The organism is Promicromonospora sp. AC04 (assembly GCF_003058225.1).
Lineage (GTDB): Bacteria > Actinomycetota > Actinomycetes > Actinomycetales > Cellulomonadaceae > Promicromonospora.
This window is the reverse complement of sequence record NZ_QBUG01000006.1, coordinates 339,387-395,782: the sequence shown is the minus strand read 5'-3', so window position 1 is coordinate 395,782 and position 56,396 is coordinate 339,387. Positions and strand designations below refer to the sequence as shown.

The window sequence follows — 56,396 nt, the reverse complement described above, 5'->3', positions numbered from 1 at the left end:
CGAGTAGCGGCGCGGATGGTCCAGCGCCCAGCGGCGCCAGGCGTGCGCGACGGCGGCCAACCGGTCCGGTGCGGGCCGGTCGGCCGCCTCGTGCGCGGCGCCCTCGACGGCGGTGCCGAGGTCGGTGTACCCGGCCACGACCAGGGCGTCGAGCAGCGCCTCGCGCGACGCGAAGTAGTGGTACAGCGCGGGCGACGTCATGCCCATCGCCTTGCCGACCGAAGCGAGCGACAGGCTGTGCGCGCCGCCGGCGTCGACCAGCTCCAGCGCCCGCTCGACGATCTCGTCGACGGTCTGCCGCCTGACCCGTTCGCGGCGCGTCAGCGGCCGGGTGTCGTCGTCGTCCACGGGCATGCCGCGAGCCTAGCTCCAGGCCGCGGAGCCTACCGGCCCTAGCCGAGGCGGCAGCTGCCGACCACCACCTCCTGGCCCGCCGCGCGCACCCGGATCGCGTTCTGCACCAGGCGGCCCTCCGTGTCGGTGGTGCTCTCGTTGTAGGCCACCTCGACCACGCCCAGCACCGACAGCGAGCCCGAGCCCGCGCCGATCGGGATGCCGTTGATCGTCCCGACGAGCGAGCTGCGCTCGATCCCGGAGGCGTCGGCCGTGCAGCTGCTCTGGATGTCGGTGATCCGGACGAGCCCGTTCAGCAGGGTCACGTCGGCGACGCTGGTCTCGACCTCGGTACGGCCGGTCGTCGTGCTGACGGTGCAGCTCACGTTCAGCGCGCCAACGCGGCCCACCAGGGTGTCCAGGGTTGCCGTCGACTGCTCGTCGTCGGGCGGGCAGCGGACGTCGGGGGTCCGCTCGACGTCGAGCAGGCCGTCGGCCGAGATCGCGAACCCGGCGCCCGGCACGTAGACCACCACGTCGACGGTCTTGCTGTCGGCCCCGCCGTCGTCGTCCGTGATCGTCGCCGTGATCGTGCGCGGCCCGAGTCCGTCGAAGCCGTAGACGTGCTCCGCCGCGCAGGTCCCGCCGCCGGGCTGCTGTGTGACGGTCCCTTGGACCGGCCCGTCGCCGTCGCCGTAGTCGACCTGGCACGTGTGCGTGTCGTTGGTGCCCTGGTCGGTGAAGGTGACGCTCACCGGAGCGGGCCGGCGCGCGTTGATCATCTGGCCCGACGTCGGGGCCGTGATCTGGGCGGCCGGGTTGACGTTGGCCAGCGTCACCGTCGCGCGGTCGCTCACGGGCGAGGGTTCGCCGTGGCCGTCGTCCGCCGTCAGGGTGACGGTGAACGGCCCGTCGTCGGTGCAGGTGATGGTGGTATTCGGGGCCGCGGCGTTCGCGAAGGTGCAGGTCGCTCCGGGGTCCACGCCCGGCCCGGGCGCGGCCGACCAGGCGATGGTCGGGGTGTCGTCCGGGTCGGTGACGGTGCCCGCGAGCGCGACCGGCGAGCCCTCGGCGCCGGTGACGTCGGGGCCGGCGTCGACGGTGGGCGGTGTGTTGCCCGTGCCGGGCATGTCCGGGATGTCCCCGCCGCAGGGCAACGCCTGCGGCCCGCAGCCGACCTGGACCCAGAACCGGTCACCGTGCAGGATCCGGTCGAACGAGTACCAGACGCCGAGCTTCGCGCCCGCCGACCGGTTGTGGCTCCGGTTGAGCGCCCGGGCCGAGTAGCTGTACTCGGTATCCGGGTCCTCGGTTCCCAGAGCCGCACCCTGGAACGTGCTCCGGTACGGGAACTCGTCGCAGTCCATCCGTTTGCTCGCGTAGTCCGGGTCCACTCCCAGGCACGTCGCCACGGCGATGTCGTGGTTCCTGCGGTACCTGGTCGGCTCGTACTCGGGTCGCAGGCGGCTCAGGCTCTCGCGGGGCCTGGAGTTGGCATTGCCCGGGATGATCTTGCCGGCCGGATCCGGATTGATGAGGTGCGGCTTGGTGAACGCCTCGAAGATGTGGAAGGCCTCCTGCGTGATCGCCGTGTCCTCCATGTCGATGTAGTGGACCGGACGGACGTCGTCGAAGATGCAGCCGCCGCTCTCGTTCGCCGGCAGGTACGACGCGCTGTCGCAGCGGTAGGTGAGGTCGAGGTCGTCGGTGTAGTCCGGGCCGGATGCGATGAACCGGGCGGACAGGAAGCTGACGAGGTCGTCCGGGTGGAAGGGGGGCGTGTTGCCGCTGGGGAAGGAGTCACCCATGAAGAAGTTCTCGTTGTACACCCACTCCAGGCTCGACCATTCCGCGAGGGACTTCGTCACGGGGCCCTGCGCCTCGTCGTTCTCACAGGAGGCCTGTCCCTGCCCGTCGCACACCATGTCGAGGGTCATGGGCGCGGTCGGGTCGACCGGGCCCTCCGGTACCGGGTTCGAGATCCGCCACTGGAACCTGTTCCAGAGGGTGTCGCGGCTGCCCCAGCCGACCAGCGTCAGGTCGAACCACATGATCGCGAACACCCCGCTCCCGTTCATGTGCCGGAAGCCGATCTTCGGCTCGAAGCACATCGAGTAGCGGTTCTTGTAGAGCGGGGTGGTGCGGCCGTCCGGAAACTCCTCCTCGCAGGAGTCGAGCGTGAACTCTCCCGGCTCGGGCAGCTCTCCCGGTGCGACGTCGTAGGTGTCCTCGTCGTCCCACCACCATTCCTCGTCGGCAGCCTTGGTCCTCGGCCGTGCGGCGGTGTCCTCCAGGCCCTCGGGCAGCACGGTCGGCTCCGCGACGTTCATCGAGTTCTGCTGCACCGCCGCCGCCTCCTCGAGGGTGCGGCTCGGCCCGGCGGCAACGGCCTCCTCGTACGAGCCGAACGTCCGCCAGCCGGGAGGCGCGTCGCCGGCGCTCGCGGGCGGGTCGGCCGCCGGCCCGGGCTCGTCCGCGCCGGCCACGCTCGTGGCCGACGTCGACAGTGCGACGCCCGCGACGGTGACGAGCACCGTCAGACGCCGGAGGTGTCGCGAGTTCTTCAGTGCTCCCGTTGCCATGGCTCTCCTCGCCGGTGCGGGGCGGGACGCGCCGTCGCGTCCGCCGTGGGTGCGTGACTGACCGAGACCAGGATCGCCGTTCGGGCTGCCACAAGCGCTGACATTCGGACGTGCCCGAATGGTGGCGGCGCAGGGTGCACTTGGCGGCGCGTCCCGGGCCCACCTGGCACGATGGCGCCCATGACGGCTGAACCCCTGCCCGCGACGGCGTCGGCCACCGGGCTGTCCGAGCGGGCGCTCGGGCCCGATCTCGCGCGCGGCGTGATGCTGCTGTTCATCGCGCTGGCGAACTCGCACTACTTTCTGCTCGGCGAGCGGTACGTCGGCGGCTTTCCGGCGGGCGGCTCTCGGGTGGACGACGCCGTCGCGTGGCTGGTCTCCACGTTCGTGGACGGCCGGGCGTTCCCGATGTTCGGGCTGCTGTTCGGCTACGGCGTGGCGCACATCGTGCGGCGCAACGCCGGGTTCGGGTCGAGCGTCGTGGACCAGATCCTGTTCCGTCGCTCCCTGGTCCTGATCGTCATCGGGGTGCTCGACGCCCTCCTGTTCTACGCGGGCGACATCCTGGCGATGTACGGGGTGCTGCTGTTCGTCGGGATCCTGCTGGTGCGGCGGTCCGATGCCGCTGTGCTCGCCGTTGCGGCAGTGTTCTTCGTGCTGGGCGCGCTGCCGAGCGTGGACTCCCTGTCGATCAGCACGGCGGGGCCGGGCCCTGAGGCCCTGCCGCCCGACCTCGCGACCATGTTCTCCGAGCGGGCAGCGATCGCCACGATCGTCGCGCTCGTCGGGCCCATCGGGTTCGTCTGCCCGTTCGCGATCGGTCTGTGGGCCGGACGGCGGCGGATCCTCGAGCGGCCCGCCGAGCACCGCGTGCTGCTGCGGATCGTCGCTGCTGTGGGGATCTCCGCCGCGGTGCTCGGCGCCCAGCCGGCGGCGCTCCTGGTCACGGGCGCGTACGAGCGCCCGGCCGACGATGTGCTGGAGTGGGTCGGCCCGCTGCACGACGCGACCGGTGTGCTGGGTGGGTTCGGGTACGCGGCGCTGATCTGCCTGGTCGCCACGCGGCTGCGGAACCGCGGCCTGGTGGCGGCGGTCGCCGCCGTGGGGCAGCGGTCGATGACGTGCTACCTGCTGCAGTCGCCGGTGTGGTTCGTGGCGTTCACGCCGTTCCTGCTCGACCTCGCCGACACACTCACGGTGACGACGACGGCGCTGCTCGCGATCGGGGTGTGGGCCGCGTCGGTCGGCCTGGCCGAGTGGATGCGGCGCACCGGCCGGCGCGGCCCGTTCGAGACGCTGACCCGGCGCTTCACGTACGCGGTGCGGCCGGTCAGCGCTGCGCCGGGCGATTCGGCACCCGGCAGCTCGGCGCCGGGCAGCTCAGCGCCGGGCAGTGCGCTGTGAGCCGGGTCTGGTTCGTGACCGGAGCGAGCCGCGGCCTCGGCCGGGCGATCGCGGAGGCGGCCCTGCAGCGCGGCGACCGCGTCGCGGCGACGGCGCGGGACCTCGCCTCGCTGGACGACCTGGTGGCCGAGCACGGCGACGCCGTCGTGCCGCTGCGGCTGGACGTGACCGACCCGGACCAGGCCGGTGCCGCGGTGCGGGCGGCGGTCGAGCGGCTCGGACGCATCGACGTGGTGGTCAACAACGCGGGCTACGGGCTGTTCGGCTACGTCGAGGAGATCACGCCGGAGCAGCTGCGCGAGCAGCTCGAGGTCAACCTCTTGGGCGTGCTGCACGTGACCCAGGCGGCACTCCCGGTACTGCGCGCGCAGGGGTCGGGCCACGTGGTGCAGGTGTCCAGCTCCAGCGGCGTCGCCGCGTGGCCGGGGCTCGGCGGCTACAGCGCGTCCAAGTGGGCGCTCGAAGGGCTGACCGAGTCGCTCGCCCAGGAGGTCGCGGGGTTCGGCATCCACGTCACGCTCGTCGAGCCCGGGCCCGTGGACACCGCGTGGCGCGGGGAGTCGGCGGTGCACGCCGCGCAGCTCCCGGCCTACGACGCGCTGCGGGCGGCCGCGTGGCACCCGCCCGGCTCCTCGTCCCCGGCCGACGTCGCCCGCGTGGTCCTCGCGATCGTCGACGCGGACGAGCCGCCGCTGCGGATCCTCGTGGGAGACCTCGCCGCGGACGCCGTCCTGCCGATCACCGAGGAGCGGATCGCCGCATGGCGTCGCTGGGAGGACCTGGGCCGGTCGCCGGGCTGACGGCTGCCGCGGGTCGCGGGTCGCGGGGCGGGTCAGCGCGGGCGCCAGCCCGGGAGCAGGCGGTCCAGGGCGTCGGCCAGAGGGACGGACTCGCCGTCCTTGCCGCCCGCGCCGAGGATCAGCGGCGGACGGCGCGCGTCGGGCCGGATGCCGCGGACGCGGTCCAGGAGGCTGACCGGCGCGGTGAGCACGTAGAAGTCGCCGTCCGTGCTGACGCCGGCGGTTCGGTCCACGCGCAGGTACCAGCCCTTCAGCCCGGTGCGCGCCGTGCCCCGCCCGCCGTACCCCTGGACCTGAAGGTCCTCGGGAGCGAGCCCGGCGGTCTTCGCGGCGGCCACGAAGTCGCGGAGCATCGCCTCGGCCCGGGTGTGCTCGGCGTCCTGCCGCGCCGCCAGGCGCTCCGCCTGCACGCGGACCGCTTCGGCCCGCTGCCGGCTCCACTCCCCATCACTCATGCGGGCAGTCTCGCACTCTGCCTCCCGGGACGGGTCGGGCGTTCGCGACCGCGTAAGGCCGTCTCTGCCTCCCGCGTCAGTCCGGCAGCACCGACTGCTCCAGGCCCCGCATCCGGTAGTACTCCAGCAGCCGGTCCCACTCGATCACCCCGGTCGACCGCGCCCACACCTCCCAGCAGTGCTCCAGCCGCGTGACGACGTCGGCGTGCTCGGCGGCGAGGTCGTGCGTCTCGCCGCGGTCCGCCAGGATGTCGTACAGCTCCCACGGCCGCCCCGCCTCGCGGACCAGCTTCCACTGGCCGTACCGCACGGCGGCGTTCCCGAGGTGCTCCCAGAACAGCGGCCGCTCGACCGCCGCCTCGCCCCGCCACTGGTCGAGCATGCTCGCGCCCGCCATCCCGCTGGTGTCGCCGCCCACGGCGCGCAGCACGGTGGGCGCGATGTCGACGACGTGGCCCGGTCCCGCCGTCCGGCCACCGCCCAGGACGCCGCCCGCCGGCCACGACGCGATGAGCGGTGACGCGATGCCGCCCTCGTGCACCCACCGCTTGTACAGCCGGAACGGCGTGTTCGACAGGTGCGCCCACGACCGGCCGTAGCTCGCGTAGGAGTCCTCGGGCCCCGGGACGACGTCGGGGGAGTTGCCCACCCGGACGGCCCGCCCGTCGCGCGTCGTCGGCGGGGACACGTCCACCGGCAGGCGGCCCGACGGCGTCGGCAGCTCCTCCGCGCACGCCCCGTTGTCCGAGCAGAACACCACCAGCGTGTCGTCCAGCGTGCCCTGCGCCTCCAGCTGGTCGAGCAGCGCGCCGACGCCCCGGTCCATGGCCTCGACCTGCGCCGCGTAGACGGCCATGCGCTCGGCCTCCCACTCCGGTTCGGAGGTCTCCGCCCACGCAGGCACCCGCAGGTCGCGCGCCGGCAGGTCGGCAGCGGTCTCCAGGCCGAGGCGGTGCTGCTCCGCGAGCCGGCGCTCGCGCAGCCGGTCCCAGCCGGCGAGGTAGCGCTCGCGGTACTTCGCGACGTCGGCCTCCCGGGCGTGCAGCGGCCAGTGCGGCGCCGTGTAGGCGAGGTACAGGAACCACGGCCGCCCGCCCTTGTGCGCGCGCTCGACAAAGTCGCGCGCGTACCGGGTCAGGTCGTCCGTCAGGTAGTAGTCCCCGGCGGTGGCCGACGGCGGCAGCCGTTCCTCGCCGTCGACCAGCGGCGGGCCGTAGTAGCTGACGGCGCCGGGCAGCACGCCGTAGAACTCGTCGAACCCGCGGCGGGTGGGCCAGGTCTCGTCGGGCTCGGCCGTCTGCGCCGACAGGTGCCACTTGCCCGCGAGCGCCGTCGTGTAGCCGATGGAGCGGAGCCGCTCGGCGAGCGTCGGCGCAGTGGGGTCCGGGGAGCCGCGGTACCCGTACGGGCGGTCGTCGCTGGTGAGCACGCCGACGCCGACGTCGTGCGAGTGCCGCCCCGTGAGGAGGGCCGCGCGGGACGGGCTGCAGCGGGGTGTGACGTAGAAGGAGCTCATCCGTACGCCGCGGCGCGCCAGCCGGTCCAGGGCGGGGGTGTCGATCTCGCCGCCGAACACGCCGACGTCGGAGTAGCCGAGGTCGTCGGCGAGGACGACCAGCACGTCGGGGCTGCGGGTCATGTCGTCTCCTGGCCGCCGTCTGGCGTGATCCGGGCGCGCACGGTGCCCAGGCCCTCGATGCCGGCGGTGACGTCCAGCCCGGCCGCGTACTGCTCGCGCGTGACGCGCACCCGGGCTGATGTCGCGCCGAGCGTCACCACGTCGCCGGGGAACAGGGTGATCATGCGGGAGATCGCGGCCAGCAGCTCGGTGGGCCCGGCAGCGTAGGCGGCGGTCGAGCCGTGCACCTCGGCCGGCAGTCCGGCATCGGCCCCTGCACTGGCTCCGGCCCCAGCCGCGGTACTGGCACCGGCACCGGCCCCTGCAAGGGCCGCATCCGGCGTCCCGACTCCCGTCACCCGCAGCCACATCTCGCGCCCGGACCAGCCGTCCGGGTCGGGCAGCCCGTCGACTGGCGCCAGCGGCTGCGGCGCGGGCAGCACGACGTTGAAGCCGTCCGCCCACCGCCCGTACATCGCGCCGATGCCGCGCTCGCCGGCGCGGGCGGGCTCGACGACGGCGTCGCGGAAGGACTGGTCGCAGACCGACACCAGGGGCGTGTAACCGAGGACGAGCTCGTCGGTCTCCGACCGGTCGGGCGAGCGGGTCGTCCGGGCGACCTGTTGGTCTGGCACGTCGGCGGCGTCGGAGGTCAGGCGGCGCACCACCAGCGCGAGCTCGACCGCGATGACGAGGTCGGTGGCGCGCGCCGGGACGCGCACGGGGCTGCCCGCGGACAGGGATGAGGCGGGGCCGTTCAGGAAGCGCGGCACGGCCAGCCGTGGCAGGCCGTCGGGGTCGGGCGTGTTCACCGGGGCGCCGTTGCCGAAGGACGTCCAGAAGTGCCGCGCCCCCGCGACCGACCAGTCCTCGGGCGCTTCGATCGCCGTCACGCCGGGCCGGTTGCGCTCGTGCAGCGCGAGCTCCCGCACGGCCCACGAGGAGTGCCGGGTGAGGTCGGTCCTGGTGGACCCGGCCGCGTCGTGCCCGACGTCGGGCACCACGACCGGGTTGGCCAGCGCGCCCACGGACTCGATCTCGACCTCCAGGCGCGTGCCCGCGGCGATCTCGGCGGGTGTGACGGGCAGGCCGTCGACGCCCATGGTGCCGAAGTGGATCACGTCGCCCACGTGCAGGGACGCGAACGAGGAGTACCAGGCGATGACCCGCTCGATGCCCAGCAGGGTTGCCCCGGTGTGCGCGCGGTCGCGCGTCCGGCCCGACTGCCGCGTCCACATCAGCAGGTTGTACGGGTCGCCTACCTCGTCCTTGGTGACGAGGTAGGGGCCCATGGGGCACAGGGTGTCGGCCTTCTTGCCGCCCCACGAGGCGGTGGCCTGGTACAGCCAGTCCTGGTAGCCGGGCGGCAGCGAGTAGCCGCGTCCGGTGTTGCCGGGGACGGCGGAGTAGTAGTGGGTGCCGGAGACGTCGTTCACCACGGTGTAGCCCGCCACGTGCTCCATCGCCCGCTCGACCGGGATGTCGCGCCCCGTCCGGCCGATCACGACCGCCAGCTCCACGTTGTAGGCCATGCTCGGCAGGTGGTTGTCGTGCCGCATGACCACTGGCGCGCCCTGGCCCACCACCGCCCCCTGCGGCCGCTGGTGCCCCAGCGGGAACAGGTTCATCAGCGGTACGCCGGGCCTGTTGCGCAGGAACGACGGCGAGTTCGTCACCAGGCCCCAGCACAGGCGCGGCCGGGGGATCGGGGCGAGCAGCTCGAAGCTGTCGGCGGGTCCGTCGGCCCAGTCGTAGCCGGGTCTGCCAGCCCGGTCGTCGCCCGGCCCCTCGGTCCGGTCGCCGACAGGGTGGCCCGAGCGCGGCAGGATCGTCGCGTCGGTCTGCGCGGCGAACCGTTCGACCGCGGCGACGAGCCGGGACAGGGCGACCAGCCCGGCGTCGTCCAGGGCGAGGAAGCCGACCAGGGTGTCCGGCCACCGCCCCGCGAGGAATCGCGGGGCCGTGGCCGGGCCCGAGGACGGGATGGCCGCGTGGGCCGCCAGCGCGGCCTCGGCCAGGGCGGGCTCGACGAGCCACTCCCGGCGGCCCGGGCCAGGGCCGGGGCCGGGCGCGACGCCGGGCCCGAGCCCGGCGTCAGGCCGCTGCCCGACGCCGGGATCCCGCACGACGACGCCCCAGCGCTCGGTGCCCTGGACCAGGAAGCTGGCCAGTCTCACGGGTCTCCTCCCTCGGCGTCCCCGCCCACGGTGCCTCTGATCATGGTGCCCCTGCTCGCGATGCCCCTGCTCACGATGCCCCTGCTCACGACTGCTCCTCGGCCCCCGGCACCTCGACCGTCGCGCCGTCCGGGGTGAGGTACCCGGCGACGATCACCCGGAACCAGCGGCTGCCGTCGGAGACGGCAAGCGTCGGGAACGGCCCCAGCGCGTCCGGCACCATCACGATGCCACCGGCGACGGGTTCGGGCAGTTCGGCCACCGGGTTCGGGGCGAGCTGGAGGCCGTGGGCGTACACGGTCCGCATCTTGTGCTCCGCCGAACCGAGGTCGCGCTCGTTGTCCGTGGTGGGCACCACGCCGTCGGCCCCGACCCGGACGGTGGCCACCGCGTTGGCCTCGGGCGTGGCTGCCACCAGCTCGACGACGGCGCCGCCCGTGTCGTCCGCCGGCACCACCCGCACCCCGCCCTTTACGCCGGGCCCGGCCCCCGCGAGCTGCGCGGACGCCGCGAGGAAGCTGCCGTAGGCGTCGCCCGCGGCGTACCCGTCGGGGGCGGTGGCCCGGATGACCGACGCCCCGTTCTTGACCGAGGTGACCTCGTGCTCGTTGGCGCCGGCGCCGCGGCGCTGGATGTAGCAGCCCTCGCCCACGGTGCCCGCCACGACCACGGGCGCGCCCGGGTCCAGGATGTTGCCGCTGATCGTGGAGCCGGTCATGGTGCCCGTGACCCTCACGGGCGGGTTCCCGGCCACGGTGTTGCTGCCGAACGCGTTGCCCATCACGGAGATGCCCGCTGCGTTGCCGGCGACCCGCACCGCCGCCCGGATGAGGCTGTGCTCGAGGTTCCAGTTGTCGAACGAGTTGGCCGAGATCGTGATCTCGGAGGCCGACTGCTCGAACGCCACGGGGTCGAGGTTGATCCAGTTGAACGTGTTTCCGCTGATGGTGACGTTGTGCGCGTCCACGCCGCGGAACAGGATCGCGTTCGGCGGCCGGTTCCCGCCCGGCTCCACCCCGCCACCGCCGATCACGTTGCCCGCGATGGTCAGGTTGGTGCCGCCCGCGGTGATGTCGATGGCCGGCCCGGAGGCGTGCTCGACGACGTTGCCGACGATCGTGGAGTTGATGATGCCGCCGGTGAAGAACCGCCGGCCGATGTCGACCAGGTTGTTGGAGATCACCGCGCCGCGGAAGTTGGCGTTCTCCGCGCCGGTGGTCGCTATGCACTGGTTCATGCTGTGGAAGTGGTTGCCCTCGATGAGCCACTTGCGCATGCCGTAGGGCAGCAGGTGCAGGTCGCCGCCGCCGGTGCCGTCCGTGGGCCACTGGACCGTCAGCGCCGTCCCGGAGATCGCCACCAGGTTGTTGGTGAAGACCAGCCCGCGCCCGATGTGCACCACCGCCTGGTTGAACGAGACGAACGTGCACTCGGTGATCGTCGCGTCCATGTCGTCGGTGTTGTTGGTCCGCGCCGTGCGCACTGCTACCGAGTTCGGCGTGCGGGTGCGCGTGATGAACGACAGCCCCCGGATGCCGCACAGCGGGGCGTGCATCTCCACGCCCGTGCCGTCGAAGTCGACCAGGATCAGCGACGTGCGCACGCCCATCGTGCCCTGGCCGGCCAGGACTATGCGGTTGAGGTTCATCGGCTCGGTGAACTCGGTGTCGCGGACCACCAGCGGCGCGGTGATGCGGTAGGTCCCCGGCGGGAACCAGACGATCTTGCTCAGCCGCTCGAACTGCGCGTCGATGGCGGCCTGGATGGCGACGGTGTCGTCGTTGACGCCGTCGGCCAGGGCGCCGAACTCCTGCGGGGTGGTGGCGCCGGAGATGTCCAGCGTGGCGAGCGAGGGGTCGGAGAGCTCCGGCGGGTCGTCGGCGGGGGCGGTGGTGAGGGGTGCGGCGGAGGCGGGGGACAGGGGGGTGGACACGGCACCGGCGGCGGTCGCCAGGCCGGCCAGACCGGCGGTCCAGAGCATGTTCCGTCGGGTCACGGGCTGGGGCATCGTTGCTTTCCTTCCGTTGACGGGAGAGCTGGTCGAGCCGCGAGGGTTCGGACATCGTGCTTCGGGGAGAGCGGGTACGGGCAGAGCGGGCAAGAAAGAGCGGGTAAGAGAGCGGGTACCGGCAGAGCGGGTACGGACGGAGCTCGTGAGGGCGACTCAGATGAGGTGCTCCTCGAACGGCGTGACGAAGGCGCGCAGCGCCGCCCGCTCGCCCGGGTCGCAGGCGAGCAGGGGCGGCGCCACGTGCGGCGGGCACAGCCCGCGCCGGGCGAGCACCGTCTTGATCGACGGCGTCCCCGGGCGCACCTTGTGCAGGCCCGTCAGGTCGGTCAGCACCTGCTGCAGGCGGGCGACCTCGGCGGTCTCGCCCGCGCGGTGCGCGGCCACCAGCGCGAGCGCGGGCCCGGGCGCGATGTTGCCGACGCCGGGCACTATGCCGTGCGCGCCGAGGTCCAGGGCGGCGGCGAGCTGGGTCTCGGCCCCTTGCCCGACGGCGAAGCCCGGCCGGCGCGCCGAGATCCCCACCAGGTGCTCCAGCAGCGCCAGGTCGCCGGAGCTGTCCTTGATGCCGACCACGTGGTCCAGGTCCGCCAGCGCGTCGGCGAGCCCCGGCGTGATCGGGTTGCTGTACCGGGGCGCGTTGTAGGCCACGACGGGCAGGCCGACGGCGGCCAGGGCCGCGTAGTGCGCCACCACCTCGTCGGCGCGGTGGTGGAAGTAGATCGGCGGGCTGAGCACCAGCGCGTCCGCGCCCGCCGCGGCGGCGGCGTCGGCCCGCGCGAGGACGTCGAGCGTGCCCGCGGCGGTGACGTTCACCGTGACGATGCCCGCGGACTGCCGCCCGTGCTCTCGCCCGGGCTCCGGCCCGGCGGCCACGCCCAGCTCCCGCCAGCGGGCGATCACTCCCGCGGTGAACGGGCCGACGTCGGACGCCGGCACCAGCGGGCCCTCGCCGTTGCTGCCGAGCAGCATGAGGGTGCGCACGCCGTGCGCGTACAGGGCGTCCAGGAGGCGGGTGGAGCGCTCGGCCGACGGGCGTCCGCCCGGCTCCATGGGGGTCACCAGCGGCACGGTCACGCCGGTCAGGAGCGGGGTCCCGGTCAGCATCAGTACCCCCTGATCTCGGGCCAGGCGAGCTCGAACCCGTCGGCGACCAGCTCGGCCTGGAACGCTGCGAGCAGCCCGGCGTCGCCGTGCACCTGCGCGGGCTCCAGGCCGCATGCCAGGCAGTGCGCGGCCAGCGCCCCGGCCGCCTCCCCGGCGTTCCACTCGACCGGGTGCAGCCGGTAGCAGCCGTTGGTGATGTGCGTGGTGCCGATGTTCTTGCCCGTAGCCAGCAGGTTGCGCACCCGGACGGGCAGCAACGCGCCGAGCGGGATCTGGAACGGGCTGGACGGGACGTCCAGGTAGTTGTCCCCGCCGGTGCTGGGGTGCAGGTCGATCCGGTACATGCCCACGCCCACCGAGTCGGGGTAGGCCACGGCCCCGGCGTCGCCGCGGACCGTCAGCGACAGGTCCTGCTCCAGCACCGTGGTGCGGGCCCGGATACGCCGCGACTCGCGCACGTACGGCGCCTTGGCGAGCCCGTCCGGGCTGCCCAGCACGTCCGGCCGCAGTCGCAGGCCCGGCCAGCCCGTGCCCCCGTCGGGCCGGGGCGCCTCGGTCTGCAGCCAGTAGAGCATGCTCAGCGACTGCTGCCGGGCCCCCGCGAGATGCTTCTCGCGCTCGGCGTCGGGCACGGGGTCGGACGCCGGGCCCACCAGCGGGCCGGGCAGGTAGTCGATCATGGGCCAGTTGACGAGCGTGACGTCGCTCGCGGCGAACCCGGCCTCGAACTGCTCGCGGGCCACCACGCGGCGGAACAGCCACAGGTCCCGGTCGCCGGGGTCGGCGCTCTGGTCGGCCACGACCGGGCCGTCGTGCGCGTGCGGCACGAACGTCCGGACCAGCGGCTCCAGCGTGCGCGGGTCGGGCGCGGTGAGGCTGAGCATGCGGTCCGGCCAGCCGGCCGGCCGGAAGTCGTGCCAGAACTCGTACTGCTCCGGCCGGTCGATCGTGTGGTCCTCGCCCTCGCGGTGCTCGATCGCGAACACCCACGAGAACGCCTGCTGGTTGCCCGGCTGCGCGACGTCGGGGGCGCTCGGCTCCCCGGTCTCGGCCGCCGACTCGAACCCCGTGACGTGCTCGACGCCGGCCAGCGGCAGCACGTCGCCCAGCTCCGTGGCGTCCAGCACGTACGGCGCGGCGACCGTCACCAGGGCACCGTCCGGACCCTCCAGGGTGACGGCCTCCACCCGGTCGCGATCGGTCCGCGCCGCCACCGGGCGGTGCTCGAACAGGATCCGCAGCCGGCCCGAGGACAGGTACGGGGCCACCATCGCGTCCAGCACCGCCGCCGCGACCCGGGGCTCGTAGCACAGGCGGCTGACCCGGCCCAGGCCCGGGTTCAGGTCCACTACCTGGCGGGCCGCCGCCGTCAGCGGATACCAGGTGCGGTAGTACTGCCGCACGCCCTCGCGGAACGCCCGGTAGGACTGCGTGCAGCCGAACTGCTCGATCCACGGGTGCTCGTCCGGCGGCACACCCTGCGCGCTGAGCTGCCCGCCCAGCCAGTCCGTCTCCTCGGTGAGCACCACGGCGCGGCCCCGCCGCAGCGCGGCCAGAGCGGCGGCGACCCCGCCCGCGCCGCCGCCCACGACCAGCACCTCGGCGCCCAGCTCCCGCCCGCCCGCCGCAGGCACGCCCAGCTCCTGCCCGCCCAGCCCCCGCGCGCCCATCACGCCACCCCCTCCAGGTCGTGTGCGGCCCGCAGCAGCCCCCGCGTGTACGGGTGCTGCGGCGCGGTGAAGAGCTGCTCCGCCGAGGTGTCCTCGACCAGCACCCCGCGGTGCATCACGGCCACCCGGTCGGCGATCTGCCGCACCACCGCGAGGTCGTGCGTGATGAACAGGACCGACAGGTCGTGCTCGTCCCGCAGGTCCACCAGCAGCCGCAGGATCTGCGACTGCACCGACACGTCCAGCGCCGAGACCGCCTCGTCGCACACCAGCAGGCGCGGCCGCAGCGCCAGCGCCCGCGCGATGCTCACCCGCTGCTTCTGCCCGCCCGACAGCGCCGACGGCCGCCGGTCGGCCACCCCCGCGTCCAGCCCGACGTCGGACAGCACCCGCGCCAGCGCCGCCCGCTGGTCCCCGGCCGGCGCCACCGACGGGTGCACCCGCCACGCCTCGCGCACTATCGCCCCCACGGTCATCCGCGGGTTCAGCGACGAGCCCGGGTCCTGGAACACCATCTGCACCGCACGGTGCAGCTCCGGCGACCGCTTCCCGATCGGCCCCAGCGGCCGACCCTCGAAGCTGATGCCGCCCCCCTGCGGCGTCACCAGCCCCAGCACGCACCGGGCCACCGTCGACTTGCCCGAGCCCGACTCGCCCACCAGCGCCACCGTCTCGCGCGCGCCGACGTCGAGGTCCACGCCGTCGACCGCCTGCACGGTGGTGCGGCGCTCGCGGACCGACCGGCGGGGCGCGGCGAACGCGACACGCAGGCCGCGGATCTCGAGCACGCTCATGGGGAGACCTCCTTCGCGAAGTGGCAGGCGCTGAGCCGGCCCGGCTCCTCCTCGGTGATCTCGCGCAGGGCCGGGACCTCGACGGCGCAGCGGTCCCGCGCCATCGGGCAGCGGGGGTGGAACGGGCACCCGGACGGCCGGTCGAACGGGCTGGCGGGCGCGCCCGGGAGCGGTTCGGCGATCGCCGTCCGGCTGGTGACGGCCGGTACGTTGCCCGCGAGCGCGCGCGTGTACGGGTGGAACGGGCGGTCCAGCACCGCGCGCGCCGGGCCCTGCTCGCAGACCCGGCCCGCGTACATCACCACCACCTCGTCGGCGACGTGCGCCATGACCCGCAGGTCGTGGCTGACCAGGATCATGGCCAGGCCCTCGCGCTCCCGCAGGTCCGCGAGCAGCGCCAGGATCCGCGCCTGGGTGGTGACGTCGAGCGCGGTGGTCGGCTCGTCGGCGATGATCAGCTCGGGCCGCCCGGCCAGGGCGATCGCGATCATGACGCGCTGGCGCATGCCCCCCGACAGCTCGTGCGGGTACGAGCCGGCCTGCCGCTCCGGCTCGGGCAGGCCCACGCGCGCCAGCAGCTCCAGCACGCGGGCGCGGACCTGGGCGCGCGGCAGGCCGTCGCGCCGCAGGATCTCGCCCACCTGGCGCTCCACGGTCTGGATCGGGTTGAGCGCCGCGGACGGGTCCTGGAACACGACGCCGATCTCCCGGCCGCGCACCTGCCGCCGCCGCCGCTCGGTCGCGGCGAGCAGGTCCTGGGACTTCCACCGCACCTCGCCGGAGGCGACGGCGGCCTCCGGCAGCAGCCCGACGACGGCCATCGCCGTCATTGTCTTGCCGCTGCCGGACTCGCCGATCAGGCCGGTGGTGCGCCCGGCCGGCACGGTGAAGGAGACCCGGTCGACCACTGCCCCCGCGGGCAGCCCGACCTCGAGCCCGGTCACCTCGAGCATCGGGGTGGTGCGCTGGTCCGCGGGCGCCAGGGCGGGACCCGCGACGCTGGTGTGGTCGGCCACGTTCATCTCCTTCGGTGAGCCCTCGTCGTCAGCCGTTGTCGTCAGCCCTCGGAGTTCGTCACGTGCGTGAAGTACGGCAGGCTGTCCCCGGCCGGCTCGAAGCCCTGGACGCTCGTGCGCCACGCGTACGGCATGCCGACGAACATCGGGTACATGCCCACGGCGTCGTCCCAGATGATCTTCGTGGCCTGCGCGTAGAGGTCCTCCCGCTCGGCGGTGTCGCTGGTCGCCTCGGCGTCGGCGAGCAGCGTGTCGAGCTCCTCGTTGCAGTAGCCGGTGCGGCCCGCCGCGCACGGGTACAGGCGCCCGAGGTTCGTGGCGGCGTCGTACCCCTGCGAGCCGACCTGCTGCAGGTTGATGTCCCACTTCAGCGCCAGCAGGTCCTCCAGGAACACCGCCTGCTCCTTCTCCAGCGGCTCGACCTGGACGCCGATCTCGGCCAGGTCGGAGGCCACGGCCTGCGCGAGCTGCCGGAACTGCGGCTGCGAGAACTGCAGCCGGAGCTTGGTGTCGTAGTCGAACCCGGCCGCGTCGAGGGCCGCCTTTGCGGCGTCCGGGTCGTAGGCCACCGGCTCCTGCGGCGCGTAGCCCAGCACCACCGGGCTGACGACGGAGTCCGCGGGGGTGCCCGTCTCGGGGAACAGCGACGCGGTGATCTCGTCGAAGTCGACCGCCTGCCACAGGGCGCGGCGCACGGCGGCCTCCTCGAGGCTCTCCTCGCCGCTGTTCATCCACATGGTGACGACGCCGGGGCTCTCCACGTCCTCCACCGTGATCGAGGTGTCGCCCTGCAGGGCGGCGATCTGGTCGTCGGGCATGGCCCAGGTGACGTCGACCTCGCCGGTCTGCAGCGCCGTCATGCGGGCCGAGACCTCGGGGATCGACTGGAAGACCAGCTCCTGCAGCGCCGGGGCGCCGTCCCAGTACGTCGGGTTCGGCGTCATCCGCAGCTCCTGGCCGGGCGTGAACGACTCCACGACGAACGGCCCGGAGCCCACGGGCTCCTGGAAGAACGCGTCGTCGACGTCGGCCGGGGTGACGAAGAACGACGAGATCTTCGCGACGAACGAGGCGTCCGGCTTGCCGGCGTCGAACACCACTGTCGTGGCGTCCGGCGCCTCCACCTGGTAGTCCACGAAGTTGCCGGCCAGCGGGCCCTGCAGCTCCTGGACCCGCTCGAAGGAGGCGACGACGGCGTCGGCGTCGACCGGCTCCCCGTCGGAGAACTCCACGCCGTCGCGCAGCGTGAACGTCCACTGGCTGGTGTCGTCGTTCGGCTCCCACCCGGTGGCCAGGTCGCCGGTGAACTCGCCCGGGCCGGTGCTGACCACGAGCTGGCTGAACAGGGCGCGGGCCGCGAGCTGCGTCCCGGCGTCCATGCTGGACGGGCCGTGCGGGTCGAGGTTCTCGATCGGGATGGGACCGGCCGCGGTGACGGTGCCGCCCGCGGCGTCGTCGCCGTCGTCGTTGCCGGGGCTGGTGCTACCACAGGCCGCGGCGGTCAGAAGGGTGAAGGTGAGGGCGAGGGCAGGTACCGCTCGCCGGGTGTTGAGCTTCATCGCTCGTTCCTTCCGGGTGAGGTGGGTGCTGCGCGTTCGGCGCTGCGGTCAGCGTTGGGCGAAGCGCTTGGTGAGGCGGTCCCCGACCAGGCCGATGCAGACGACCAGGACGGTGAGCGCGATGCCTGGGAAGGCCGAGATCCACCACGCCGTGGCGAGGTACTCCTTGCCGCTCGCGATGCTCTGGCCCCAGGACACGACGTACGGGGGCAGGCCGAGGCCGAGGAAGCTGAGGGCCGCCTCGGAGAGGACGACGGAGGCGAGCTCCATCGTGGCGAGCGCGACGACGGGCCCCGCGAGGAACGGGACGACGTGCCGGCCGAGGACGGCGGGCGTGCGCACGCCCATGATCCGGGCGGCGTCGACCCAGTCGCGCTCGCGGACGGACAGGGCGACGCTCCTGGACAGCCGGGCGAACCCGATCCAGCCCGCCACCGAGAGGGCGATGATCACGACGTCGACGCCGCGGTCGAGGAGGCCCGCGATCACTATGGCGAGCAGGATGCCGGGGAAGGCCATGAGCACGTCGATGGTGCGGGCCACGGCGACGTCGGCGAACCCGCCCGCGTAGCCGGCGACCGCGCCGAGGGCCACGCCCACCAGGCTGCACAGCAGCACCACGACGACGCCGATCGTCAGGGAGGTGCGCGCCCCGTGCACCACCTGCGCGAGCACGTCCCGGCCGACGCCGTCGGTGCCCAGCCAGGCGGTGCCGGCCGCCGTGGGCGCGCCGGGCGGCAGGAGCCGCTCGGTGACCACGGTGGCCACCGGGTCGTACGGCACGAGGTACGGGCCGGCGATCGCGGCGAGCACGTAGACGCCGATGATCGCGTAGATCAGGTAGGCGCCGACGGAGCTGCCGACGGAGCCGCGGACCGGGCCGCCTGCTGAGCCGCGAACGGGGCCGCCCACCTGGCGCGAGAGTCTCATCGGCGCGCCTCCAGCCGGATGCGCGGGTCGAGGCGGGCATAGGCGAGGTCGGCGGCCAGGTTGAGCACGATGACGCAGAGGGCGATCAGCACGGTCGCGGCCTGCACCACCGCGTAGTCGCGGTTGCCCACGGCACCGACGAGCAGGTTGCCGAGCCCTGGCCAGGCGAACACCGTCTCGATGACGACGGCGCCGCCGAGCAGCGTGCCGACCTGGAGCCCGACGACCGTGACGACCGGGACCAGCGAGTTCTTCAGGACGTGCCCGGTCAGCACCTCGCGCTCGGTCAGGCCCTTGGACCGCGCAGTGCGCACGAACGCCTCGGACATGGTCTCGGCGACGCCGCTGCGCGTGATCCGGCCGACCAGCGCCGTGAACGGGATGGCGAGGGTGACCGCGGGCAGGATCAGGTGCTCCAGGTCTCCGCCGCCGGCGCTCGGCAGGAGCCGCAGCCACAGCGCGAGGACGAGGATCAGCATGATCCCGACCCAGAACGGCGGCAGGGCCTGCAGCCCCAGCGTGGCCGCCGACGTCGTGCGGTCGACCAGGCTGCCGGGCCGGTGCCCGGCCACCACGCCGAGCACTATCCCGACGACTATCGCGATGACGGTGGCCGCCAGCGTGAGCGTGACGGTGGCGGGGAACCGTTCCAGCACCGCGTCCATGGCGGGGCGCCCGTACCGGTAGGACTCGCCGAAGTCGCCGCGGACCGCGTCTCCGAGGAACGAGAGGTACTGGACGAGCACCGGCCGGTCCAGGCCCAGGGTGTGCCGCAGCTCGGCGAGCTGCTCGGGCGCGGCGTCGGGCCCCAGGGCGACGGTGGCCTGGTCGCCCGGCGCGAGGCGCACGATCAGGAAGACGGCGGTGAGGACGCCCCAGATCGTGAACAGCCCGACCGCGAGGCGCCGCAGCAGGAAGGAGAGCATCATCGCGGCCTGCCGACCGAGTCGCCGTCGACCGCGGTGCACGCCACCGAGAGCCGGCGCGGGCCGTCGTCGGCCTCCAGGAGCTCGAGCAGGAGGCCGACGGCCGCGCGGCCCATGTCCTCGCGGGGGAGCGTGAAGCGGGTCCAGTTCCGGCCGGTCGCGCGCCCGGCGCCGCTGGGCGCGGGGTCGCCGAGCAGGGCGACGGAGAGGTCATCGGGGATACGCACCCCGGCCTCGGTGGCGACCCGCTCCAGGGCGGCGATCGCCTGGTCGTCCTCGCTGGGCTCGACCAGGAGCGCGGTGACGTCGTCGGCCAGCCATTCGTCGAGCAGGGCGGCCAGGCGGGCGTCGGTGGCGGCGAGGTCGGCGTCGTCAGGGATCTCGTGGATCGGCTGGTCCGGCAGGCCGGCGTCGGCGAGGCCGGCGCGGAACCCGTCCTCGCGGTCGCGCGTGGGCTCCTGGTGGTCGGCGGGCCGCAGGTAGGCGAGGCGCCGGTGCCCGACGCCGGTCAGGCGGCGCACCATGTCACGTGTCGCGCCCACGTAGTCCGGGGCGACGTAGGAGAGCTCGGTCCCGGGCAGCTCGCGCCGTCCGACGAAGACGAAGGGGAAGTCCTCGCGGACCAGGTCCGCGAGATCGGCGTGGTCGATATGCCGGCCCAGGAGGACGCAGCCGTCGGCGACCTTGAGCCGGTTGATGCCGCCGGAGTAGATGCGGCGCTTGCCCGTGCCGACGGAGCTGAACAGCAGCAGGTCGTACCCGAACTCTGCGGTGGCCTCCTCGACGCCGAGCAGGAACGGGAAGTAGAAGTCCCGCTGGTCCACCGGGAAGACGGCCTCGAACGTGTACAGGCCGAGCATCCGGTTGCGGCCGCCCTTGAGGCTGCGGGCCGCGGCGTTGACGGTGTAGCCGAGCTCCGCGGCGGCGTCGAGCACCGCCCTGCGGGTCTGCTCGGCGACCTGGCCGCTCGCCGGGCCGCCGCTGACCACCAGGGAGACGGTCGCCTGCGAGACGCCTGCGGCTCGCGCGATGTCCACCTGGGTGGGGCGCCGTCGTTGGCTCATCGCGGACTCCTTGGGTGACCGGCGCCATCGCCGGTAGAATCTCTAATACGTATTAAAGCACCGAGACGGTCACAATATTGATCGGGATGTGGGGCGTCAAGAGAATGCGGCCCTATCTCGCGTGATTCACCCGGCGAATCGATGGCTGGCCGTCTCGGCCGGAGGCCGGCCGGTCTCGGCCGCCGCCGAGCCGAAAGTAACCTGTCGATCGCTGCCGGGATCAACACGCAACTTCCGGCTCGACGCCGGTATGGGTGAGGAACTTGCGGGTCGGTCTTGGGGGGCGGGGGGTGGCGGGCAGGGGGTCTGGCTCGACGGAACGAGGGTGTGATGCGCGAGATCCGGGCGGACGACGACGTCCTGGCTTGGGAAGGCGCCGTCTCCGTCGAGCATGCGCCGGGCTGGTCGCGGGCCTGGCGGCTGCCGCACGACCGGATCGGGCTGTTCCCCGGCGGCGCCCTGCGCACGCGCGCGGCGATGCCCGCCGGGGTGCGGGTGGTGCTGCGCACCGACGCCCGGGTGCTCGCCGGGCGGGCAGCGGTCCAGGGCGTCGAGGTGCCGCTTGACGCCGTGGTCGACGGTGCGATCGTCGCCTCCGCGCCGGTCGGCCCGGGCGGGAGCTTTGTCCTGGACCTGCCGCCCGGGGACAAGCGGGTCGAGCTGTGGCTGCCGCAGTTCGGGACGTTCCGGCTGGTGAGCGTGGCGGTCGAGGACGGGGCGCGAGTGTGGGCGGGGGCCGCGGCGCCGGGCGACCCGGTTCGGCGTCGGCCCCGGTTCGTGGCGTACGGGAGCTCGCTGACGCAGTGCCGTCAGGCGGCGTCGCCCGCGCGGACGTGGCCCGCGCTGGTGGCGCGCGAGCTCGGCCTGGACCTGACGTGCCTCGGCTTCGCGGGCGAGGCGCAGCTGGACCCGATGGTCGCGCGGGTAGTGCGGGACCTGCCCGCCGACGTCGTCGTGGCCTGCCTCGGCATCAACGTGTACGGCGCGGGCACGTTCAGCGCGCGCTCGTTGCTCCCGGCGCTGCTGGGGTTCCTGAGCACGGTCCGGGACGGGCATCCGGGCGTGCCGGTGCTGGTCGTCTCGCCCGTGGCGTCACCCCGGCGGGAGGCTGTTGTCGGCCGCGCGGGCCTGACCCTGGAGCAGGTACGCGACCGGGTGGCGGACGCCGTCGGGCTGCTGGTCGCGCACGGCGACCCGGACCTGCACCTGCTCGACGGCCGGTCGGTGCTCGGGCCGGAGCACGCGCACCTGCTCGACGACGGCCTGCACCCGGGCCCCGCGGGCTACGAGCACATGGCGTCGGTGGTCGCCCCGGCGGTGCGGGACCTGCTCCTGGCCCGAACCCGCGCCGGCTTCAGCCCTCCGGGTCCTGACGGCGCTCGTGGGTGAGCAGCGTGATCACCACGGCGACGGCGACGCCCACCAGCGTGTCCAGGGCGCGGTCCGCGACGAGCTCGCCCACGGGCACGGGGTTCGCGAGCTGGGCCATCGACAGCGCGAGCGGCGTGATGAACAGCATGGCCACGCCGTAGTTCCGCCCCACGTACAGTTCGGCGCCGGCCTGGAGCAGCGCGGCGATCGTTATGACGACCAGCGGTGGTGGCGCCGCCGTCAGCAGCACCCACGCGATGACGACGCCGACCAGGGTGCCGGCGAGGCGCTGGGCCGCCCGGGTCAGCCGCCCGGCGGCGTCGGGCGCCGACATGGGTACCACCGCGGCCACCATCGCCCAGTAGGGATGCCCGACGGCGGTGGCGATCGCGCCGGCCACGGCGACCCCCATGGCGTACCGCACGAGGTAGTGGGACAGCGTCCATTCGGGCGCTGGTCCTGATCTGCCCGCGGGAGCATGCGCGGGGGCGGGAGCCTGCGCTGGGGCGGACGCCGACGCGGGGGCGGGCGGGCGAGCCGGCGTCGGCGCGGCGGCTGCGCCGCTCTCGAACCGGGCGATCGCGGCGGTCAGCGCGAGCGCGAACAGCGCGGCGACGACCGTGACGGCCAGCGCGACCGGCAGCCGGTCCGGCCCGACCGGCACGGACGAGCAGGCGCCCAGCGCGAACACGGGGAACAGCGGCCCGGGCGGATGCCAGCGCAGCCGATGGGACAGGATCGCGACGGCGGTGGCCCAGACCGCGGCGACGGGGACCACCACCCAGCCGGCGGCGGACGCCGTCGGGCTCAGGACGGCGATCAGGGTGCCGAGCAGCACCGACGCCACCAGGACGCCGCCGGCCTGGACCTGCATGAGCAGGCGCGCCCGGATCGGTACCGTGCGCCCGAACAGGCTGGTGAAGGCGCCGAACGTCGCGTAGAGGGACCATTCGAGATGGCCGGTCGCCCAGAGCACGAGCATCGGCACGGCTACCGAGGCGGCGGCGCGCAGGGCTACGGGAAGCTCTCCGCCGTACGGTCCCACGTGCAGCATCCGGCGCAGGTGGGGGAGCAGGGGCCGAGCGTTCATGTCCCCCGCATCCTCCCATGAGGGGCTACGGGCGGAGGAACTCGGCTACCGCGGCGAGGAACTCGGCGGGTGCCTCGTCGTGCACCATGTGGCCCACCGGGATCTCGACGAGCCGGCCGTCGGCGACGCCCGCGGCGAAGTCCTTGAGGTCCGCCTGGTCGACGTTGCTCGTCGGCCCGCCCGCGACGACGAGGACCGGCGCCTCGATCTTGAGCGCCTCGGACCACCAGGCCGGGGGCGGGTCGCTGCGCTGGGCCCGCAGGGCGTTGACGAGCGGCCAGTCGAACGGGACCGGGTGGTCCGGCTCGTCGAACGGCTCGAACCGCGGCCCGCCCGGCCGGGTCGGGGTGGCGTCCTCCAGGACGAGCCGCGTCACACGTCCGGGGAAGGTGTCGGACCGGTCGCCGGTCGGGGGAACGGTCAGGGCGGTGGTCACCAGTGCGGCCGTGACGGCCCCCATCGAGTGCCCGACGATCGCGATGCCACCCGGCGTCGGCGCCAGCACGTCGCAGAAGGCGAGCGTGTCGGCCGTCATCAGCTCGTAGGTGTACTCGCCGGGCCGGTCGCTGTCGCCGTGGCCGCGCGCGTCGAGCGCGAGCGCGCGGTAGCCGAGGGCTGCGAGGTCGTCCAGCAGGGGGTCCCAGGACAGGGAGCTCTCGCCGAGGGCATGCAGCAGGAGCAGCACGGGTGCGTCGGGGTCGCCGGCCTCGCGATAGGCGAGGCGCAGCTGTGCGCCGTCGGCGCGGCGGGTGTCGGTGTGGCCGACGTCGACGTGGCGGACCGGGTGCAGCGGTGCGGTGGTCATCTGCGCAAGTATGCCGAGCGGGCGGGCGGCACCACGGCGCTGGAACGGAACGCGGCGAAAATCCGCTGACTGCGTACGGGCCCGGCCGGTACGGTCGGGCGTCGCTGACGCACAACTGGAGGTGAGACGCGTGAGCAGCAACAAGAAGAACCGCACCAGGTACAAGCACGCGCTCCCGATCGAGGCGGTGCGTGAGTGCGCCGAGCACGCCCGCTCGGGCGCGGCCGGCGTGCACGCCGACCAGCAGGCGCGCGGCTACCGGACGGGTGCCACCAACCGGGTGGGATCGCGCTCGGCGCGGGTCCGCGCGGCGATCCGCGCGGACCTGCGCTGACGTGGGCTGACCTGAAGGGGTCCGTGTTGAGCCCGGCCCCCCGAGTTCGGCCAGACACCGGCGCCCCAGGGCTTCGGACCCAGCGCCGTTCAGTGGTGGTGGTGCTCGCCCGCGGCCACCGGCGTCGCCCCCGGGCGGGTCCACTGGATGGTCGGCCGGCCGCCGGTCCAGCTGTTCCCGACGCCGTCCTCGTCAGCGCGCCAGAACCAGCCCGGCGCCCTGCCCTCCGGCCAGCCCTCGGGGTAGTCCTGCCAGGCCTCCTGGCGGCCACGGGGCGTCATGTCGAGCAGCGCGAGGGCCGGCATGGTCACCTCGCAGCCCCGGCCGGTGTTCCGGTAGGTGAGGAACACGCGGTCGCCCTGACGCAGGAAGACCACCCAGGTGCCGAAGTCCTCGAACACGTCACCGCCCAGGATCGGCTCCTCGATGTCCAGGACCGAGTACCAGTGCTCCGGGTAGCCCATGAACTCGACGAACGGCGCGAGCTCCTCGTACGGCCCCTTCGCGAACACCGCGAACGACACCCCGCGGGCATTCAGGTAGGCCGGGTTCTGCACCGCGAAGTAGGTAAGGGTGCACCCCTCGCACTGGTTCTGGATCGGCTTGCCCAGGTGCCACATGTGCTTGTAGACGACCAGCTCCTCGCGCCCCTCGAACAGGTCCAGCAGCGTCGTCGGCCCGTCCCGCCCGACGACGGTGGCCGTCGCGTCGACCTCCGTCATCGGCAGCCGGCGCCGGGCCGCGGCGATCGCGTCGCCCTCCCGGGTGTGCGCCTTCTCCCGGGCCAGCAGCTCGTCGCGGGCGGCCTGCCAGGCCTCCCGGCCGACGACGGGCGGGACGGCGGCCGTGCTGTCCTGGCCGACGTTGCTCTCGTGTGTTGCGGTCATGACGCTCTCCTCGTTTCGACGTGGTTGCCGGAGTACCGACGACCGGCCACGCAGAAGCTCATCGGTCGGCCGCCCACCAGGACGACGAACAGGCCGGCAGGAGAACGACAGCCGGCCCCGAAAGAAATCTCGGACGCGAGACCTAGGCTGAGGCGCATGCGCATCGCTGTCCTCGACGACTACCAGCAGGCCGCCCACCGCTTCGCCGACTGGGACAGCCTCGGGGCCGACGTCGCCTTCCACCCCGAGCACATCGACGACCCGGCGGCGCTCGCGGTGGCCCTCGCCGGGGTCGACGTCGTCGTCGCAATGCGCGAGCGGACGCCGTTCAGCGCCGCCGTGCTCGATGCGCTGCCCGACCTGCGGCTCCTGGTGACGACCGGGCGGGCGAACGCGTCGATCGACCTGGACGCGGCCCGCGCCCGGGATGTCGTGGTGTGCGGGACGGACTCGCCGTCGTCGGCCACGCCGGAGCTGACCTGGGCGCTGATCCTGGCCGTGGCGCGGCACGTGCCGCAGGAGGACGCGCGCCTGCGCGCGGGCGGCTGGCAGCACACGATCGGGACCGACCTGGCCGGGCGCACGCTCGGGGTGGTGGGACTGGGGCGGCTGGGCACCCAGGTCGCGCGCATCGGTGCGGCGTTCGGGATGGACGTCGTGGCCTGGAGCGCCCACCTCGACCCCGCTGTCGCGGCCGAGGCGGGCGTGCACGCGGTGGCCAAGGAGGAGCTGTTCGCGACCGCCGACGTCGTCACGGTGCACTACAAGCTGAGCCCGCGCAGCGTCGGGATCGTCGGCCGGGACGACCTGGCGCGCATGAAGCCGACGGCGTTCCTGATCAACACCTCGCGCGGCCCGCTCGTGGACACCGGCGCGCTGCTGGAGGCCCTGCACGCCGGCCGCATCGGCGGCGCGGGCCTGGACGTGTACGACGTCGAGCCGCTGCCCGCGGACCACCCGCTGCGCTCGGCGCCGCGCACCGTCCTTACGCCGCACCTCGGCTACGTCACGCAGGACACCTACGCCACGTTCTTCCCGCAGGCTGTCGAGGACATCGCCGCCTGGGCGGCGGGCAGCCCGGTGCGCGTGCTCGGCTGACCGGCCCGGCCGCTACCGCAGTGCCGCGGAGACGATCTCCAGGGCCTCGGCCCGGCCGATGCCGAGCGCGCGGGCCGTCTCCGCGTACTGCGCCGCGGCGTCGCGGGCGAGGGCGAGGCGCTGGTTGCCGGCCGCGCTGACGAACGTCCCCGCCCGGCCGCGGGTCTCGACCAGCCCGGCCGCCTCCAGCTCGCGGTACGCGCGGGCCACGGTGTTGACCGCGATGCCGAGGTCGGCCGCCAGCGCCCGCACGGTCGGGAGGCGGGTGCCGACCGGCAGCGTGCGGTCCGCCATCTGCTGGGCGAGCGTGGTGCGCACCTGCTCGTACGGCGGGACGGGGGAGTCGGCGTCGATGCTGATCACGCTCGCCACAGTACAAGCGTGACGGACCAGATCGCCCGACGTCGGGCCGGCCCGCGTGTGCCCGGGGAACAGCCCGTGCGGCAGGTACGAACCTCCCGCCATGGGGTCGCCTTGTCCTACCCTCGATGATAGACATGCAGGATATATCCGGACTTTGGGGGGCACCGTGGCTGAGGTTTACGAGATCAAGGACGACGAGGGGAACGTGCTGGAGGTGCTCGCTGCCGACGACGAGCCGCAGGGGGAGACCGCCGGCGAGGTGCCGACCGAGGTCGAGCCGACCGACGTCGAGCCGACCGCGGTGAGCATCGCGTCGCGCGCGTCCTGGGGCGCGCGGTACCAGGACGGCGACCTGACGCTGACCGGCCTGGCCATCGAGGTGTGGGTGCACCACTCGGTCACGGCCCAGCTCTCGGCCGGCGCGAGCATCGCCGCCGAGCAGGAGCAGATGCGGGCGCTGGAGAGCGTGGGCCAGACCCGGTTCGGCACCGGCATCTCCTACAACGTGGTCGTCTTCCCGTCCGGGCGGGCCTACCAGGGCGTGAGCTGGAACCGCCGCGGCACCCACACCGGCGGGCGCAACAGCACCTCGCGGTCGATCTGCTTCGCGGGCAACTACGAGACCAACCAGCCCACTGCCGCCCAGATCTCCACCGCGGCCGCCATCTACCGGGAGGGCAAGCAGCGCTGGTGGACCCAGGGTGCGCCGCTGGGCGGCCACCGCGACGTCTCGCAGACCGCGTGCCCCGGGAAGAACCTGTACGCACGCCTCGACGAGATCCGCGACGGGGACGGCTCCACCCCGCCCCCGCCCGACCCCGGTGGCCTCGTGGTCGACGGCTTCTGGGGGTCGTCCACCACCCGCCGCGTGCAGCAGGAGCTCGGCACCACCGTCGACGGCGTCGTCTCGTCGCAGAGCGTGGCCTGGCGGGACGGCAACCCGGGCCTGACGACCGGCTGGCAGTGGGTCTCCGACGCGCAGGGCTCCCGCATGATCGCCGCCCTGCAGGCCAAGATCGGGATGGACTCCGGGGCGCGCGACGGCAAGATCGGCCCGCAGACCATCCGCGCCCTCCAGCGCTACCTGGGCACGCCGGTCGACGGCATCATCTCCCGCGAGTCCCGTGCGGTCATGGCCCTCCAGCGCCGCCTGAACGACGGCCGCATCTGAGCTGGTTCGCGGCCGCAGGTGGCGGCTGATCGGCAGAATGTCAGGGGTCAGCAACCCGGGTCGCTGACCACCTGACATTCTGCCGATCGAGCTTGCGCTCCGGAAGTTAGTCTCGCGTCCATGACCGACGCCTCCTCGCGCCCCGCAACCGACCCCTCGTCCGGTTCCACCTCGTCCGACCGCCCCGCGCCCGGCCCGATCCCGCTCGGGTCCGCGCCCCGGCCCGCCGACGGCGCCGACCTGGCCGCCCGCATCCGGGCCGCGCTCGCGGACGAGATCGGCGGGCAGGTCGTCGGGCTCGACCGGGCGTCGATCAGCGCGGTGCTCGACGGCGCCGACGTGGCCTCCGCGGACATCGACCTGTCGGGCGTCGTCGTCCGCCTCGACGGCGGGGCGGACGCCGCGAAGCGGTGGCACCCCGAGGTCGTCCGGCGCGAGCCCGGGACGCTGCGCCGCGTCCGTGTGGACGCCCACCAGCTCGTCGCGGTGGACCTGCCCGTCGACATCACCGCTGAGCTCGAGGGCCTGCGGTTCGACTGGGTAGAGGGCTCCGACGGCCGCGTCGGCATCCAGCCGGTGGAGCCCACCGGCGCGCGCCCGGTCTCGGGCCATGCGCGCGTCGCCGTCGACAAGGCCGGCCTGGTCGCGACGGCCCGCGGGCTGCTGACCGTCGTGCTGCAGCAGCAGGGCATCACGCTGACCGGGCTGGACCTCGACGTGGTGTCGCAGGGGCCGCGCGCGGCCGCGCTCCGGATCGACGCCGCGATCAGGAAGGGCATGTTCCTCTCGGCCCGCGTCCAGGCGACGGCGGCGGTCAGCATCGACGCGGACATGGTGCTCGCGGTCCGCGACGTGCAGCTCGCGAGCGGCAACCCGCTGGTGGCGGCGCTGCTCGGGACGGTCCGCGGCCGGGTCGAGGCGGCGACGCGCCGGGACATCGACCTCGCCGGGAGGCTCCCGGACGGCGTCCGGCTGGCGGACGTGCGGCTGGAGGTAGGCCAGCAGCTCGTGGCGAGCGCGCGGCTCGCCTGAGCGGCGCCGGGGCCCGGGCCGAACGCCGTCGGCACCCCCGCCCGGGGTACGTTGGGGGCATGTCCGTCAGCGCCCAGACCGGCCGGTCCACCAGTCCCGGCGCCGCCACCGCCGGCTCGCGCGGCGGCTACGCCAGGGGCCGCGCGACGCAGCAGGAGATCATCCGGACGGCGATCCTGGTCTTCGCCGACGTCGGCTACCACGGCGCCTCCCTGCGGGACATCGCGGCGCGCGTGGGGATCTCGCACCCGGGCCTGCTGCACCACTTCCCGAACAAGGCGGCCCTGCTGGAGGCGGTGCTGGAGTACCGCGACGCGGTCGACGAGGAGTCCTTCGACGAGGACGTCGCGCGCGGCACCGAGTACTTCGACGCGCTGCTCAACCTCGTGGAGCGCAACCGCCTGCGCCGGCCGCTCGTCGAGCTGTTCGCGGGCCTGTCCACGGAGGCGACCTCGCCCGACCACCCGGCCCACGAGTACTTCCAGCGCCGCTACACGCGCGTGGTGCGCGAGCAGTCCGAGCTGCTCCGGGAGCGGGCCGCGCGTGGCGGGCTCGCCCCCGGAGTCGACCCGGAGCAGGCGGCGCGCACCGTGGTGGCGCTCATGGACGGCCTCCAGGTGCAGTGGCTGCTGTCCCTGGAACGGCCGGCCGCCGACCGCGTCGACATGGCGGCCGACCTCAAGGGCTACCTGGACCTGATCCTGCGCTGACTCAGGCGTTGGCCTCCGCCAGCAGCGTCGCGAGCCGGGCGCGGTCGAAGCCGGCCATGCCGAAGTCGGCGACGACGGCGAGCGGCATGTCGCCGATCATGCCGAGCATGTCGTCGGCGACGGCGCCCCCGTGCACCAGTGCGTCGACCTGCGGCCCGACGACGGGGTGGTCGATCGCCTCGGCCACGGTGGACAGCTCCGCCAGCGGGAGCCGCACGTCGTCGCCGTCGACCACGACTGTGGCCGAGCCGCGCAGGTCGCGCGACGAGGCGCCGACCGAGACCACGAACTCGCCGCCCTCGACCACCCAGCGGCGCAGCACGGGGTGCCAGTAGGACAGGTCGCGGGCCGTGAGGTCGAAGGTGAGCTCGCGCGACTCGCCCGGGGCGAGGTCCACCTTGGCGAACGCCTTGAGCTCGCGCTCCGGGCGGAGCACCTGCGCGACCGGGTCGCCGACGTACACCTGCACCACCTCGGCGCCCGGCAGTTCGCCCGTGTTGGTGACGGTCACGCGGACCCGCACGGCGGCGTCGTCGGCGGCCGGGTCGCTTCCCGGCGCGAGCGCCTCGGCGGCGACGCCGTCGTAGGCGAACGTCGTGTACGACAGGCCGTGCCCGAACGGGTAGGCGACGTCCGCCTGCCGCGCGTCGTACCAGCGGTAGCCCACCAGGACGCCCTCGCCGTAGCGGACGTGCCCCAGCTCGCCGGGGAAGTTGCCGTAGGACGGGTTGTCCACCAGCCGCAGCGGCAGCGTCTCGGCCAGGCGCCCGGCCGGGTTAACCGCGCCGAGCAGCACGTCGACGACGCCGGAGCCGCCGGCCTGCCCGCCGAGCCAGCCCTCGACCACTGCCGGGGCGAGGTGCTGCCAGGCCGCGACCGAGACGGCCGAGCCGTTCGCCAGCACCACCACGATCCGCGGGTTGACCGCGGCCACCGCCTCCAGCAGCGCGACCTGCTCGGCGGGCAGGTCCATGTGCTCGCGGTCGAAGCCCTCCGACTCGTAGGAGGCGGGCAGCCCGAGGAAGACCAGGACGGTGCCGGCGGCGCGGGCCACCTCGACGGCCTGCGCGCGCAGCGCCGCCTCGTCCGTACCCGAGCCCAGGTCGGCGCCGTCGACCGTGTACCCGGCGGCGAATGGCACGTCCGCCCCCGTCGCGGCGCGCAGCGCGGTCAGGGCGTCGTCGAGCCGCGTGGGGTTGACCTGCGAGGACCCGGCGCCCTGGTAGCGCGGTGTGCGGGCCAGCTCGCCGACGACGGCGACGCCGTCGCCCGACGCGAGCGGCAGCAGCGGCGCGGCGGCCTCGCGATCAGCCGCGCCGTCGGCGGAGCTGTCGGCCGCACCGCCCACGGGAACGCCGTCGTTCTTCAGCAGCACCGTCCCGGCGGCAGCGGCCTCGCGGGCCAGGGCGTGGTGGGCGTCGGCGTCGTAGCCCGCGGGGCCGGCGGCGGGTCCGGCAGCGGCCGCGCGAGCGGAGTCGAGCGCCGGCAGGGCGCGCGCGACCAGGTGCAGCACGCGGCGTGCGGCGACGTCGACGACCGCCTCGTCCAGGCTGCCGTCGCGTACGGCGGCGACCACCTCGGCGTCGGTCCGGCCGCCCGAGGCGGGCATCTCCAGGTCGAGCCCGGCGGCGACGGCGGCGACCCGGTCGCGCACCGCGCCCCAGTCGGACATCACGAGGCCCTCGAAGCCCCACTCGTCGCGCAGCACCTCGGTCAGCAGCCAGTGGTTCTGCGACGCGTAGACGTCGTTGATCTTGTTGTACGAGCACATGACGGTCCACGGCTGCGCCTGCTTGACGACGCGCTCGAACCCGGCGAGGTAGATCTCGCGCAGGGTGCGCTCGTCGACGTCGGCCGAGACACGCATCCGGTCGGCTTCCTGGTTGTTGGCCGCGAAGTGCTTCAGCGACGTGCCGACGCCCTGGGACTGGACGCCGGCCACGAGGGCGGCGCCGAGCTCGCCGGCGATCACCGGGTCCTCGGAGAGGTACTCGAAGTTGCGCCCGTTCAGCGGGGACCGCTTGATGTTGATCCCCGGGCCGAGCAGCACGGCGACGTCGTTGGCGCGCGTCTCGCGGCCGAGCGCCTCGCCGACCCGGCGCAGCAGCGCGGGGTCCCACGTGGAGCCGAGCGTGGCCGCGGTGGGGAAGCAGGTGGCCGGCACGGAGTTGCCGAGGCCGAGGTGGTCGGGGGAGTCGGCCTGCTTGCGCAGCCCGTGCGGGCCGTCCGTGACCATGACGCCCGGCACGGTGACGCCTTCGCGGCCGACCGGCTGCGTGGTCCAGAAGTCCAGGCCCGACAGCAACGACGCCTTCTCCTCGAGCGTGAGCCCGGCCAGCACGTGCTCGACGTCGAACACGCGGCTCGGTGTGGCGGCGTCCGGGGTCAGCTCGTCGATGGGCTTCTCGATGGGCTTCTCGATGGACATGGTGCGCTCCCTTGCTCTCTAAACCTACCGAGTGGTAGAAATTCAAAACTACCACCCGGTAGGCCGGCACTGGTGCGGCCGCCCGGGAGCCCGACCATCCGGGGCGACGTCGCCCCACTCAGGAGTCACCATGGCATCCCTCGATCCGAGCCCGGTCGCCGTCGCGGCACCACGACGTGCCGCGGGAACCGGCCTCGTCGTCGCGTACGTCGTCGCCTTCTTCGCGCTGTACGTGGCGCTCCTGACCCCGGTCATGAGCACGCTGGCGCTGCGGGTCAGCGACCTGTCGACGCCCGAGGCCCGCGCGGGCGACCTCGCGCTGGTGACCGGGGTCGGCGCGTTCTTCGCGTTCGTGGCCAACCCGCTGGCGGGCGCGCTGTCCGACCGCACCACCTCCCGCCTCGGCATGCGGCGCCCCTGGCTGCTGTGGGGCGTGCTGCTCGGCTCGGTCGGCATAGCGGTCATCGCGTTCGCCCCGAACATCGCGGTGGTCGTGGTCGGCTGGGCCATCGCGCAGACGGCGTTCAACGGCACCCAGGCCGCACTGCAGGCACTCCTGCCCGACCAGGTCGACGAGACGCTGCGCGCCCGCGTGTCCGGCTGGCTCGGCATCGCGCAGAACCTCGCGCCGTTGGCCGGCGTCGGCCTCGCGGCCCTGCTCATCGCGGCGGGGACGAGCGCGGAGTGGATGCTGCTGCTGCCCACGTTCCTCGGGATCGCGGGCGTGCTGGCCCTCGTCGCCGTCCTGCGGGACCGGCGCCTGGACGCGGCCGACGTCGAGCCGTTCCGCCTGGGTCGCTTCCTCGCGGGGTTCTGGGTCTCGCCGCGCAAGCACCCCGACTTCGGCTGGGCCTTCGCGGGGCGGTTCCTGCTCCTGTTCGGCTTCGCGCTCTACAACAGCTACCAGGTCTACTTCCTGCAGGACCGGTTCGGCATGGACGAGCCGACGGCGCTCGGCTGGCAGCTGCGCCTCATGGTGGTGCAGGCCGCGGTGCTGCTGCTGGCGGGCTCGGCGGGCGGTGCCCTGTCGGACCGCACCGGCCGGCGCAAGGTGTTCGTCATCGTCTCCACCGTGCTGGCGGGCGCCGGCCTGCTCGTGTTCGCGTTCGCCGGGGCGCCCGCCCACCTGTACGTGGGGGCGGCGCTGTTCGGCGCGGGCCTCGGCGCGTACTTCGCCGTCGACCTGGCCCTCGTGACCGACGTGCTGCCCAACCGGGAGACGGAGGCCGCGAAGAACATGGGCGTGTTCAACATCGCCAACGCCCTGCCGCAGTCGCTCGCCCCGGCCCTTGCCCCGGCGCTGCTGGCGATCGGCTCGGGCGGGAACTACACGGCGCTGTTCCTGGTGGGCGCGCTCGTGGCCGTCGTGGGCGCGGTGAGCACCATGTTCATCAAGGGCGCGCGATAAGGGGCGCCGGGCCCGCTCGGCGCCCGAGCCCGAACCTCAACCTGAACTTGAACGCTGGCAGAGTCTCAACCTCGACTTGAACCCTGAGTGCGGTGCAGGCGCGCGAGGGGGCGACACTACGCGCTCGGACTGTGTTGCTGAGAGTGCACATTGTCTACTGTCCGCAACACAGTCCGAGCAGTAGCTGTCTCCCCGGGCGGTCTCAGTGCCGATTGGATCCGGCCGACGGCGTGTCAGGCGCCCAGGCCACGCGAGCGACCTGAGCGCCTGACACGCGAGCCGGCGGGGGTCAGTACGGGTTGTTCACGTAGGTCCGATTCAGGGGCTCAGGGATGCGGAAGTAGTTGGCGGACAGCCCCGCCGGGTCGGTGGCGAGGGCGCCGCGGCCGGGACCGTCGTCGCCGTCGTCCCAGCCCCACGGCGCGTTCGCCGAGTTCTGGGAGCAGGAGATGCCGCCGTCGCCGCAGCTGCCCGAGGCGTCGCCCGCGAACGTGCCCGCGCTCGCGAAGAGCTGGGTGTTGTTGCGTTGCGCCCAGAGCCCGCCGGAGGCCTGGACGTCCACCAGGCGGTAGGCGACGTTCCGGTCGTCGGGGTGCTCGGGCACCTCGGCCCGGCCGGCCGGGTAGTAGATGACGCCGTCGCCCACGATGTCGTAGCCGGGCCGGGCCTTGAGACCGTGGCCCTTGGCCTCCTGGGCGGTGACGGGGTGGGTCAGGCCGTCGTGCGGGTTGGTCGCCAGCTGGAGGGTGCCGTCGATGCTCTCGGCGCCCGCACCCCACGTGCTGCCCGACGGCGTGTACGAGTAGAAGTTGGTGTGCGCCACGGTGACGGCGCCGCGCAGCACGCCGTACGTCGAGCCGTCCTTCTGGACGGCGACCATGGCACCCTCGGCGTCGTTCTCGTGCTCCGTGTCGAAGATCGAGTCCGACCAGTCCCGCGGGTGGAAGAACATGTACGTGACGAACCAGTGGGTGGCCGTCTCCTGCACGGAGTAGTAAGCGGTGGCGGCCAGCGTGTGGTTGCCGGTGTTCTCCCAGTTGTTGCGCGCGTTCAGGTCGCCGTCGAAGTCGTAGGCCGTGATGTAGTCCGAGCGGCCGCCCAGGGCGTTGGTGCCGGTCTGGTCCACGTCCTGGTAGTGGATGGGCGCCCAGCGCTGGGCGACGTCGGCGTTGCTCGCCGCCGACAGCTCCGGGGCGGCCGCCGTCGGCCCCGCCGCCGCGGATCCCGCCGCCGCGGATCCCGCCGCCGCGACGCCCAAGGCGACCACGGCCGCCGTCGTACCCATGGCAAGCTTCAGTGTTCGTGCAGGTCCAGGCATGTTTTCCCTCGTCCCGGTTGGTACGGCAGGTAACGATCCTCCCGGGCAGACTTCACCCCGGGCATTGCCGACGAGCAAAGAGAGCATGGCAAACGGATGACGATTTGTCCGTTTAGTTGGACGCTCGGTAGCGTCCTCGGTCTCGGGGGTGGAGGCGATCCGTACCTTCACCGGGAGCGGGAGGAAACCGCGATGGGGACTGGCACGGGAACCGGCATCGAGACGGGCATCGAGACCGGCAGCAAGAGCGGCAGCGTCGCCACCAAGGAGAAGGCCGGGCCCGGTACCCCGCCCATGGTGCTGAGCGCGCGGTACGTCGTGCTGCGGGAGCGGTTCGCCGAGGAGCGGGTCGGCCGCTTCGCCGTGGAGCTGGGCTGGTCGCGGCAGTGGGAGACGACGGCGGATCCCGACGAGGGGATCTCCTACGCGGTCGGCTGGGGAGTCGGCACGCTCTCCGTCGAGTACTGCGAGGACGACGTCTCGCGGCACAGCTACCTGTGCTTCGCGGGGGAGGACGCCGCGGCGGTCGAGGGCGCGACCGAGCTCGCCGAGGCGCGCCTGGACGCGTGGCGGGTGGAGGACCTGCTCACCGCCGTCGACTCCGAGACGGAGCCGGTCGAGCTGGCCCGCGCCGTCATCCGGGCGGGCCTCGGGGCGCCGCGGAAGCTCGACGAGCGCTTCTTCGCCGTCATCGACGGGGCGCTGCAGCACCCCGACGCACGCGTCCGGGAGGCTGCCGTGTGGGCGGTCTCCTACGTGCCCCAGCCGCAGTACCGGCGCCGGCTCGAGGCGCTCCGTGACCACGACCCGGAGTACGACGTGTGGAGCACCGCGCAGATCCTCCTCGACGCGTTCGACGCCGAAGGGGTCGGCGGGCAGCGCGCATGATGAGGGCGGGCGGGATGCGCGGCCCGGGGGCCGTCCACACGTCGCGCCGGCTGGTCCTGCGGGACTGGGGCAGCGATGAGGAGGTCATGGCGTTCGCTGCCGAGGGCGGCTACGAGCTCGTCAAGGACGAGTCCGACGACGTCGTCGACGGGATCGTACGAGAGGTGATCTGGCAGCTCACCCCGGGGATCGTCCTGCAGTACGCGGTGGACAGCCGGTCGGGGTGCTCGGTGCTCGTCCTGGCCGGCACTCCGGCCGACGACGTGCAGGGCATCGTCGAATCGATCGAACGGGGCGTGCACCCCTGGACACTCAAGGAGCTGCTCTCGGCAGTGGACAGAGCCAAGGGCCCCGAGGCGACCAGCGCAGCGGTCCTGCGCGCGGGCATGGGCGCACCGCCCGAGTTCGACCGGCGGTTCTACAAGCGGCTGCGCAAGGCCGTCCGGAGCGACGACTCTGCTGTCCGGAGAGCCGGGATCTGGGCGATCTCGTACTCCCGGTGGGCGCAGTTCCGCCCCGACCTCGAGGCTGCCGCGAGCGTGGAGCCGGATCCTGAGCTGCGCAAGGATGCCCAGGTCATTCTGGACCACTACGCGGGCTGAGGCGGGTCGCGGTACGCCGGTTGAGGCGCGTCGCCGGTACGCCGGCTGCGGCCCGTCGCCGGTACACCGGCTGAGGCGCGTCGTGGGTACGCGGCTGAGGCGCGTCGCCGGGGGCGGCGGTGTCTCGACACGGTCGGCTGCCTCGAACCGCAGGTTGGTGGTGCGTCTGTTCGCCGAACCGAAACGACACGCCGGTGCGCCGCGGCGGTTCGGCGTGTCGTTGCGGTTCGGCGTACGGGTGCACTCTCAGGTTGCGGTTCGGTGGGTGGGAGGACGAGCAGGTTGCGGTTCGGTGGGCGAACCGTGGGTTGGCGGTGTGGCCAGGGTTAGCCGAGCAGCTCGTCCGAGAGCTGGGCGGACTGGCGGCGGAGGTCCGGTATCGACGTGCACTCCCACTCCAGGCCGCGTCGGGCCAGGCCCATGGCGCGCAGCCGCGGGTGGCCGACGCCGGCTGCGTCGATCAGGGCGGCGTCCGGCGTCAGGTCGAGGCCCGTGCCGAGGCGGTGCAGGCGCACCAGGCCGCGTGCTAGGAGGGCGTCCACCAGGGGGTTCCAGCCGGGGGAGGTCAGGGGCGGGAGTCCCGTGGCGCCGACGACGAGGTCGAACGCTGCGGTGTTCCACGGGCGGTCTGCTCCGCCTTGCCCGTTCGTTTCGCCTTGCCCGTTCGCTCCGCCCTGTGCGTTCGCTCCGCCCTGCCCGTCCGCTCCGTTGGCGTCCCGCGCCTCAGCGACCGTGCCGACGGTGAGGACGCCGTCGGCGACGAGCTGGTCCACGTGCGTGCGCATGGCGTGCGACATGCGGTGCCGCACGTTCTCCCAGGAGCGCGCGTGGTCCCGCTGGAACGTCGCCTGCTCGTCGGCGGTGAGCCGTGCCCAGGCCGGGTTGACCTGCGGACGGACGGCGTCGATCACGGCACGCCAGTCGCGGCCCGCCGCACGCTCGCCGGCTATGTGGCGGCGCACGTGGTCGAGCGTGGCGCCGAGCCAGAACGCGGCGGGCGCTCCGTCCCCGCCGTCCCCGCCGTCCGTACCGTTCCTGCCGTCATTCCCGTCGCTGTTCCCGCTGTCCGTACCGTTCCCGGCGCCGTTCCCGTCGAACGCCCGGTCCGAGCCGACCTCGCCGAGCTCGCCCACCGCGCCGAGATCGACCTCGACCGCAGGCGGCAGCGGGTCGGCGGCGTGTGCGGCGGGCAGGGTGCCGCCGCGGGAGACGGCGGTGAACCGCGCGTCGGGCAGCAGGGCATGCAGGTGGGCGACGACGTCAAGCGTCGTCAGGCCCGTGCCCACGACGAGGACCCGGCGGGCATCGGCCGCCCGCTCGTCGAGGTCCGGTGACCACGGGTCGGCGACGTAGCGCTCGCCCCACGGCTCGTACTCGGGCAGCCGCACCGGCGGCGGCGTGCCCAGCGCGAGGACGGCGGCGTCGGCGCGCAGGGTGCCGCCGTCGGCCAGGGTGAGCACGACGCCCGGCCCACCCTCGATGCCCCCGCCACCGATGCCGGGCCCGTCCCCAACGTCGGGCCCGCCCGCGACACCCGGCCTGCCCTCAGCGCCCGGCCCGCCCCCGGCGTCGGGCCCGTCCACGACGTCGACGACCGTCCCGCGCACGTGCCGCAGGCTGCTCCCCTCGGGGACGGGGATCGACGGCAGGAGCTCGGTGAGGTAGCGCCCGAAGTCGGCGCGCTGCAGGAACGTGCCCGGCTCGGCGGGCACGCCGGCGGACGCGCACCAGCGCAGCAGGTGCTCGGGGTCGTCGTCGAAGGCGCTGAGCCGGGCCACTACCGCGTTCAGCGTGTGCCGCGGGTCGGTGGTCCGGTAGGGCAGGCCGCGGCCGGGCGTCTCGGCCGGGTCGACGAGCAGCACCTGCACCGAGTGGCCCGCCCGTCCGGACGACGCGGCGGCGCGCAGCAGGTGGGCCGAGAGGATGACGCCGGCCGCGCCGCCCCCGACGACGGCAATGGTCCGCTGCATGCTCGAGGTGCTCCGTTCGGCGGTCCGTACCGCCGTCCCGGCGGCGCCCGGAGCCAGCTGTCCGGGCGAAAACCCGAGGATAACGGCAAGTGGTCGCTCCCGATTTCGGGACCCGCCAGATTTTTCGTTACAGCGCGCCGGACATGCGATACGTTCCGATCGACGAAGTAGCGCGCGCCCGTTGCGCGCTGAGAACGGGGAGTCATGACAGCCACGACGACCACTCTGTCGGAGCCCCTGGCCGACCTGGACGACCTGACCCCGCTCGCCGAGACCACCAGGAGCCCCGACCCCGCGCGGGTCTACGAGCGGCTGCGGGCCAGGTGGGGCAACGTGGCTCCCGTGCTCCTGACGCCCGGTGTGCGGGCCTGGCTCGTCCTGGGGCACCGGGAGCTGGCGACGGTGCTGCGGACCGACGGCCTGTACTCGCGCGACTCGCGCAACTGGGGCCTGGTCGCGGACGGCACGGTGGACCCGGGCAGCGGCATCGGGGCGATCCTCGCCCCGCGGGACAGCGTCTACTACGTCGACGCGGCGCGGCACCGGCACCTGCGCCGCCTCATCGACGACTCGTTCGACGGGTTCGACGAGCACCGCCTCGCGGTCACCGTCCGGCAGTGGTGCGAGACCACGCTGGACGCGGTGGTGGCCCGGGGCGAGGCCGATCTCGTCGGCGACTACGCGTGGGCGATCCCGCTGCTCGCGATGTCGACGATGTTCGGGCTCAGTCCTGAGGAGGCGCAGGCCATGCTCGGCCACGCGCGCGGGATCTTCCGGGGCGAGGGCGTGGAGGCCGCCGAGGCGCTCAAGGCGCAGAAGAGCCTCATCGTGGACCTGGTCGCCAGGCGCCGTGAGCAGCCGTCGAACGACATGACGTCGGCGATCCTGCGGCACCGGAGCGAGCCGACCGACGAGGACGTGCAGAGCGCGGTCTCCACGATGCTCGTCCTGGGCAGCGAGTTCGAGGTCGCGTGGATCACGCAGTCGCTGCGGATGCGGCTGACGGACGCGCGGTTCGACGGCCGGTCCGGCGGCCGGCTGTCGGCGTCGGACACGCTGGAGGCCGTCCTCGGCTCGATCCCGCCCGCGAGCAACACCGCACCCCGCTTCGCGCTGGCGGACACGGTGCTCGGCGGCCGCAAGATCTGGGCGGGCGACGCCGTCGTGCCGGGGATCCTGGGCGCGAGCGCGGAGTCGCGCGCGGCCAGTGACGACATCTGGCTCGAGCCCGGCAACCTGTCCTACCTCACGTGGGGCGCGGGCCCGCACGCCTGCCCGGTGCGCCGCCCGGCCAGGGTGATCGCGCAGACGGCGGTCGACGTGGCGCTACGCCGCCTCGCCGGCGTGACGCTCACGGTCCCGCCGGACTCGCTGCACGCTACGGGGACCCTGTGGTCGTCGATGCCGTGGCAGCTCCCGGTGCGGTTCGAGGCGCCGTGATCGCGACGATCTCCGGCACGACCACGTCCCACGCGCTGCGCGGCGGGTACTGGTGCCCGACGCCGGGCAGCGGCACGAGCCGTGCGCCGTCGATCGCAGCGGCCAGCGCCGCGCCGTGCTCCGGCGGGAACAGCGGGTCGGCCTCGCCGTGCAGCACCACGGTGGGCACGGCGACGTCGGCGAGCGTGCCGCGTACCGGGCTGCTCTCGACCAGGAGGTGGTTGGCCGCGGCCGCCGGGTCGATCGACCGCTCGACGACGCGGCGGGCCGTCGCGAGCGCTGCCGCCTCGTCGTAGCCGGGCCCGGCGTAGGCCCGCTCGGCCTCCGCGAGGGACCGCACGACGGCGTCCGGGTCGCCCCAGTCGGGGTCCGGCGGCGGGTCGTCGAACTGCGCCCTGATCTCCGGGGCGGGCTCGGGCAGGCTCGGACCGTCGCCGCGCGTGACCGGGCTCGTCGAGATCAGCGTGAGCGAGGCGACCCGGTCGGGGTGCTCGATAGCCACCTGCTGGGCGATCCCGCCGCCCATCGACACCCCGGCCAGGTGCGCGCGGCCGATCCCGAGCGCGTCGAGCAGCCGGACGGGGTCCAGCGCGAGGTCGTCCCCGGTGTACGACGGCGCGCCGGGCGGGTCGGTCCGGGACCGGCCGGTGTCGCGGTGGTCGTAGCGGATCACGTACCGGCCGGGCCGCCTGCCGCGCGTGCCGCCGTGCTTGCCGCTGTGCTCGCCGACGCCGGGGCCGCCGTCGGCCAGAGCCCGGCAGAAGTCGTCGTGCCACCAGTCCATGGCGCCCATGATCCCGCCGATCAGGAGGATCGCCGGGTCGGCCGGGTCGCCGAAGGTCTCGGTGCACAGCTGCGCGCCCGGTACGTCGACAAGGGTCTCGGTCATGTCCGTCCGACGCCGGGCCGCCCGGAAACTCATCGGTCCGCGACGGAGAGAGGAATCCAAGAGGTCCACCACGACCGAGCGGTCCGGCGCGGAGCTCGCGAGATCTCCATGCCGGACTGCTTGGTCGTAGCGGACATCCGCGAGGGTTTCGTGGCTGGGGACGCTCCTATGGTTCGTCAAGTCGTGGTGGGTGAGTTCTCGAGGCGGCGGTAGAGGTCGCGGGCAATGTAGCGCTTGAGGCAGCGTTTGATTTCCCGTGGGGTCTTGCCTTCGCTGGTGCGGCGGGCGACATAGTCGCGGGTGGGCTGGTGGTAGCGGGTGCGGGACAGGGCGATGGTGTGCAGGGCGCGGTTGAGCTGCCGGTCGCCGTACCGGTTGAGGCGGTAGCGGCTGGTGACTTGCCCGCTGTTGGCCGGGATCGGTGCTGTGCCGGCGAGCATCGCGAACGCGGCCTCGGAGTGGACCCGTCCGGGGTGGGACCAGGCACACAAGACGACTGCAGCGGTGATCGGGCCGACGCCGGGCAGGTCGAGCAGGTCGGCCCGCCAGGCACGGACCAGTGCCAGGATCGTCGTGGTGTGCTCGTCCGACTCGGCTGTGAGGGCTCGGGCGCGGCGGGCCAGGGACCGCAGCACGGTCACGGTGGTGCGGGTCTCGACGTCCCAGGTGGAGTGGACGCGCAGGGCGGCCGCGGTGGTGAGCATCTGCGGGATCTTCTGCCCGCGGAACTTGTCGCGGATCTTCTCGGGGGCGGCGATGACCAGGCTGAACACCTGCCGCTGGGCGTCCCCCGATGCTTCGACGGCCGAGCGGCGGGCGGCCAGCAGCACCGACAGGGCCTGCCGGTCCCCGCCGGTGCGCGGGGTCCCGAGCCGGGTCCGGGTCAGTGCCTCGCGGGCGGCGCGGGCCGCGTCGAGCGGGTCGGACTTGGCGCCGTTGCGGCGGGCTGCCCGTTGGGGGCGGTCGAGCTCGACGACGACCTCGTCACGGTCGGCCAGGACCCGGGCCAGGCCGGCGCCGTGACCCCCTGTGCCCTCGATCGCCCAGGCGCGCAGAGCGCTGTGCTCGTCGGCGAGCTCGACCAGCCGGGCGTAACCGGTCGGGGTGGTCGGGACGGTGAGCTCTGCCAGGACGCCTCCGGTGTGGGTGTCCACGACGGCGGCGGTGTGGGTGTTGACGTGGGTGTCGACGCCGATCACGACGTCGACGGCTTGGCGTAGATCGGTAAGACTGGTCATGCGTTCTCTCCTGCCTGGGACGGGACGCGAGGGTTCCGGTCCGGGGCGGAGAACACGGCAGGACTGTGACGGGACACGCCTGGCGCCGCTAACGCCAGGCGGTCAAGCTCCTGATCAGGCCAGCTGCTCCGACCGGGCCGGGGCCGGTGACCGTGTGTGGACAAGTCCCGCCAAAGGCACGAGGCCAGTCAGAGGATGGGTCACACACGCGGCCACCAGCCCACAGCCCCAGCACTCTCAGGCTGCGAAAGCGATCCTCACAGTCAGAGGAAGCCGAGGACCAGCGCGACGACCGCGAGCAGCACCCCGGCGCCCGCGCCGATCCAGGCGATCAGGATGTGCTGCCTGGTGCGCTCCTGGGCGGCGTCGAATTGCGTCCGGAGGGTCTCGAACTCCTTGTGGGCGGCCTCGATCTCCGCGCGGGCGGCCTGCAGCTGGGAGTCGGCCCTGGCCGCGGTGGCCTGGGCGGCGGCCGCCTCGGTGCGGGCCGCCGCGGCGTCGGCCCGCGCGGCCGCGGCCTCGGCACCCGCGTGGTCGGCCGTCGCCAGCGCGGCCTGGGCGAGCGCCGCACCGTTGTCGGTCTGCCGCGGGTGTCGGGCGGGGGCGGCCTCGATCTGCTGAGCCTGCTGCGCCTGGGCCGCCGGCTGGACCACCTGGGTCACCTGCCCGGACGTGTCCGCGGAAATGTCCTCGGGCCGGACCGGGGCCTCGGCGCGGGAGAGCTGGTTCTGCACCTCGGCCTTGAGGTCGGACAGGAAGGGCTTGAGCCCCCGGGCCCTGCGCTCCTTGGCGGAGGCATGCCGGGGGACGCCGCCGGGCTGGATCGGGGCGTCGTGTTCGGTCGCCATGGATGTGAAAGGTACACGGGTGGGCCCACGCCCGGCGGCAGGTACCGTTTGGCTGTGCAGCTGACCAGGCCTGATCTCGCGCGGGTGCTCCAGCGTTCCGCCGCCGAGCGCCCGACGGCGGACCTCGGCTGGCTGGACGCGCCCCCGCCGGGCAGCCGCGTGCTGCGGGAGCGCGTCACGCTCGGCCCCGGCGCGTCGTTCGAGGCGACCGCCGACGCGCTGTTCGGCTGGGCCATCCACCGCGGCGCCGGGCTGGTCATCGCCCCGAGCGGGCCCGCGGAGGTGGGTGTGACCGTGGTGCAGGGCGTGCGGGTCGGCCCGTTCTGGTTCGCGGCCCCGTGCCGGGTGGTCGACGTCGTCCGGGGGCCCGACGCCGCAGGCTTCACCTACGCGACCCTGCCGCACCACCCGGAGACGGGCGTCGAGACCTTCCGCGTGCTGCGCGACGACGGCGTCTCGTCGGGCCTCGTCTTCGAGGTTCACGCCGTGGCCCGGCACGACTTCTGGGGCTCCCGGATCCTGCCGCGCATCGCCCACCGGGTCCAGGACCGTGTGACGCGCGGGTACCTGGCGACGGCGCAGGCCGGCTAGCCGGGGCGGCTCAGCTCGGGAGCTCAGCCCGGGAACTCGGCCAGGAACTCCGTGACGAGCGCCGTCACCTCGTCGGGGCGCTCCAGGTTCGGCAGGTGGCCGGCCCAGCCGAGCTGCGTGTGCTTGGCGCCGGGGATGCGCCCGGCCAGGTGGTTGGCCACCGCGCGGAAGTGGTCGAGGTCCTGGCCGCCGGAGACGATCAGGGTGCGTGCGGTGATCGCCTCGAGGTCGATCTCGGGGCCGGCCTCCTGGTGGATGTCCTCCCCGGCGCCGAGCTGGACCTGGAAGGCGTGGCGCTGCATGGTGCGCACCAGCTCGCGGGCCTCGTCGTCGGCGTCGGGCCCGAGCCAGGTGGCGACGTTGAGCTCGGTGGCGCCCTCGATGTCGCCGGCCTCCAGGAGCGCGTCCTCGCGGCGGGCGAACCGCTGCAGGGAGCGGGTGGCGGGCAGCGCGAAGGCCGAGTTCAGCAGCACGAGGTGGGACACGAGCTCCGGCCACTGCGAGGCGATCTGGAGGGCGACGTTGCCGCCCGACGACGCCCCGACGATCGCCACCTGACGCTCGCCCAGCGAGCCGAGCAGCGCGTGCACGTCGCCCGCGTTGTCGAACGTCTCGCTGGTGAGCGGCGTGTCGCCGTAGCCGCGCAGGTCGCACCGGATGACGCGGTGCTGCTGGGCGAGGGGAGCGCGTTGGGGGCCCCACATGCGGGAGTCGGCGACGCCGGCGTGCAGGAGCAGGACGGCCGGGCCGGAACCCGTGGTGTCGTGGCTGAGGATCATCCGCCGACGGTAGCCGTGGCGGCGCAGCAGTGGCCAACGCATTCGGTGGACTCCAGTCCGGGCGACGGGTAGACTCGAACACATGTACGAACCAACGGAAGGTCAGGCGCTCGGCCGGCCGAGCGCGCACGCAGTGGAGTCGTCGGTCGACGTGGCGCTGGCAACGCTGCTCGACGAGCTGTTCACCGGCCCCCGGGTCACGTACGCGCCGGTCAGGGAGTCACCCGTGTACTACGGCGGGCACCGGGACGAGGGACGCCGGCCCCGGCACCGGCGCTTCGTGCTGCGCGCCGGTGCCGACCTCGACGATCCGCGGTGAGCTACATCACCACCGCGACCACGGCGGCGACCAGGGCCAGCACGATGCCGACCCAGGCGAACGTGGTGGCGGTGGCCGCCTTCTTGGTGGCGGCGTCCGCCGTCTCGCGGGCCGCGGAAGCCGCCGTCGTGGCCGAGTCCACCGCTGCCCGAGCCGCGTCGGCGACGGCGCGCGCCGCATCGAGGTCGGTGCGGAGCGTGTCGGCGGTCGAGGCGAGCTCGTCGATCCGGCCCTGGAGCCGGGCCGCCTCCTCGCGGGCTGAGGCCACAGCCTGCTCGACGGCAGCGGTCAGCTCGGCCGACGTCGTCTCGCGTGCGCCCTCGAGGGCCTGCTCGAGCGCCTTCTCCTGTGCGGTGCCCTGCTTGGCGGCGAGCTCCCGGAACTCCGCCCCCTGCTCCTTCAGGGCGACCGTCAGCTCGGCGCGGACCTCCTCGGGGGTCAGGGGCTTGTCCGGCTTGGCGAGGTAGGCGTCGGCCCAGGTCCGCCGCGACTTGCTGCGCTTGCCGGACCCGGCGCCCTCGACGACGGCGTCCTTCTCCTCGTCGCTCAGGCGGTCGAGCGCCTCGGCCGCCGCCTTGACCGCGGGCGGCGTCTCGACGGGGACCTTGGCGCCGCCCTTGGGCGGCGTTGCCTCGGGTGTCATCGGTGTCTTGGCCCCCTTGGGCGCCGCGGCGGCTGCCACCGGTGCGGCGTAGTCGGCGTCCTCGGTGTCGCTCGACGCGGACTCCGGGATCTTGATGGGCTTGGTCAGCAGAGCCCGCAGGCGGTCCATCCGCTCAGAGTTCTCGCCGGCCTCGGTCCGAGGCGCGTCGCTGTCACTGCTCATAGGCGAAACGTACTGCTCTGCCCGTTCTAGGTCGACTATCTGAGCGCGCGCGGCGTTTCGCCGGTGTGGATGTTCATGGCCGCAGGCCGCTGATCAGGGTGTGAAGTCGAGCACGTCCTCGGTGACCGCAAGGACCGGCCAGACGTTGCCGTCGGTGTCCCGGAGCTCATAGGCCGGGAGCAGCAGCACCGCGCCGTCCGGCATGTACTGCTGCGCCACACCGAGACGGCCCGACGTGATCGTCACGTCAGTCACCGGCCAGGCGAGCTGGGCGCCCGGGGTCGGGGCGGGGGGCACCGTCGGGTTCGGGGCGGGCATCATCTCGCTGCTGGCCGTGTCACCCTCCTGCGCGGCGCGGGCGTCCGCCGCCTGCGCGATCATGCCGCCCGAGGCGCCGAACCGCGGGTCACCCAGGCGCTCCACGGCCTCGGCCTCGCTCACCACCGGGTACTGGCCGAGCGAGATCGTCTCCGCGAGGAAGCCGTACAGGTTCGCGATGCCGGACGGCGATACCGACGCGCTCCACGACAGCCCCGTGCGCTGCCCCTCGACCACCTGCCACGCCGTGACGTAGCGCCACGGGTCGCCTTCGTACGACTCGCCCGCCTCCAGCTCGAAGCCCGCGGGGTCGACGCCGAGGCGGTCCATCACGTCCCGCAGCGCGGCGACGGCGTCGCCCATGGCCGGGGCCGCGTCGGGAGTGACGGTCGGGCAGTCCGGGGCCGGGAGGATCTCCGGGCTGTCGGTGCCGCCCTCGCCGGTCGTACCCGGCTCGGCCTTGTCCGGGAACGGGCAGGACCATGGGTCGCGCGCCGGGTCGTAGAAGTCGAAGCTTCCCGAGCCGTCCGCGTAGAGGTGGACCGTCGGGCCGCTGCCGTCGACCGGGCCGACCACCCAGGAACCGCCCTCGTGGCGCGGCTCCCCGGAGGCACCGAGCGTGTCGCCGACACGGCGCGCCGTCTCGGCCGACAGGACTCCGGCGGGGTCGAGGCCGAACGCCTCGGCCTCCGAGCCCGACGTCGACAGGCCTGCACCCGCGTGGAACACGGTGCGGCCCCAGAAGTCGTACGGGTACGACGACTTCTGGTCGGCACTCTCGGGCGCGATACCCGTGTCCGTTGCCGCCATCGGTCCGGGCGCCGGCTCGGCGCCGCGCGAGTCCGCCGCACCGACCGGGGCGTCCAGCACGATCGGCGCCTCGGCCGTGCTCTTGCCCATGCCGTCGGGGCCGCCGGCCCCCGCGGCGCCCGCCAGGTACCCGCCGCCCCCGACGGCGACGAGGGCCACCGCGGCGGCCGCACCGATCCATCCGGTCCGACGCCGGGTACGCCGCGCGGCGGCAGGCAGCTCGAACGCCTCGTCCTGGCCCTGCACGCCGGGGTCGCCGTTCTCGTTGGTGTCCATCGTGGTCCTCCATGCTGAACGTGGGGGCCGGGGCGGTCCCACACCCGTCATGTGTGCCGTGCGGGCCTGCTCTTGCGGGCTCCCGCGGCGCGGCAACGGTGCTGCGTGGCGAGGAGCGTGGTGATGTGCTTTCCAGGCTGTCGTGACACTGGCAGGTGCCGCGCCCACAGCTTCTAGGGTGGGGCAAACGTGACGAGAGCCACGTCCTGGCATCCGCCGCTTGTCAGACGACGGGGTCGGGCATTATCTTCTGCGGGTTAGGTTAGGCATGCCTCAGGTACGACCACTCCGGCCGCCCGATGCCTGTTCCCCGGAAGGACAGCCGTGGTTGCCACGTTCCTCATCGGCCTGCGCGAGGGCCTGGAGGCCGCGCTCGTCGTCGGCATCCTCGTTGCCTATCTGCGCCGCACCGATCGTGCCGAGGTTCTGCCACGCCTGTGGCTGGGCGTCGCCATCGCCGCCGGCGGCTCTCTCGTCCTGGGCGCGGTCCTCACGTTCGGCGCCTACGGGCTGAGCTTTCAGGCGCAGGAGGCGATCGGGGGAATCCTCTCGATCGTCACCGTCGCCCTGGTCACCTGGATGGTGTTCTGGATGCTCGGCGCGGCGCGTGGCCTGAGCCACGAGCTGCAGGCCGGTGTGGATCGCGCGGTGCGGCGGTCGGCCTGGGGCCTGGTGGGCGTCGGCTTCCTGTCCGTCGGGCGGGAGGGCATCGAGACCACGCTCTTCCTGTGGTCCACGGTCCGCTCGTTCGGTGCGGGACCGGAGGCCGTAGTCGGCGCCCTGGCCGGACTGCTCTGTGCGGTCGGGCTCGGCTGGCTGATCTACCGCGGCATGGTGCGGATCAACCTCGCCGTGTTCTTCCGGTGGACCGGCGCCGCGCTCGTCCTGGTCGCGGCCGGCGTTCTGGCCTACGGCTTCCACGACCTGCAGGAGGCCGGGCTCGTTCCGGGACCCTTCACCGCGGCAGCTCCGATCGACCCCGCCACCGGCGCGGTCGCCGCGGGCCTCGCGGCCTTCCCGTTCGGCTGGGCCTTCCAGCTCTCCGACGTGATCGCCCCGAACGGCGTGCTCGGCGTCCTGCTCAAGGGCACTGTCGGGTTCTCCCCGGACATGACCTGGATCGAGGTCATCGTGTGGGCCGCCTACATCGCCGTCGTCGGCACCCTGTTCGTCCGCCGCGCCTTCGCGCGGCCCAATCCGGCGCGGGCGCAGGCACCGGCCGTCGAAGGAGCATCATGACCAGCCCTTACCGTGCGGTCCTCGGCCTTGGCGGGAGCATTGCCGTCGTGGTCGGCCTCACCGCGTGCGTCCCCAACGAGCCGGCGGCCGACGGCGCCATCACCGTCACCTCCAGCGCGTCGGCGTGCGACGTGAGCGCGGGAGAGGCGGCCAGCGGGACGCTCGCGTTCGACGTGAGCAACACCGGCGACCAGGTCACCGAGTTCTACCTCCTGGCCGCCGACGGCCTGCAGATCGTCGGCGAGGTCGAGAACATCGCCCCTGGCGCGTCCCGCACCCTGACCGTCACCGCTCAGCCCGGGACCTACTCGACCGTCTGCAAGCCGGGCATGGTCGGCGAGGGCGTCGGTCACGCCGCGTTCACCGTGACGGGTGAGCGCGTGGAGCTCGCCGGGCCCGACGCGGAGCTCAAGCAGCAGGCCGTCGACCTGTATGCCGCGTTCGTCAAGGAGCAGGTCGCCCAGCTGCTGCCCGCCACCGAGGAGTTCGCTGCCCAGTACGCGGAGGGCGAGGACGAGGCGGCCAAGGAGGCGTTCCCGCAGGTCCGCGCCTACTACGAGCGCATCGAGCCCGTCGCCGAGGCGCTCGGCGACCTCGACCCGCGGATCGACTACCGCGAGGTCGACGCCGTCGCCGAGGGCCTGGACTGGACTGGCTTCCACCGCATCGAGAAGGACCTGTGGCAGCCCGAGCAGGGCGCGCTGAACTCGGACGGCGAGACGGACGCCTACAAGGACTGGACGCCTTCCACGACCGAGCAGCGCGCCGAGCTCGGCGGCCTCCTGGTCGACGACGTGACCGAGCTGTACGACTTCGTCCACTCCGACGACTTCACCACCTACCTCGACGACCAGGGCGTCGACTGGATCAGCAACGGCTCCATCGCCCTGCTCGACGAGGTCGCGACAGGCAAGATCACCGGCGAGGAGGACTGGTGGTCCGGTACGGACCTGTACGACTTCGCCGCGAACGTCGAGGGTTCCAAGATGGCGTTCTCTCTGGTCCGGGACCTGTCCGTGAAGCAGGGCGCCGAGGGCGAGGAGCTCGCCGGGCAGATCGACGAGGGTTACGCGGCCCTGGAGGAGCGCCTCGCCGACTTCGGCTCCCTCGAGTCCGGCTTCGTCCCCTACTCGGACCTGACCGACGCGGACAAGAAGGACCTGGCAGACCTCATCAACACGCTCGCCGAGCCGCTGTCCCAGCTCACGAGCACCGTCCTGGCCTAGGCGAGCGCCATGACCGCCGTCGTGCCCCCCGAACCTGGCCAGGCCGGCCAGGAAGGACCCCTGCCCACCGCCCAGGGCCCTGACCCCCTGCCCGACGGCGACGCCGCGGCCCCGGACGCCGCGCCTCCCGGGGCGCGGGGCGCGGTCTCGCGCCGGGCCGTGCTGGGCCTCGCGCTCGGCACGGCCGGAGCCGCTGGGCTCGCGGGCGCGGCCGCCGGACGGCTGACCGCGGCCGGCCAGGGGCCGTTGCCCGTCGGACGTACCGAGGCCGTGCCGCACCCGTTCTTCGGGCAGCATCAGGCGGGGATCACCACCGCCGTGCAGGACCACCTGCACTTCGTGGCGTTCGACCTGTCCGAGCGGACCACCCGCGAGGAGCTGGTCGCGCTCCTGCAGGAATGGTCCTACGCCGCGTCGCGGCTGACCCAGGGCCTGGACGTGTCCGCGTCGGGCGCGGTGGGCGGGCTGCCCGACGCCCCGCCGGACGACACCGGCGAGGCGATCGGCCTGAGCGCGTCCAACCTGACGATCACGTTCGGGTTCGGCCCGACGCTGTTCGAGAAGGACGGCACCGACCGGTTCGGGCTCGCGGACCGGCGTCCGCCCGGCCTGACGGCGCTGCCGCCCTTCGTCGGTGACCGGCTGCGCGCCGAGTGGTCGCACGGCGACCTGTGCATGCAGGTGTGCGCCGACGACCCCCAGGTGGCGGTGCACGCCGTCCGGAACCTCAGCCGGATCGCGTTCGGCCGCGCCGCGGTGCGGTGGTCCCAGATGGGCTTCGGGCGGACGTCGCGCACCACGAGCGGCCAGGCCACCCCGCGCAACCTGTTCGGCTTCAAGGACGGCACCGCCAACATCCTGGCCGACGACGCCGCGGCCCTGGCCGACCACGTGTGGGTGGACGCCGCCGACGGACCCGCCTGGCTGGCGGGCGGCTCCTATCTCGTGGCGCGCAAGATCGAGATGCTGCTGGAGACGTGGGATCGCACATCGCTGACCGAACAGGGCACCACTATCGGGCGCGACAAGGCGCACGGCGCGCCGCTGTCCGGTGGGGGTGAGTTCACCGAGCCCGACCTCGCCGCGGAGCGGGACGGCGCACCCGTGATCGACGTGGCCTCGCACGTGCGGCTCGCGCACCCGACCACGAACGGGGGAGTGCGCATGCTGCGGCGCGGGTACAACTACGTCGACGGGACCAACCCGCTCGGCCGGCTGGACGCCGGGCTGTTCTTCCTCGCCTACGTGCGCGACCCCGACCGGTTCGTCACCGTGCAGAAGTCCCTGGCCACCGACACGCTCAACGAGTACATCCGGCACATCGGATCAGCCGTGTTCGCGGTACCGCCGGGCACAGCCTCGGGCGGCTGGGTCGGCCAGTCGCTGTTCGCCTGAGCCCGGGACGAGCCTCGAGCGGGCCGGGAGTGACGGGTGCCACTCACCTGATCGCCGCCGTGGCTTGACGGGGCCTACCCAGCGATTAAGTTAGGTCAGGCAAACCTAAGTTCTGCTCCGCCGTCCGGTCCGGACGGCGTTCCTTTCTCCCTGCCCGAGGAGCCTTCCGCATGCCCTCACGTCTGCCCGCAGTGACGCAGCCAGTGACCACCGCGCCGTCGCAAGGTGCGAGCCACGACACGACCGCGCTGTTGCGCGGGGCCACCGCGAGCACCTATGCGGACACCGTCCGCGCGGTCGCCGACGACATCGCCGCCCGGCTCTCGTCAGTCACCCAGCCGTTCTCGGGCGCGAGCCGCGGCGAGCTGCAGAGCCTCGTGGACGCCGTGGACCTCGACGGCCCGCCGTCGGGCACGCGGGAGGCGCTGCGCGAGACGGCGGACCTGTATGCGACGCACGCGATCTGGTTCCACGAACCCACTTACGCGGCGCACCTGAACTGCCCGGTCGCGCTGCCCGCCGTGGGCGCGGAGACCATGCTGGCCGCGATCAACACCTCGGTGGACACCTACGACCAGTCGACGGTCGCGACCCTCATGGAGCGCCGCCTGGTCGAGTGGACGGCGGGCCGCATCGGCTTCGCGGTCGACGGCGCCGACGGCGTCTTCACCTCCGGCGGCACCCAGTCCAACTTCCAGGCCCTGTTCCTGGCCCGCGAGAAGGCGCGGCGCGGCGGCGCCCGCCTGGAGTCGATGCGGATCCTCGCCACGGCCGTGAGCCACTTCAGCGTCGCCAAGTCCGCGCTGCTGCTCGGCCTGCCTGACGACGCAGTGGTCGCCGTCCCCACCGACGCCGACGGCCGGATGAGCCCGGACGCCCTGGCGGAGACCCTCGTCGACATCGAGCGCACCGGCGACACGGTGATCGCCGTCGTCGCGACCGCCGGCACCACCGACCGCGGCTGCATCGACCCGCTCGGCCCGATCGCCGACCTGTGCGACGCCGTCGGCACCTGGCTGCACGTCGACGCCGCCTACGGGTGCGGCCTGCTGGTGAGCACCACGCGCCGCCACCTGCTGAGCGGCATCGAGCGGGCCCGCAGCGTCACCGTGGACTTCCACAAGTCGTTCTTCCAGCCCGTGTCGTCCAGCGCGCTGATCGTCCGGGAGCGGCCCGACCTCGCCCCCGTGGCCTGGCACGCCGACTACCTCAACCCGCAGGAGAACGCCGAGCCGAACCAGGTCGACAAGTCCCTGCAGACCACCCGCCGTTTCGACGCGCTCAAGCTGTGGGTCACGCTGCGCGCGCTGGGGGCCGACGGCGTCGGCGCCATGGTGGACGCCGTCTGCGACCTGGCCGCCGCCGTCCACCAGGACCTCGCGACCGACCGCGACTTCCGGCTGGTGGGGACCACCGACCTGTCCACCGTCCTGTTCCGCTACGAGCCCGAGGGGCTGGACCCCGAGCGCGCGGACGCCCTCGTGCCGCAGGTCCGCCGCGTGCTGTTCGACTCGGGCCGCACCCTGGTCGCCAAGACCGTCATCGACGGCCGGCCCTGCCTCAAGCTGACGCTGCTCAACCCCGACGCCACCCTCGCCGACATCCGCGGCGTGCTCGAGCTCGTCCGCTCCGCCGCGCACGGCCTGCTCGCGGGGGAGGCGCTCGCGGACACCGAGGAGCCGCCGTGCCGCGACGTGCACCCGCGGCTCGCCCGCGCCGAGGGAGAGACCCGATGACCACTGACCAGACCTACGACCTGCTCGGCATCGGGATCGGCCCGTTCGACCTCGGTCTCGCGGCGCTCGCGGAGCCCCTGGACGACGTGGACGCGGTCTTCCTCGACCAGCGCGACGGCTTCTCCTGGCACGCCGGGATGCTGATCGAGGGGACCACCCTCCAGGTCCCGTTCCTGGCCGACCTGGTCACGATGGCCGACCCGACGTCGCGGTACTCGTTCCTGGCCTGGCTCAAGGCGACGGGGCGGCTGTACCCGTTCTACATCCGCGAGTCGTTCTACCCGCTGCGCGCCGAGTACGACCAGTACTGCCGCTGGGTGGCCGAACAGCTCCCGGCGCTGCGCTGGGGGCGGCGAGTGACGAGCGTCGTGCGGATCGCCGACCCGGCCGGCATCGGACCCGGTGCCGGGCCGGACGGCGCGTACCTGTTCGAGGTCACCGCCGAGACGCCCGAGGGAATCGAGAAATACTGTGCCAAGCACCTCGTGCTGGGCACCGGGACCCGGCCGCGCCTGCCGGCCCACCTGACCGGCCTGGAGGGCGCGGGGCCCGTGGTGCACACGAGCGACTACCTGCCCCGCCGCGCGGAGCTCGCCGCGGCCGGCTCCGTCACGGTGGTCGGCAGCGGGCAGTCCGCGGCCGAGGTCTACCGCGACCTGCTGGAGGGCTGCGGCACCGGGGCGGGGGAGCACCGGCTGGACTGGGTGACCCGCTCGCCGCGGTTCTTCCCGATGGAGTACACGAAGCTGACGCTCGAGATGACGTCGCCCGAGTACACCGACCACTACGTGTCCCTGCCGCTGGAGCAGCGCGACATCCTGGGACGCGAGCAGCGCAACCTCTACAAGGGCATCAGCGGCGACCTCGTCGACGACATCTACGACACCCTGTACCGCAAGTCCGCCCTGGGCAGGGAGGTCCCGACCACGCTCCTGACCGACACGGAGGTGGTCGCCGCCCGGCTCGACGCCGACGGCGCGGACGGCGCGGGCGAGTACGTGCTGACCCTCCGCCACGCCCAGCTCGGCACGATCGCGGAGCACCGGACCCGTGCGATCGTCGCCGCGACGGGCTACGCGGGCTCCGTACCCGAGTTCCTGGCTCCCGGCCTGGTCAACCTAGACGAGCGCGGCCGGTACGACGTCGCCCGCGACTACACGGTGGACGACGACCGGCGCATCCACGTGGTCAACGGCGAGGAGCACACCCACGGCGTGACGGCCCCCGACCTCGGGTTCGGGGCCTGGCGCAACTCCGTGATCCTCGCTGACGTCACGGGCCGCGAGCCGTACCCGATCGAGCGCCGGATCGCCTTCCAGCAGTTCGGTCTGCCCGACGGCGAGGCGCCGGTACCGGCAGAGCCCGCTCCGCGCGCCGCCCTCCGGCAGGCCCAGGAGCCGGCCGCCACCGGCCCGAGCGTCAACCAGAGCGACACCAAGATGGAGGCCGCTCTGTGAGCGCACCGACCACAATGACCACTATGCACACGTTTGCCACCACTACCCGGCTCGGCGAGATCACGCTCGAACCCGTGGATCCCGAACGCGACGCCGCCCTGGTGCAGGGCTGGCTCGCGCACCCGGCGTCGTCGTACTGGCAGATGGCCGACCTGCACGTCGACGAGGTGCGCGAGTACCTCGCCGGCATCGCGGCCAGCCCGCACGAGGACGCCTGGCTCGGCCGCCTCGACGGCGAGCCGGTCTTCATGACCGAGACCTACGACCCGGCCCGCGTAGTGCTCGCGGGCGTCTACGACGCGCAGCCCGGCGACCTGGGCATGCACCTGCTCGTCGCCCCGCCCGCGACGCCGCGGCACGGCCTGACCGACGCCGTCATGACCGCCGTCATGCGGTTCTGCCTGTCCGACGACCGGCAGCACGGCGTCGGATGGAGCGCCGGACGGGGCGCCGCCCGCGTCGTCGTCGAGCCGGACGTCCGCAACCGGAAGATCGCCGCCAAGAACGCCGCCGCCGGATTCCGCGTGCTGCGCGAGGTGGACCTCGGCCGGGGCGCGCACGCCAAGCGCGCCGCCCTGAGCGCCGCGACCCGCGCCGACTTCGCGGCCTCCGCCCTCGGGGACGGCGTGACGTTCGCCGCGCACCTCACCCCCGAGCACATGGAGCACGCCCACCGGCACCTGGTCGCCAAGGCGCTCGCGGAGTTCGCGCACGAGCGGCTGTTCCAGCCGGAGCCTGACCCGGTCCCAGGCACGTCCCCGGACGCCCCGGCGGACGGCTACCACCTCGCCCTGGACGGCGTCACCTACCGGTTCACGGCCCGCCGGTACGCGCTGGAGCACTGGGTGATCGACCCCGCGTCCATCCGCCGCACGGCCGACGCCGGGGTGCGCGGCCCCGTCGTCCTGCCCGTTGACGCGCTGGAGCTGATCGCGGAGCTGCAGCCCCTGCTGCAGGTGCCCGACGACATGCTTGCCACCTACCTCGAAGAGCTGTCGGCCACCCTGGCCAGCGCGGCCGCAAAGCGGGAGCGCGAGCTCGACGGCGCCACGCCGTCCGTGCGCGGGCTGCTCGACGCGGCCCGGGCGGCGTCCGGCCCGCACGCCGTCGCCGGCGCGTTCCAGCAGGTAGAGGCCGCCATGTCCGAGGGGCACCCGGGCTTCGTCGCGAACAACGGCCGCATCGGCTTCTCTCTGCCCGACTACCGCGCCTACGCGCCCGAGCGGGGGATGCGCATGCGCATGCTGTGGCTCGCCGCCCGCCGCGAGCACGCCGACCTCGCGCTCGCCGCCGACCAGACCGAGGCCGGCCACTACGGCGCCGAGCTGTCCGACGCCGAGCGCACCGCCTTCGCCGAGCGCCTCGCCACCCGCGGCCTGGACCCGGCCGACTACCTCTACCTGCCCGTGCACCAGTGGCAGTGGGAGCACCGCGTGGCCGTCACGTTCGCGGCCGATGTCGCGCGCGGCGACCTCGTACCGCTCGGGCCGGGCTCGGACGAGTACCAGCCGCAGCAGTCGATCCGCACCATGTTCAACCGCACCCGCCCCGAGCGGCACTACGTCAAGGTCGCGCTCGCGATCCAGAACATGGGGTTCCTGCGCGGGCTCTCACCCGCCTACATGCGCGCCACACCCCGCATCAACGACTGGGTAGCCGACCTGGTCACGAGCGACGAGACCCTGCGCAGGTCGGGGTTCGGCGTCCTGCGCGAGGTGGCCGCCGTCGGCTACACGGGCGACGTCTACCACCGCACCCCGCAGCCGAACCCGTACCGCAAGATGCTCGCCGCGCTGTGGCGCGAGTCGCCGCTGCCGCGCCTGGACGACGGCGAGCGGCTGGTGACCATGGCGAGCCTGCTGCACCGCGACGCGAGCGGCGCCGCGTTCGCGACCGCCCTGGTTCGCGAGTCCGGCATCACGCCGGAGCAGTGGCTGCGCGCCTACCTCGACGCCTACCTCTACCCCCTGGTGCACTGCCTCCTGACCTACGAGCTGGCGTTCATGCCGCACGGCGAGAACCTCATGCTGGTGCTGCGCGACGGCGTCGTGCGGCGCGCCATCATGAAGGACATCGGCGAGGAGGTCGCCGTGCTCGGCGAACGCACCCTGCCCGACGGCGTCGCGCGCATCCTGCACCCCGTCGACGACGACGAGAAGGCGCTCGCGATCTTCACCGACGTGTTCGACGGCGTGCTGCGGCACCTGTCCGGCATCCTCGCCGAGGACGGGGTGCTGGGGGAGGATCGGTTCTGGGCCCTGGTCGCGGAGACCATCGACCGGCACGCCGCCGAGCACCCTGGCCTCGAGACCGGCGTCGACCTGCGGGCCGCGCGCTTCGCGCACTCGTGCCTCAACCGCCTCCAGCTGCGCAACACGCTGCAGATGGTGGACCTCACCAACCAGTCCGGGTCGCTGATCTACGCGGGAACTCTCGCCAACCCCGCCCGGCGCAGAGAGAGATAGCCCAGAGAGATGACCCCGGAGAGATGATAGGGAACGTGGACTTCGACCTGTTTCGTGACGACCTGGGCATCCCGCACGTGCGGGCCGCCACCGAGACGGCTCTGGCCTACGGCCAGGGCTGGGTGACCGCCCAGGACCGCGGGCTGCAGATCGAGGCGGACCGGATGCGGGCCGAGGAGCGGTACGCCGAGCTCGCCGGCGAGGCGGGGGAGGCCTGGGACCGGTTCGTGGCCCGGGAGCGGCTGGCCGGCACGGCCCGGCGCATCCACGACGCCCTGGCCGAGCCGGAGCGGGCGTGGCTCGCCGCCTACGCGGACGGCGTCAGCGCGGGCCTGCTGGCCGGCGGCCGGGACGTGCCGGAGCTGGCCGGGGTGCCGTTCCGGCCCTGGCGGCCCTGGACGCCGATCGGTGTGTTCCTCGCGAGCCACATCCTGTTCAACAGCTTCCCGAGCGTCCTGTGGCGGTCGCACGTCGCGCGGCACCTGCACGTCCCGGGGGTGCCGCTCGACCGGGTGCTGCGCCTGTTCACGTCCGACGCGGGGTCGAGCTCCGGCTCGAACGCGTGGGCGGTGCACGGGCGGTTCACGGCGTCGGGCAGCCCGCTGGTCGCGGGGGACCCCCACCGC

General features: G+C 73.6%; 48 protein-coding genes (2 of these 48 cut by a window edge). 21 read left to right on the top strand and 27 right to left on the bottom strand.

Annotated features, from left to right (window positions below; translation table 11 throughout):
* Positions 1-354: the 5' end (the start) of a TetR/AcrR family transcriptional regulator gene (locus C8K30_RS18125; RefSeq protein WP_108494280.1), read on the bottom strand. Its footprint begins 423 nt before the window's first position; 354 of the gene's 777 nt are visible here — the first part of the coding sequence; the start codon lies at positions 352-354; its stop codon lies beyond the left edge, outside the window.
* A 38-nt stretch (positions 355-392) separates the two neighbouring features.
* Entirely contained in the window at positions 393-2,915 is a 2,523-nt protein-coding gene (locus C8K30_RS18120) for a choice-of-anchor P family protein (RefSeq protein ID WP_108494279.1), read from the bottom strand.
* Between the two features lie 180 nt (positions 2,916-3,095).
* On the opposite strand from C8K30_RS18120, the gene C8K30_RS18115 reads away from it, so the two are divergent.
* Together C8K30_RS18115 and C8K30_RS18110 are read left to right on the top strand one after the other, a co-directional pair.
* Complete coding sequence (locus C8K30_RS18115; protein WP_108494278.1) at positions 3,096-4,319, top strand: DUF418 domain-containing protein; 1,224 nt, start codon at positions 3,096-3,098, stop codon at positions 4,317-4,319.
* 14 nt (positions 4,320-4,333) lie between these two features.
* Positions 4,334-5,119, top strand: coding sequence for an SDR family NAD(P)-dependent oxidoreductase (locus C8K30_RS18110; RefSeq protein WP_233257254.1), 786 nt, complete (start codon positions 4,334-4,336; stop codon positions 5,117-5,119).
* A gap of 32 nt (positions 5,120-5,151) precedes the next feature.
* Here C8K30_RS18110 and C8K30_RS18105 read toward each other — a convergent pair whose 3' ends face one another.
* The 12 genes from C8K30_RS18105 to C8K30_RS18050 all read right to left on the bottom strand — a co-directional run bounded on the left by C8K30_RS18105 (position 5,152) and on the right by C8K30_RS18050 (position 20,443).
* Positions 5,152-5,574: a hypothetical protein gene (locus C8K30_RS18105; RefSeq protein ID WP_108494276.1), complete on the bottom strand. Its 423-nt coding sequence runs from the start codon at positions 5,572-5,574 to the stop codon at positions 5,152-5,154.
* Positions 5,575-5,650: 76 nt separating this feature from the next.
* Entirely contained in the window at positions 5,651-7,213 is a 1,563-nt protein-coding gene (locus C8K30_RS18100; protein ID WP_108494275.1) for an arylsulfatase, read from the bottom strand.
* A complete protein-coding gene (locus C8K30_RS18095) occupies positions 7,210-9,369 on the bottom strand; it encodes a fumarylacetoacetate hydrolase family protein (protein ID WP_108494274.1) in 2,160 nt (719 codons plus the stop codon). Before C8K30_RS18095 ends, C8K30_RS18100 begins: the two co-directional genes overlap by 4 nt.
* Positions 9,370-9,454: 85 nt before the next feature.
* Positions 9,455-11,377 carry a right-handed parallel beta-helix repeat-containing protein gene (locus C8K30_RS18090; RefSeq protein ID WP_108494273.1) on the bottom strand — a complete coding sequence of 641 codons (1,923 nt, stop codon included), beginning with the start codon at positions 11,375-11,377 and terminating at the stop codon, positions 9,455-9,457.
* Positions 11,378-11,533: 156 nt separating this feature from the next.
* Positions 11,534-12,484: a dihydrodipicolinate synthase family protein gene (locus C8K30_RS18085; protein ID WP_158281047.1), complete on the bottom strand. Its 951-nt coding sequence runs from the start codon at positions 12,482-12,484 to the stop codon at positions 11,534-11,536.
* Positions 12,484-14,154 (bottom strand): FAD-dependent oxidoreductase, encoded by a 1,671-nt coding sequence (locus tag C8K30_RS18080; RefSeq protein ID WP_199230565.1) that lies wholly within the window; start codon positions 14,152-14,154, stop codon positions 12,484-12,486. The genes C8K30_RS18085 and C8K30_RS18080 overlap by 1 nt, the downstream gene beginning before the upstream one ends.
* Entirely contained in the window at positions 14,154-14,948 is a 795-nt protein-coding gene (locus C8K30_RS18075) for an ATP-binding cassette domain-containing protein (RefSeq protein ID WP_108494271.1), read from the bottom strand. The genes C8K30_RS18080 and C8K30_RS18075 overlap by 1 nt, the downstream gene beginning before the upstream one ends.
* The gene (locus tag C8K30_RS18070; protein WP_199230550.1) at positions 14,945-15,964 is read right to left on the bottom strand and encodes an ABC transporter ATP-binding protein; all 1,020 of its coding nucleotides are present in this window, start codon (positions 15,962-15,964) and stop codon (positions 14,945-14,947) included. The genes C8K30_RS18075 and C8K30_RS18070 overlap by 4 nt, the downstream gene beginning before the upstream one ends.
* Before the next feature lie 41 nt (positions 15,965-16,005).
* On the bottom strand, positions 16,006-17,523 hold the full coding sequence (locus C8K30_RS18065; RefSeq protein ID WP_108494269.1) for an ABC transporter substrate-binding protein: 1,518 nt from the start codon (positions 17,521-17,523) through the stop codon (positions 16,006-16,008).
* Between the two features lie 48 nt (positions 17,524-17,571).
* A complete protein-coding gene (locus C8K30_RS18060; RefSeq protein ID WP_108494268.1) occupies positions 17,572-18,453 on the bottom strand; it encodes an ABC transporter permease in 882 nt (293 codons plus the stop codon).
* Entirely contained in the window at positions 18,450-19,382 is a 933-nt protein-coding gene (locus C8K30_RS18055; RefSeq protein ID WP_199230549.1) for an ABC transporter permease, read from the bottom strand. The genes C8K30_RS18060 and C8K30_RS18055 overlap by 4 nt, the downstream gene beginning before the upstream one ends.
* Positions 19,379-20,443, bottom strand: a complete 1,065-nt coding sequence (locus C8K30_RS18050) for a LacI family DNA-binding transcriptional regulator (RefSeq protein ID WP_108494267.1) — start codon at positions 20,441-20,443, stop codon at positions 19,379-19,381. The genes C8K30_RS18055 and C8K30_RS18050 overlap by 4 nt, the downstream gene beginning before the upstream one ends.
* A 330-nt stretch (positions 20,444-20,773) precedes the next feature.
* Here C8K30_RS18050 and C8K30_RS18045 point away from each other — a divergent pair, with 330 nt between their 5' ends.
* The gene (locus C8K30_RS18045) at positions 20,774-21,832 is read left to right on the top strand and encodes an SGNH/GDSL hydrolase family protein (protein WP_108494266.1); all 1,059 of its coding nucleotides are present in this window, start codon (positions 20,774-20,776) and stop codon (positions 21,830-21,832) included.
* Here C8K30_RS18045 and C8K30_RS18040 read toward each other — a convergent pair.
* Both C8K30_RS18040 and C8K30_RS18035 read right to left on the bottom strand, forming a co-directional pair.
* Positions 21,798-22,904 (bottom strand): FUSC family protein, encoded by a 1,107-nt coding sequence (locus tag C8K30_RS18040; protein WP_108494265.1) that lies wholly within the window; start codon positions 22,902-22,904, stop codon positions 21,798-21,800. The two genes, C8K30_RS18045 and C8K30_RS18040, sit on opposite strands and share 35 nt — an antisense overlap.
* Before the next feature lie 25 nt (positions 22,905-22,929).
* Positions 22,930-23,709: an alpha/beta fold hydrolase gene (locus C8K30_RS18035; RefSeq protein WP_108494264.1), complete on the bottom strand. Its 780-nt coding sequence runs from the start codon at positions 23,707-23,709 to the stop codon at positions 22,930-22,932.
* A gap of 130 nt (positions 23,710-23,839) precedes the next feature.
* On the opposite strand from C8K30_RS18035, the gene C8K30_RS18030 reads away from it, so the two are divergent.
* The gene (locus C8K30_RS18030; protein ID WP_108494263.1) at positions 23,840-24,043 is read left to right on the top strand and encodes a hypothetical protein; all 204 of its coding nucleotides are present in this window, start codon (positions 23,840-23,842) and stop codon (positions 24,041-24,043) included.
* Positions 24,044-24,132: 89 nt separating this feature from the next.
* Here C8K30_RS18030 and C8K30_RS18025 read toward each other — a convergent pair whose 3' ends face one another.
* Positions 24,133-24,930 carry a DUF899 family protein gene (locus C8K30_RS18025; protein ID WP_108494262.1) on the bottom strand — a complete coding sequence of 266 codons (798 nt, stop codon included), beginning with the start codon at positions 24,928-24,930 and terminating at the stop codon, positions 24,133-24,135.
* A 156-nt stretch (positions 24,931-25,086) separates the two neighbouring features.
* Here C8K30_RS18025 and C8K30_RS18020 point away from each other — a divergent pair, with 156 nt between their 5' ends.
* Positions 25,087-26,028, top strand: coding sequence for a D-2-hydroxyacid dehydrogenase family protein (locus C8K30_RS18020; protein ID WP_108494261.1), 942 nt, complete (start codon positions 25,087-25,089; stop codon positions 26,026-26,028).
* A gap of 12 nt (positions 26,029-26,040) precedes the next feature.
* Here C8K30_RS18020 and C8K30_RS18015 read toward each other — a convergent pair whose 3' ends face one another.
* Complete coding sequence (locus tag C8K30_RS18015) at positions 26,041-26,493, bottom strand: GntR family transcriptional regulator (protein ID WP_369940368.1); 453 nt, start codon at positions 26,491-26,493, stop codon at positions 26,041-26,043.
* Positions 26,494-26,557: 64 nt separating this feature from the next.
* Here C8K30_RS18015 and C8K30_RS18010 point away from each other — a divergent pair, with 64 nt between their 5' ends.
* The 3 genes from C8K30_RS18010 (at position 26,558) to C8K30_RS18000 (ending at position 29,304) form a co-directional block, all read left to right on the top strand.
* On the top strand, positions 26,558-27,562 hold the full coding sequence (locus C8K30_RS18010; RefSeq protein ID WP_158281046.1) for an N-acetylmuramoyl-L-alanine amidase: 1,005 nt from the start codon (positions 26,558-26,560) through the stop codon (positions 27,560-27,562).
* A 120-nt stretch (positions 27,563-27,682) separates the two neighbouring features.
* Positions 27,683-28,594, top strand: a complete 912-nt coding sequence (locus tag C8K30_RS18005) for a hypothetical protein (protein ID WP_108494259.1) — start codon at positions 27,683-27,685, stop codon at positions 28,592-28,594.
* 59 nt (positions 28,595-28,653) lie between these two features.
* Positions 28,654-29,304: a TetR/AcrR family transcriptional regulator gene (locus C8K30_RS18000; RefSeq protein ID WP_108494258.1), complete on the top strand. Its 651-nt coding sequence runs from the start codon at positions 28,654-28,656 to the stop codon at positions 29,302-29,304.
* 1 nt (position 29,305) lies between these two features.
* On the opposite strand, the gene C8K30_RS17995 is transcribed toward C8K30_RS18000, so the two are convergent.
* Entirely contained in the window at positions 29,306-31,732 is a 2,427-nt protein-coding gene (locus C8K30_RS17995; RefSeq protein WP_108494257.1) for a glycoside hydrolase family 3 C-terminal domain-containing protein, read from the bottom strand.
* A 130-nt stretch (positions 31,733-31,862) separates the two neighbouring features.
* Here C8K30_RS17995 and C8K30_RS17990 point away from each other — a divergent pair, with 130 nt between their 5' ends.
* A complete protein-coding gene (locus C8K30_RS17990; protein WP_108494256.1) occupies positions 31,863-33,140 on the top strand; it encodes an MFS transporter in 1,278 nt (425 codons plus the stop codon).
* 289 nt (positions 33,141-33,429) lie between these two features.
* Here C8K30_RS17990 and C8K30_RS17985 read toward each other — a convergent pair whose 3' ends face one another.
* Positions 33,430-34,425, bottom strand: a complete 996-nt coding sequence (locus C8K30_RS17985; protein ID WP_233257253.1) for a hypothetical protein — start codon at positions 34,423-34,425, stop codon at positions 33,430-33,432.
* 225 nt (positions 34,426-34,650) lie between these two features.
* Between C8K30_RS17985 and C8K30_RS17980 the strand changes: the two genes are divergently transcribed.
* Complete coding sequence (locus tag C8K30_RS17980) at positions 34,651-35,346, top strand: HEAT repeat domain-containing protein (protein WP_108494255.1); 696 nt, start codon at positions 34,651-34,653, stop codon at positions 35,344-35,346.
* Positions 35,343-35,948 (top strand): hypothetical protein, encoded by a 606-nt coding sequence (locus C8K30_RS17975; protein WP_158281045.1) that lies wholly within the window; start codon positions 35,343-35,345, stop codon positions 35,946-35,948. The genes C8K30_RS17980 and C8K30_RS17975 overlap by 4 nt, the downstream gene beginning before the upstream one ends.
* A gap of 326 nt (positions 35,949-36,274) precedes the next feature.
* On the opposite strand, the gene C8K30_RS17970 is transcribed toward C8K30_RS17975, so the two are convergent.
* Positions 36,275-37,918: an FAD/NAD(P)-binding protein gene (locus tag C8K30_RS17970; protein ID WP_108494253.1), complete on the bottom strand. Its 1,644-nt coding sequence runs from the start codon at positions 37,916-37,918 to the stop codon at positions 36,275-36,277.
* A 204-nt stretch (positions 37,919-38,122) separates the two neighbouring features.
* Here C8K30_RS17970 and C8K30_RS17965 point away from each other — a divergent pair, with 204 nt between their 5' ends.
* Complete coding sequence (locus C8K30_RS17965) at positions 38,123-39,358, top strand: cytochrome P450 (RefSeq protein ID WP_108494252.1); 1,236 nt, start codon at positions 38,123-38,125, stop codon at positions 39,356-39,358.
* On the opposite strand, the gene C8K30_RS17960 is transcribed toward C8K30_RS17965, so the two are convergent.
* The 3 genes from C8K30_RS17960 to C8K30_RS17950 form a co-directional block, all read right to left on the bottom strand.
* Positions 39,297-40,247: an alpha/beta fold hydrolase gene (locus tag C8K30_RS17960; RefSeq protein ID WP_108494251.1), complete on the bottom strand. Its 951-nt coding sequence runs from the start codon at positions 40,245-40,247 to the stop codon at positions 39,297-39,299. The two genes, C8K30_RS17965 and C8K30_RS17960, sit on opposite strands and share 62 nt — an antisense overlap.
* A gap of 176 nt (positions 40,248-40,423) precedes the next feature.
* The gene (locus C8K30_RS17955; protein ID WP_108494250.1) at positions 40,424-41,485 is read right to left on the bottom strand and encodes an IS110 family transposase; all 1,062 of its coding nucleotides are present in this window, start codon (positions 41,483-41,485) and stop codon (positions 40,424-40,426) included.
* A gap of 263 nt (positions 41,486-41,748) precedes the next feature.
* Positions 41,749-42,333 (bottom strand): hypothetical protein, encoded by a 585-nt coding sequence (locus tag C8K30_RS17950; RefSeq protein ID WP_108494249.1) that lies wholly within the window; start codon positions 42,331-42,333, stop codon positions 41,749-41,751.
* 54 nt (positions 42,334-42,387) lie between these two features.
* On the opposite strand from C8K30_RS17950, the gene C8K30_RS17945 reads away from it, so the two are divergent.
* Positions 42,388-42,924, top strand: a complete 537-nt coding sequence (locus C8K30_RS17945; protein WP_158281044.1) for a DUF1990 family protein — start codon at positions 42,388-42,390, stop codon at positions 42,922-42,924.
* Between the two features lie 23 nt (positions 42,925-42,947).
* Here C8K30_RS17945 and C8K30_RS17940 read toward each other — a convergent pair whose 3' ends face one another.
* Positions 42,948-43,703, bottom strand: a complete 756-nt coding sequence (locus C8K30_RS17940) for an alpha/beta fold hydrolase (protein ID WP_108494247.1) — start codon at positions 43,701-43,703, stop codon at positions 42,948-42,950.
* An 82-nt stretch (positions 43,704-43,785) separates the two neighbouring features.
* Here C8K30_RS17940 and C8K30_RS17935 point away from each other — a divergent pair, with 82 nt between their 5' ends.
* Positions 43,786-44,022 carry a hypothetical protein gene (locus C8K30_RS17935; protein ID WP_146197519.1) on the top strand — a complete coding sequence of 79 codons (237 nt, stop codon included), beginning with the start codon at positions 43,786-43,788 and terminating at the stop codon, positions 44,020-44,022.
* A 1-nt stretch (position 44,023) separates the two neighbouring features.
* Here C8K30_RS17935 and C8K30_RS17930 read toward each other — a convergent pair whose 3' ends face one another.
* Together C8K30_RS17930 and C8K30_RS17925 are read right to left on the bottom strand one after the other, a co-directional pair.
* Positions 44,024-44,848 carry a hypothetical protein gene (locus C8K30_RS17930; RefSeq protein WP_108494245.1) on the bottom strand — a complete coding sequence of 275 codons (825 nt, stop codon included), beginning with the start codon at positions 44,846-44,848 and terminating at the stop codon, positions 44,024-44,026.
* Positions 44,849-44,941: 93 nt separating this feature from the next.
* Positions 44,942-46,252 carry a hypothetical protein gene (locus C8K30_RS17925; RefSeq protein WP_108494244.1) on the bottom strand — a complete coding sequence of 437 codons (1,311 nt, stop codon included), beginning with the start codon at positions 46,250-46,252 and terminating at the stop codon, positions 44,942-44,944.
* A gap of 324 nt (positions 46,253-46,576) precedes the next feature.
* On the opposite strand from C8K30_RS17925, the gene efeU reads away from it, so the two are divergent.
* From efeU to C8K30_RS17890, 7 genes are all read left to right on the top strand, one after another.
* Positions 46,577-47,491 carry an iron uptake transporter permease EfeU gene (efeU, locus tag C8K30_RS17920; protein WP_108494243.1) on the top strand — a complete coding sequence of 305 codons (915 nt, stop codon included), beginning with the start codon at positions 46,577-46,579 and terminating at the stop codon, positions 47,489-47,491.
* On the top strand, positions 47,488-48,717 hold the full coding sequence (gene efeO / locus C8K30_RS17915) for an iron uptake system protein EfeO (RefSeq protein WP_108494242.1): 1,230 nt from the start codon (positions 47,488-47,490) through the stop codon (positions 48,715-48,717). Before efeU ends, efeO begins: the two co-directional genes overlap by 4 nt.
* Positions 48,718-48,726: 9 nt before the next feature.
* Positions 48,727-50,112 (top strand): iron uptake transporter deferrochelatase/peroxidase subunit, encoded by a 1,386-nt coding sequence (gene efeB, locus C8K30_RS17910; protein ID WP_108494241.1) that lies wholly within the window; start codon positions 48,727-48,729, stop codon positions 50,110-50,112.
* Positions 50,113-50,282: 170 nt separating this feature from the next.
* Complete coding sequence (locus tag C8K30_RS17905) at positions 50,283-51,848, top strand: pyridoxal-dependent decarboxylase (protein ID WP_233257252.1); 1,566 nt, start codon at positions 50,283-50,285, stop codon at positions 51,846-51,848.
* The gene (locus C8K30_RS17900) at positions 51,845-53,305 is read left to right on the top strand and encodes a lysine N(6)-hydroxylase/L-ornithine N(5)-oxygenase family protein (RefSeq protein ID WP_108494239.1); all 1,461 of its coding nucleotides are present in this window, start codon (positions 51,845-51,847) and stop codon (positions 53,303-53,305) included. Before C8K30_RS17905 ends, C8K30_RS17900 begins: the two co-directional genes overlap by 4 nt.
* 23 nt (positions 53,306-53,328) lie before the next feature.
* Entirely contained in the window at positions 53,329-55,770 is a 2,442-nt protein-coding gene (locus C8K30_RS17895; RefSeq protein ID WP_233257251.1) for a GNAT family N-acetyltransferase, read from the top strand.
* A 35-nt stretch (positions 55,771-55,805) separates the two neighbouring features.
* A protein-coding gene (locus C8K30_RS17890) for a GNAT family N-acetyltransferase (protein WP_158281043.1) crosses the window boundary here: on the top strand, positions 55,806-56,396 show its beginning. 2,133 nt of this gene lie beyond the right edge of the window; 591 of the gene's 2,724 nt are visible here — the first part of the coding sequence; its start codon is at positions 55,806-55,808; its stop codon lies beyond the right edge, outside the window.

Excerpts from the sequence above, each read along its gene's own strand:
- efeB (WP_108494241.1), top strand. The coding sequence starts at position 48,727 with ATGACCGCCGTCGTGCCCCCCGAACCTGGCCAGGCCGGCCAGGAAGGA.
- C8K30_RS18115 (WP_108494278.1), top strand. The coding sequence starts at position 3,096 with ATGACGGCTGAACCCCTGCCCGCGACGGCGTCGGCCACCGGGCTGTCC.
- C8K30_RS17985 (WP_233257253.1), bottom strand. The coding sequence starts at position 34,425 with ATGGGTACGACGGCGGCCGTGGTCGCCTTGGGCGTCGCGGCGGCGGGA.
- C8K30_RS18080 (WP_199230565.1), bottom strand. The coding sequence starts at position 14,154 with ATGGGCGCGCGGGGGCTGGGCGGGCAGGAGCTGGGCGTGCCTGCGGCG.
- C8K30_RS17960 (WP_108494251.1), bottom strand. The coding sequence starts at position 40,247 with ATGACCGAGACCCTTGTCGACGTACCGGGCGCGCAGCTGTGCACCGAG.
- C8K30_RS18040 (WP_108494265.1), bottom strand. The coding sequence starts at position 22,904 with ATGAACGCTCGGCCCCTGCTCCCCCACCTGCGCCGGATGCTGCACGTG.
- C8K30_RS17935 (WP_146197519.1), top strand. The coding sequence starts at position 43,786 with ATGTACGAACCAACGGAAGGTCAGGCGCTCGGCCGGCCGAGCGCGCAC.
- C8K30_RS18090 (WP_108494273.1), bottom strand. The coding sequence starts at position 11,377 with ATGCCCCAGCCCGTGACCCGACGGAACATGCTCTGGACCGCCGGTCTG.
- C8K30_RS18065 (WP_108494269.1), bottom strand. The coding sequence starts at position 17,523 with ATGAAGCTCAACACCCGGCGAGCGGTACCTGCCCTCGCCCTCACCTTC.
- C8K30_RS18060 (WP_108494268.1), bottom strand. The coding sequence starts at position 18,453 with ATGAGACTCTCGCGCCAGGTGGGCGGCCCCGTTCGCGGCTCAGCAGGC.
- C8K30_RS18020 (WP_108494261.1), top strand. The coding sequence starts at position 25,087 with ATGCGCATCGCTGTCCTCGACGACTACCAGCAGGCCGCCCACCGCTTC.
- C8K30_RS17950 (WP_108494249.1), bottom strand. The coding sequence starts at position 42,333 with ATGGCGACCGAACACGACGCCCCGATCCAGCCCGGCGGCGTCCCCCGG.
- C8K30_RS17895 (WP_233257251.1), top strand. The coding sequence starts at position 53,329 with ATGCACACGTTTGCCACCACTACCCGGCTCGGCGAGATCACGCTCGAA.
- C8K30_RS17905 (WP_233257252.1), top strand. The coding sequence starts at position 50,283 with ATGCCCTCACGTCTGCCCGCAGTGACGCAGCCAGTGACCACCGCGCCG.
- C8K30_RS18025 (WP_108494262.1), bottom strand. The coding sequence starts at position 24,930 with ATGACCGCAACACACGAGAGCAACGTCGGCCAGGACAGCACGGCCGCC.
- C8K30_RS18085 (WP_158281047.1), bottom strand. The coding sequence starts at position 12,484 with ATGCTGACCGGGACCCCGCTCCTGACCGGCGTGACCGTGCCGCTGGTG.
- C8K30_RS17980 (WP_108494255.1), top strand. The coding sequence starts at position 34,651 with ATGGGGACTGGCACGGGAACCGGCATCGAGACGGGCATCGAGACCGGC.
- C8K30_RS18050 (WP_108494267.1), bottom strand. The coding sequence starts at position 20,443 with ATGAGCCAACGACGGCGCCCCACCCAGGTGGACATCGCGCGAGCCGCA.
- C8K30_RS17970 (WP_108494253.1), bottom strand. The coding sequence starts at position 37,918 with ATGCAGCGGACCATTGCCGTCGTCGGGGGCGGCGCGGCCGGCGTCATC.
- C8K30_RS18120 (WP_108494279.1), bottom strand. The coding sequence starts at position 2,915 with ATGGCAACGGGAGCACTGAAGAACTCGCGACACCTCCGGCGTCTGACG.
- C8K30_RS17900 (WP_108494239.1), top strand. The coding sequence starts at position 51,845 with ATGACCACTGACCAGACCTACGACCTGCTCGGCATCGGGATCGGCCCG.
- C8K30_RS18015 (WP_369940368.1), bottom strand. The coding sequence starts at position 26,493 with ATGGCGGGAGGTTCGTACCTGCCGCACGGGCTGTTCCCCGGGCACACG.
- C8K30_RS17965 (WP_108494252.1), top strand. The coding sequence starts at position 38,123 with ATGACAGCCACGACGACCACTCTGTCGGAGCCCCTGGCCGACCTGGAC.
- C8K30_RS17925 (WP_108494244.1), bottom strand. The coding sequence starts at position 46,252 with ATGGACACCAACGAGAACGGCGACCCCGGCGTGCAGGGCCAGGACGAG.
- C8K30_RS18100 (WP_108494275.1), bottom strand. The coding sequence starts at position 7,213 with ATGACCCGCAGCCCCGACGTGCTGGTCGTCCTCGCCGACGACCTCGGC.
- C8K30_RS17995 (WP_108494257.1), bottom strand. The coding sequence starts at position 31,732 with ATGTCCATCGAGAAGCCCATCGAGAAGCCCATCGACGAGCTGACCCCG.
- C8K30_RS18075 (WP_108494271.1), bottom strand. The coding sequence starts at position 14,948 with ATGAGCGTGCTCGAGATCCGCGGCCTGCGTGTCGCGTTCGCCGCGCCC.
- C8K30_RS18005 (WP_108494259.1), top strand. The coding sequence starts at position 27,683 with ATGACCGACGCCTCCTCGCGCCCCGCAACCGACCCCTCGTCCGGTTCC.
- C8K30_RS17975 (WP_158281045.1), top strand. The coding sequence starts at position 35,343 with ATGATGAGGGCGGGCGGGATGCGCGGCCCGGGGGCCGTCCACACGTCG.
- C8K30_RS17940 (WP_108494247.1), bottom strand. The coding sequence starts at position 43,703 with ATGATCCTCAGCCACGACACCACGGGTTCCGGCCCGGCCGTCCTGCTC.
- efeO (WP_108494242.1), top strand. The coding sequence starts at position 47,488 with ATGACCAGCCCTTACCGTGCGGTCCTCGGCCTTGGCGGGAGCATTGCC.
- C8K30_RS17990 (WP_108494256.1), top strand. The coding sequence starts at position 31,863 with ATGGCATCCCTCGATCCGAGCCCGGTCGCCGTCGCGGCACCACGACGT.
- C8K30_RS18045 (WP_108494266.1), top strand. The coding sequence starts at position 20,774 with ATGCGCGAGATCCGGGCGGACGACGACGTCCTGGCTTGGGAAGGCGCC.
- C8K30_RS18000 (WP_108494258.1), top strand. The coding sequence starts at position 28,654 with ATGTCCGTCAGCGCCCAGACCGGCCGGTCCACCAGTCCCGGCGCCGCC.
- C8K30_RS18035 (WP_108494264.1), bottom strand. The coding sequence starts at position 23,709 with ATGACCACCGCACCGCTGCACCCGGTCCGCCACGTCGACGTCGGCCAC.
- C8K30_RS18105 (WP_108494276.1), bottom strand. The coding sequence starts at position 5,574 with ATGAGTGATGGGGAGTGGAGCCGGCAGCGGGCCGAAGCGGTCCGCGTG.
- C8K30_RS17930 (WP_108494245.1), bottom strand. The coding sequence starts at position 44,848 with ATGAGCAGTGACAGCGACGCGCCTCGGACCGAGGCCGGCGAGAACTCT.
- C8K30_RS17955 (WP_108494250.1), bottom strand. The coding sequence starts at position 41,485 with ATGACCAGTCTTACCGATCTACGCCAAGCCGTCGACGTCGTGATCGGC.
- C8K30_RS18055 (WP_199230549.1), bottom strand. The coding sequence starts at position 19,382 with ATGATGCTCTCCTTCCTGCTGCGGCGCCTCGCGGTCGGGCTGTTCACG.